Source organism: Pseudomonas sp. AKS31, from assembly GCF_023634765.1.
In the GTDB taxonomy this organism is placed as follows: Bacteria; Pseudomonadota; Gammaproteobacteria; order Pseudomonadales; family Pseudomonadaceae; genus Aquipseudomonas.
Genome location: NZ_JAMLFX010000013.1, coordinates 50154 through 107824 on the forward strand (window position 1 = coordinate 50154; position 57671 = coordinate 107824).

The following is a 57671-nucleotide window of genomic DNA, read 5'->3' on the forward strand; positions in this document are numbered from 1 at the left end:
CTCAGGGCGGCGAGGATTTCGTCCGGGTCAAACCCGCGAATCAATGTGCCATTCACGTCGATCAACGGAATCCCGCGCCCACCCAATGCCTCGTACGCCTTGCGCGCCTCGGCATCCTTCTCGATATCGAACTCCTTGAACGCAATTCCCTTGCTGTCGAGAAAGCGTTTGGTCTGCTTGCAGTAGCCGCACCAGTCGGTGGCGTAGAGCACGACATTGGCCTGCGCCCGCGTCTGCTCCGAAACCATCTGCGACGGGTTGAACACCCGCTCGATCTTGCCCCAATTCTGATAGACCACGACCACCAGCAGAACCAGCAGAACTTTCTTCAGCACATTGCCGAGCATCAGTTGCGCCGCTTCAACTGATCGGTGAGTGACGTCGGCAGGCCCTTGATTACCAAGGTGCCAGCCTCTTCGTCGTATTCGATCTTCGAGCCCAGCAAGTGTGCTTCAAAGCTGATCGACAGGCCTTCGGCGCGGCCGGTGAAGCGGCGGAACTGGTTGAGGGTGCGTTTGTCCGCCGGAATCTCGGGCGACAGACCGTAATCCTTGTTGCGAATGTGATCGTAGAAGGCTTTCGGGCGCTCTTCGTCGATCAACTCCGAGAGCTCTTCCAGGCCCATCGGTTCGCCGAGTTTGGCTTGGCTGCTGGCGTAATCGACCAGGGTCTTGGTTTTCTCGCGGGCGGAGTCTTCCGGCAAGTCTTCGCTTTCGACGAAGTCACTGAAGGCCTTGAGCAGGGTGCGGGTCTCGCCCGGGCCGTCGACGCCTTCCTGGCAACCGATGAAGTCGCGGAAGTACTCCGAGACCTTTTTGCCGTTCTTGCCCTTGATGAACGAGATGTACTGCTTGGACTGCTTGTTGTTCTGCCACTCGGAGACGTTGATCCGCGCCGCCAGGTGCAATTGGCCGAGGTCGAGGTGACGCGACGGGGTCACGTCCAGCTCATCGGTCACTGCCACGCCTTCGCTGTGGTGCAGCAGGGCGATGGCCAGGTAATCGGTCATGCCTTGTTGATAGTGGGCGAACAGCACGTGGCCGCCGACCGACAGGTTCGATTCTTCCATCAGCTTCTGCAGGTGCTCGACCGCGACTTTGCTGAACGCGGTGAAATCCTTGCTGCCTTCCATGTATTCCTTCAGCCAGCCGCTGAACGGGAACGCGCCGGACTCCGGATGGAACAGGCCCCAGGCTTTGCCCTGTTTGGCGTTATAGCTCTCGTTGAGGTCGGCGAGCATGTTCTCGATGGCTGCAGACTCGGCCAGTTCCGTGTCACGGGCGTGCAGAACTGCGGGCGTGCCGTCGGGTTTTTTGTCGATCAGGTGGACGATGCAATGACGGATCGGCATGGGCTTCTCGGCTGTTGGAAGGGAGGAGGGCAGGCTCCCCCGAAAAAGCGCCCAGTGTACCGCAACCACTGGTTTTGGCGCGGGTTGTAGGGCAAAACCGGGGCGCGCACTGACGCATATGCAGTTTTTTACCGATTTAGCGCAATAAAGCTGACCAAATGGGTAGCTAGAGGCGGATATTTCCCCGTCTCTGTGCTAGTTTTGCCCGGTCTTACGCGAAGTCACTGCGTTAAGCGTGCAATCAGCATTTGTCAGGTCGAACCAAACCCTGATTTCGGTATCTATAACCCGACTCGTCGTGGTTATCGCCGAGGGTGCCAGATCCAGAAGATCGGGCTCGATGGCTGACACTGCACTCTGCAATCCATATGAATTTGATAGGGAAGGAACACTACATGGCTCTTACTAAAGACCAACTGATCGCCGACATCGCTGAAGCTATCGACGCGCCGAAAACCACCGCGCGTAACGCTCTGGACCAACTGGGCCAAATCGTTGCCGATCAGCTGGAAAACGGCGGCGAAATCACCTTGCCAGGTATCGGCAAGCTGAAAGTGACCGAGCGTCCTGCCCGCACTGGCCGTAACCCTTCGACTGGCGCTGCCATCGAAATCCCTGCAAAGAAAGTGATCAAGCTGGTTGTGGCCAAAGGCCTGACCGACGCTGTGAACAAGTAAGACGCAGCGATAAAAAACCGTGCACCGGAGTGATCCGGGCACGGTTTTTTTGTGTCTGCGATTTGGCGAGGAATGACACAGCCTGTAGGAGCTGTCGAGTGAAACGAGGCTGCGATCTTTTGATCTTGTTCTTCAGGATCAAGATCAAAAGATCGCAGCGTGCCGCAGCTCCTACAGAAGCATCGGCGCAGCTATCAGCGGACCCAGCGCTCGCGGCGCCAGATCTGCTGCTCGGACTTGGTCTGGAAGGTCCACGCCATAAAGCGGCTTTGCTTCTGACCCTGGGACATCTCCACCACCTGGCTTTCCAGCACGCCGGCCTTTTTCAGCGCGGTTTCGATCGCGGGCAGGTTCGAAGCTTTCGACACCAGCGTGCTGAACCACAGCACCTTGTGCTGGAAGTTTGCGCTCTCGGCGATCAGTTGCGTCACGAAACGCGCTTCGCCACCTTCACACCACAGCTCCGCCGACTGGCCACCGAAGTTCAGCACCGGCAGCTTGCGCTTCGGATCGGCCTTGCCCAGTGCGCGCCACTTGCGCTCGCTGCCCCTGGTCGCCTCTTCCATCGAGGCGTGGAACGGCGGGTTACACATGGTCAGGTCAAAGCGCTCACCCGGTTCCAGCAAGCCGATCAGGATGTGCTTGCGGTTTTCCTGCTGACGCAACTGGATGACCTTGCTCAGATCGTTGGACTGAACGATGGCTCTGGCGGCCGCCACAGCAGTCGGATCAATCTCCGAGCCGAGGAAGTGCCAGCGGTATTCGCTGTTACCGATCAGCGGATACACGCAGTTGGCGCCCATGCCGATATCCAGCACGTTGACGATCGCGCCGCGCGGGACTTTGCCGTCGTTCATGCTTGCCAGCAGGTCCGCAAGGAAGTGCACGTAATCGGCGCGGCCCGGTACAGGCGGGCAGAGGTAGTCCGCCGGAATGTCCCAATGCTGGATGCCATAGAACGACTTGAGCAGCGCCCGATTGAACACGCGCACCGCATCGGGGCTGGCGAAGTCGATGCTTTCCTTGCCGTACGGGTTGGTGATCACGAACTTCGCCAGTTCCGGCGTGGTCTTGATCAGCGCCGGGAAGTCGTAGCGACCCTGATGGCGATTGCGCGGGTGCAGGCTGGCCTTTTCACGCGGCTCAACGGTCTTGGCCGGGGTCGCGGTGTCAGGCTTCTTGCGCGCAGGTTTGGGTGTGCGGGGGGCGTTCATGGGCGTGGTCGATTCGGGTATGGCTGAAAGTGGCGGGTATTGTCCCACATTGATGACGTATACGCCGAACCCATGTAGGAGCTGCCGAAGGCTGCGATCTTTTGATCTTGCTTTTAAAAATCAAAGTCAAAAGATCGCAGCCTTCGGCAGCTCCTACAGGGGAAATGTGGTGGGCATAAAAAAGGGAGGCCACCAGGGCCTCCCTTTTTTATTGCGATTTACCCGTTACAGGCTGGCAATCCGCGCATGCTGCTCGGCCAGTTTGCCCAGGGCTTGTTCAGCCTCGGCCAGTTTGGCGCGTTCCTTCTCGATGACTTCGGCCGGGGCCTTGTCAACGAATCCGGCGTTGGACAGCTTGCCGCCAACGCGCTGGACTTCGCCCTGCAGACGCAGGATTTCCTTGTCCAGACGTGCCAGTTCAGCGCCCTTGTCGATCAGACCTGCCATCGGCACCAGCACTTCCATCTCGCCCACCAGAGCGGTGGCGGACAACGGCGCTTCTTCGTCTGCCTGCAGAACAGTGATCGATTCCAGACGCGCCAGTTTTTTCAGCAGCGCTTCGTTCTCGGTCAGACGGCGCTGGTCTTCAGCGCTGACGTTCTTCAGGTAGATCGGCAGTGGCTTGCCCGGGCCGATGTTCATTTCACCACGGATGTTACGCGTGCCGAGCATCAGTTCCTTGAGCCATTCGATGTCGTCTTCGGCTGCCGGATCGATGCGCTCTTCGTTGGCCACTGGCCACGCTTGCAGCATGATCGTTTTGCCCTGAATGCCGGCCAGCGGCGCGATGCGCTGCCAGATTTCTTCAGTGATGAACGGCATGAACGGATGCGCCAGGCGCAGCGCCACTTCCAGTACGCGAACCAGCGTACGGCGAGTGCCGCGCTGACGTTCAACTGGCGCGTTCTCGTCCCACAGCACAGGCTTGGACAGTTCCAGGTACCAGTCGCAGTACTGGTTCCAGATAAACTCGTACAGCGCTTGCGCGGCGAGGTCGAAACGGAACTGATCCAGCTGACGGGTCACTTCGGCTTCGGTGCGTTGCAGCTGCGAGATGATCCAGCGATCCGCCAGCGACAGCTCGTAGGCTTCGCCGTTCTGGCCGCAGTCTTCGCCCTTGTCCAGAACATAACGCGCGGCGTTCCAGATCTTGTTGCAGAAGTTGCGATAGCCTTCGACGCGGCCCATGTCGAACTTGATGTCGCGACCGGTCGAGGCCAGCGAGCAGAAGGTGAAGCGCAGGGCGTCGGTGCCGTAGCTGGCGATGCCGTCGGCAAACTCGTCGCGGGTCTGCTTCTCGATCTTCTTCGCCAGTTTCGGCTGCATCAGGCCGGAGGTGCGCTTCTGCACCAGCTCTTCCAGCTCAATGCCGTCGATGATGTCCAGCGGGTCAAGGACATTGCCCTTGGACTTGGACATCTTCTGGCCCTGGCCATCGCGCACCAGACCGTGCACGTAAACGGTCTTGAACGGAACCTGCGGCGTGCCGTCCTCGTTCTTGATCAGGTGCATGGTCAGCATGATCATCCGGGCAACCCAGAAGAAAATGATGTCGAAGCCCGTCACCAGCACGTCGGTGGAGTGGAATTTCTTCAGGAATTCGGTCTGTTCAGGCCAGCCCAGGGTGGAGAAGGTCCACAGGCCGGAACTGAACCAGGTGTCGAGTACGTCGTTGTCCTGTTGCAGCGCAATGTCCGGACCGAGGTTGTGCTTGGCGCGCACTTCGGCTTCGTCGCGACCGACGTAGACTTTGCCCGACTCGTCGTACCAGGCTGGAATCCGGTGGCCCCACCACAGCTGACGGCTGATGCACCAGTCCTGGATGTCGCGCATCCACGAGAAGTACATGTTTTCGTACTGCTTGGGCACGAACTGGATGCGACCGTCTTCAACGGCAGCAATTGCAGGCTCGGCCAACGGTTTGGTCGACACGTACCACTGATCGGTCAGCCATGGTTCGATGATGGTGCCGGAGCGGTCGCCTTTCGGCACTTTCAGGCCGTGGTCGTTGACGCTGACCAACAGGCCGGCGGCATCGAATGCAGCGACGATTTGCTTGCGCGCTTCGAAACGCTCGAGACCGGCGTATTCAGCCGGAATCGCGCCATCGATGCTGTCGTTCAGTGTGCCGTCGAGGTTGAACACCTGGGCCGCTGGCAGCACGTTGGCGTTCTTGTCGAAGATGTTCAGCAGCGGCAGGTTGTGGCGCTTGCCGACTTCGTAGTCGTTGAAATCGTGGGCCGGGGTGATTTTCACGCAGCCGGTGCCGAATTCAGGATCGCAGTAATCGTCGGCAATGATCGGGATGCGGCGGCCAACCAGTGGCAGCTCGACAAACTTGCCGATCAGGGCTTTGTAGCGCTCGTCGTTCGGGTTAACCGCGACGGCGGAGTCGCCGAGCATGGTTTCCGGACGGGTGGTCGCGACGATCAGGAAATCGTTGCCTTCAGCGGTTTTTACGCCGTCGGCCAGCGGGTATTTCAGGTTCCACAGGAAGCCTTTCTCGTCGTGGTTTTCCACTTCGAGGTCGGAAATCGCCGTGTGCAGTTTGGTGTCCCAGTTGACCAGACGCTTGCCGCGATAGATCAGACCGTCTTCGTGCAGGCGCACGAACGCTTCTTTGACCGCTTCCGAGAGACCGTCGTCCATGGTGAAGCGCTCGCGGCTCCAGTCGACGGACGAACCGAGGCGGCGGATCTGACGGCTGATGTTGCCGCCGGACTGATCCTTCCATTCCCAGACTTTCTCGAGGAATTTCTCGCGGCCCAGGTCATGACGGTTCTGGCCGGTGGCTTCCAGTTGACGCTCCACCAGCATCTGCGTGGCGATACCGGCGTGGTCGGTGCCCGGCTGCCACAGGGTATTGCGACCCTGCATGCGGCGGAAACGGATCAGGGCGTCCATGATCGCGTTGTTGAAACCGTGACCCATGTGCAGGCTGCCGGTGACGTTCGGCGGCGGGATCATGATGGTGTAGGAGTCGCCCGCGCCTTGCGGGGCGAAGTAGTTCTCGGACTCCCAGGTGTTGTACCAGGAAGTTTCAATGGCGTGCGGCTGGTAGGTCTTATCCATGCGCGGCGGGACCCTATTGGCATTAATTCAGGAAAAGCCGACGAGTATAGCGGGGCATGGGGCCGAGGGCGAGCGGGGCGGACTGGGTGGAGATCTAAATGTAGGAGCTGCCGAAGGCTGCGCTCCCTTGACTTTGGTTTTTAAAAACAAGATCAAAAGATCGCAGCTTGCGGCAGCTCCTACACGGGGCGCGTTATTCGTACTGGCTGAGGAGCCGCTCCATGCGTGCATCGAGCCGACGTTTGATTTCGGTTTCGATGTGCGGCGCGAAATCGTCGATCACATCTTGCATGATCAATTGCGCGGCGGCGCGCAGTTCGCTGTCCAGATGGAGCAGGGCGTCCGGGCCTTTATCCACAGGTGCCACAGGTTGCGCGGCGGGTGTCGGGGCTGGCGCGGGAGGCGGTTCGACGGCAGGCGGCTCGTTGCCGACCGCTTCGAACAACATCGGAATCTGTTCCTGTTCACCTTCGTCGACCGTGTCGGTCAACAGCGGTGGTTGCAGGTTGTCATCGCCGAGCAACTGGCGGATCGATTCAAGATCATCCAGCAGGTGGGCGGACTTTTGTTGCGGTTTCGGAGTGTCCATTGGAATGCTCAGAGTCGCTGTAAACGGTGATCTTGCAGAGGATAGCCCTGTTCGCGGTAGAAACGGAAACTCTCCCGCGCGGCCGCCCGAATCGTCGGATCTTCAACCACCACTTCCGCCACCCGGGCGAATTTGTGGGCGAAGGCCGGGACTTTCAGGTCGAGGTTGACCAGCAAATCCTGATGCTGACCGCAGTCCTCGCCCAGACCCAAAACGATCAAGCCGTCCGGTTCGCTGTCGGCCGGGCCATGCGGCACAAAGCTTTCGCCCTTGAATGCCCACAGGCGCGCATCGAGATCGTCGCGCTGAGCCGCGTCGCTGCAATGCAGGTAGATGCGGTGGCCCATGCGCCAGGCTTTCTCGGTGAGCTTGCAGGCAAAGTCCAGGCGCGCCGAAGGGTCGGCGCTGGGCAGGATATAGAAGTCGACTTTGGTCATTGCGGTTCCAGAGCAGCAAGCGGCGTCACCCGAAAGTGACGCCGCTTGTCAGCGGGTTCAGGCTTTGGCGCGATCCAGCAGGTACTGGGTCAGCAGAGGCACCGGACGGCCAGTGGCGCCCTTGTCCTTGCCGCCGCTGGTCCATGCGGTGCCGGCGATGTCCAGGTGCGCCCAGTTGAGGTTCTTGGTGAAGCGCGACAGGAAGCACGCAGCGGTGATGGTGCCGGCTTTTGGCCCGCCAATGTTGGCGATGTCGGCGAACGGGCTGTCCAGTTGCTCCTGGTACTCGTCGAACAGCGGCAGTTGCCAAGCGCGGTCGTCAGCGGCTTTGCCGGCACTGAGCAATTGCTCGATCAGCTCGTCGTTGTTGCCCAGCAGGCCCGAGGTGTGCGCACCCAGTGCGACGACGCAAGCGCCGGTCAGGGTGGCGATGTCGATCACCGCTTGCGGCTTGAAGCGCTCGGAGTAGGTCAGCGCGTCGCACAGCACCAGACGGCCTTCGGCGTCGGTGTTGAGGATTTCCACGGTCTGGCCGCTCATGGTGGTGACGATGTCGCCCGGACGCGAAGCATTGCCGCTCGGCATGTTTTCCGCGCAAGCGAGGATGCACACCAGGTTGATCGGCAGTTTTAGTTCAAGCACGGCACGCAGGGTACCGAACACGGAGGCAGCACCGCCCATGTCGTACTTCATTTCGTCCATGCCGGCGCCTGGTTTCAGGCTGATGCCGCCGGTGTCGAAGGTGATGCCTTTACCGACCAGTGCGTACGGCTTCTCGGATTTCTTGCCGCCGTTGTATTGCATGACGATCAGGCGTGGCGGCTGCTCGCTGCCTTGGCCAACGGCGTAGAACGAGCCCATGCCCAGGGATTTGATCTTCTTCTCGTCGAGGACTTCGACTTTCAGGTCCTTGAACTCTTTGCCCAAATTCTTCGCTTGTTCGCCAAGGAAGGTCGGGTGGCAGATGTTCGGCGGCAGGTTGCCCAAGTCGCGGGTGAACGCCATGCCGTTGGCGATTGCAGTCGCGTGATTCACCGCGCGCTGCACTTCGGCTTGCGCAGCCTTGATGGTCAGCAGGGTGATTTTCTTCAGCGCGCGCGGTTCGGCTTTCTGGCTCTTGAACTGGTCGAAGGTGTATTCGCCGTCCACCAGGGTTTCCGCCAGCAGACGGGTTTTGCCGTAGCTGTCGCGGTTTTTGACAATGATTTCATCCAGCGCCAGCACGGCGTCGCTGCCGCCCAGGCCCTTCAGGGTGTTGAGGATGCCGGCAACGATTTTGCGGAACGGGCGGTCGCCCAGTTCTTCATCCTTGCCCACGCCGATCAGCAGCACGCGTTCGGCTTTGAGGTTCGGCAGGCTGTGCAACAGCAGGCTCTGGCCGACCTTGCCGGCCAGATCGCCACGCTTGAGCACGGCGCTGATTGCACCACCGCTCAGTTCGTCGACTTGTTTGGCGGCGACGCCGAGTTTGCGGCCTTCGCCGACAGCAACCACCAGGGTGGCGGTTTTCAACGTTTCTGGGCTAACGCTTTTTACAACCAGTTCCATGTCCGGATCCCTGAATGAATGGTCAACACGCAGGCGTTCGACGCTGTCCGCGGTCGCCTGCTTATAGATAGAAGAGGCGCAGGCCAAAGCCTGCGACAAGGGCCGCAGTTTGAACCTCGCTCCCCGCGCCTGACAACCCTCGGTTGTACGATCTGCAAAGGATTACAGACATGGATGAGTGTGCGCAGTGACAGGCGCCCTCAATCACAGGATAATGCCGCATCTTTTTTCGACGGCTCTGCGTTGCGGGCCGGTCGATGTGTTTGCTTGTTTGGCCGCCTTAGCCTGACAACCCTGGAGTGTCTGGTTTGATCGTCTTCCGTTATCTGTCCCGCGAAGTCCTGTTGACCCTCAGCGCCGTGAGTGCCGTGCTGCTGGTCATCATCATGAGCGGTCGCTTCATCAAATACCTCGCTCAGGCCGCTGCCGGCCAGCTCGATCCGGGCTCACTGTTCCTGATCATGGGCTATCGCCTGCCGGGTTTCCTGCAACTGATTCTGCCCCTGGGCCTGTTCCTCGGGATCCTGCTGGCCTACGGTCGCCTGTATCTCGAAAGCGAGATGACCGTGTTGTCGGCCACCGGCATGAGCCAGCAGAAGCTGTTTCGCATGACCCTGTTCCCGGCGACCCTGGTTGCACTGGTGGTAGCATGGCTGAGCCTGGGTCTGGCCCCGCAGGGTGCCAATCAATTCCAGTTGCTGCTGAACAAACAGGATGCCCTGACCGAGTTCGATACCCTCGAGCCGGGTCGCTTCCAGGCCCTGCGTGACGGCACTCGGGTCACCTACACCGAGACCCTGAGCGACGATCGCGTCAACCTCGGTAGCGTATTCATTTCGCAGAAAAACCTCGGTGCCGATCAGAAGGATCGCGGGATTTCCGTGCTGGTGGCCGAAAGCGGTCGCCAGGAAGTGCGTCCCGATGGCAATCGCTACCTGATTCTCGACAACGGCTATCGCTACGACGGCAGCCCGGGTCAGGCCGATTACCGCGCCATTCACTACGAAACCTACGGTGTGCTGTTGCCCAAGCCGGACGTCAGCGAAGAAGTCACCGACCGTGACGCCATGCCGACCTCGTCCCTGCTGGGCAGCGATGACATCCGCTCAAAAACCGAACTGCAATGGCGTATGTCCCTGCCGCTGCTGGTGTTTATCGTGACCCTGATGGCGGTGCCGCTGTCGCGCGTCAATCCGCGCCAGGGGCGTTTCCTCAAGCTGCTGCCGGCGATTCTTCTTTATATGGCTTATCTGACCATTCTGATTGCCGCCCGCGGCGCCCTGGAAAAAGGCAAGATTCCGCCGGCCCTCGGCCTGTGGTGGGTGCACGCGATCTTCCTGTTCATCGGTCTCGGCCTGCTCTACTGGGAGCCGCTGCGTCTGAAGATGGCCAGCCGTCGCGCGGCAGCGCTGGAGGTGGCCCGTGGTTAAACTTGACCGCTACATCGGCAGCAGCGTGTTTATGGCGATCATCGCCGTACTGGCAATCATTCTCGGTCTGGCGACTTTGTTCGCCTTCATCGATGAGATGGGCGACGTCAGTGACACCTACACCCTCGTTGATGTGCTGAGTTTCGTGTTGCTGACCGCGCCACGCCGTCTCTACGAGATGCTGCCGATGGCCGCATTGATCGGCTGCCTGATCGGCCTCGGCAGTTTGGCCAGCAGTAGCGAACTGACGGTCATGCGCGCCGCTGGCGTGTCCATCGGCCGGATCGTCTGGGCTGTGATGAAGCCGATGCTGGTGCTGATGCTGGCCGGTGTGCTGATCGGCGAGTACGTTGCTCCGGCAACTGAAAGCATGGCGCAGGCCAATCGCTCGCTGGCGCAAGGCAGCGGCGACGCACAAAGCGCCAAGCACGGTATGTGGCACCGTCAGGGTGACGAGTTCATCCACATCAACGCCGTGCAACCCAACGGCCTGTTGTATGGCGTGACTCGCTATCACTTCGACAAGGAGCGCCATCTGCTGAGCTCAAGCTTCGCCAAGAAGGCCGAGTTCGACGGCAACAAGTGGCAGCTCACCGACGTTGCCACCACGCGGTTCCATGAGCGCAGTACTGAAGTCGTCAACACCCCGAACGAGCAATGGGACGTGGCGTTGAGCCCGCAACTGCTCAGCACCGTGGTCATGGCTCCGGAGTCGCTGTCGATCAGTGGCCTGTGGGGTTACATCCACTATCTGTCCGAGCAAGGCCTGAGCAACGGCCGCTACTGGCTGGCATTTTGGGTCAAGGTGTTGCAACCGCTGGTCACCGCCGCGCTGGTGCTGATGGCCATCTCGTTCATCTTCGGCCCGCTGCGTTCGGTGACCCTGGGTCAGCGGGTATTTACCGGCGTGCTGGTGGGCTTCACCTTCCGTATCGTCCAGGATTTGCTCGGCCCGTCGAGCCTGGTGTTCGGCTTCTCACCGTTGTTTGCGGTGCTGGTGCCGGCCGGGGTCTGTGCGTTGGCGGGTGTCTGGCTGCTTAGACGAGCCGGTTGATGAACAAGCTTTCATCTACTGTTTAACCTTGAAAACGCCTCGGTCGACAGATCGGGGCGTTTTTGCATGCAATCCGGGTGACAGGCGAACGTGACGCTTGCGCCGTGTATCAGGTACAATTCCCGGCTATTTTTCGGCGGGCCATGCCTGCAGCCTTTTTGAGTGTTGATCCGTGAGTGATTTGAGTCATATCCGCAATTTCTCCATCATCGCCCACATTGACCATGGCAAGTCGACGCTGGCCGATCGCTTCATCCAGATGTGCGGCGGCCTGGCCGAGCGTGAAATGGAAGCCCAGGTCCTGGATTCCATGGAGCTGGAACGTGAACGCGGGATCACCATCAAGGCCCACAGCGTTACCCTCTATTACACCGCCAAAGACGGCATCAAGTACCAGCTGAACTTCATCGACACCCCGGGCCACGTCGACTTCACCTACGAAGTCAGCCGTTCCCTGGCCGCGTGTGAAGGTGCCTTGCTGGTGGTCGATGCCGGTCAGGGCGTTGAAGCCCAGTCCGTGGCCAACTGCTACACCGCGATCGAGCAGGGCCTCGAAGTCATGCCGGTGCTGAACAAGATCGACCTGCCACAGGCCGATCCTGATCGCGTAAAAGACGAAATCGAGAAAATCATCGGCATCGATGCCACCGATGCCGTCACCTGCAGCGCCAAAACCGGCCTGGGTGTCGACGAAGTGCTCGAACGTCTGGTTCACACCATTCCTGCGCCGACCGGCAACATCGAAGATCCGCTGCAAGCGTTGATCATTGACTCCTGGTTCGACAACTACCTGGGCGTTGTTTCCCTGGTGCGTGTACGTCACGGCCGCGTGAAGAAGGGCGACAAGATCCTCGTCAAGTCCACCGGCAAGATCCATTTGGTCGACAGCGTGGGCGTGTTCAACCCGAAACACACCGCCACCACTGATTTGAAAGCCGGCGAAGTGGGCTTCATCATCGCCAGCATCAAGGACATTCACGGTGCGCCGGTTGGTGACACCCTGACCCTGGCCTCGACTCCGGACGTTGAAGTGCTGCCCGGCTTCAAACGCATCCAGCCACAGGTTTACGCCGGTCTGTTCCCGGTCAGTTCCGACGACTTCGAGGATTTCCGCGAAGCGCTGCAGAAGCTGACCCTCAACGACTCGTCGCTGCAATACACCCCGGAAAGCTCCGACGCACTGGGCTTCGGCTTCCGTTGCGGCTTCCTCGGCATGTTGCACATGGAAATCATCCAGGAGCGCCTCGAACGCGAGTACGACCTGGACCTGATCACCACCGCGCCAACGGTAATTTTCGAGCTGGTGCTGAAAACCGGTGAAACGATTTACGTCGACAACCCATCCAAGCTTCCGGATGTGTCGTCGATCGAAGACATGCGCGAGCCGATCGTGCGGGCCAACATTCTGGTGCCGCAGGAACACTTGGGCAACGTCATCACCCTGTGCATCGAGAAGCGTGGCGTTCAAGTCGACATGCTGTTCCTCGGCAATCAGGTGCAAGTCACTTACGACCTGCCGATGAACGAAGTGGTCCTGGACTTCTTCGACCGTCTCAAATCCACCAGCCGCGGCTATGCTTCGCTGGATTACCATTTCGATCGTTACCAATCGGCTAATCTGGTGAAACTGGACGTGCTGATCAACGGCGACAAGGTCGATGCCCTCGCATTGATCGTGCACCGTGACAACTCGCACTACAAAGGTCGCCAGTTGACCGAGAAGATGAAAGAACTGATTCCTCGTCAGATGTTCGACGTGGCGATCCAGGCCGCCATCGGTGGTCAGATCGTTGCCCGGACAACCGTCAAGGCACTCAGAAAGAACGTATTGGCCAAATGCTACGGCGGTGACGTCAGTCGTAAGAAGAAACTGCTTGAGAAGCAAAAGGCCGGTAAGAAACGCATGAAGCAGGTCGGCAACGTGGAAATTCCACAAGAAGCCTTCCTTGCCGTGCTCAGGTTGGAATAGTCAGGTCCTATGTCACTAAATTTCCCGCTGTTGCTGGTCATCGCCGTGTTCGTCTGCGGCCTGTTGGCGTTGCTTGATCTGTTGATCCTGGCGCCGCGTCGTCGGGCGGCCATTGCCTCTTATCAAGGCAGTGTCAGCCAGCCTGATGTCGTGGTGGTCGAAAAGCTGAACAAAGAGCCGCTGCTGGTTGAATACGGCAAGTCGTTCTTCCCGGTGTTGTTCATCGTGCTGGTGCTGCGCTCGTTCCTCGTGGAGCCGTTCCAGATTCCTTCGGGCTCGATGAAGCCAACCCTGGACGTCGGCGACTTCATTCTGGTGAACAAGTTTTCCTACGGCATTCGCCTGCCGGTGATCGACAAGAAAATCATCGAAGTGGGTGATCCGCAGCGCGGTGATGTGATGGTGTTCCGCTATCCAAGTGATCCGAACGTCAACTACATCAAGCGTGTAGTCGGCCTGCCGGGCGATACGGTGCGTTACACCGCTGACAAGCGCCTGTTTGTGAATGGTGAATCGATTGCCGAGCAGATGGCTGGCGCTGAGCCGGGCACGCTGGGCAGCGCTGAACTGTACAAAGAGAAACTGGGCGCCGCCGAGCATCTGATCCGCAAGGAAATGAGCCGCTACCGCGCCACGCCGGACCGCTCGTGGACAGTGCCCGCCGGGCACTACTTCATGATGGGCGACAACCGCGACAACTCGAATGACAGTCGCTACTGGGATGACCCGAACATTCCCAAGGATCTGCTGGGCATGGTTCCCGACCAGAATATCGTCGGCAAGGCCTTCGCGGTCTGGATGAGCTGGCCGGAGCCGAAACTCAGTCACCTGCCGAATTTCTCGCGGGTTGGCCTGATCAAGTAATCACACACGGCGCTGTTGACCACAGCGCCGAATGCATTTCTGGAGCCGGCACAATCGGCTTCGCAATCGCCAGGATTTAATTTTTGAACACAGCGTTAATTGTCCCAGGCCTGCGCCGCATCCCGGCGATGGCAGTGGAATCCAGCCACGAACTCAGCGTGGGTAAACCGTGAGCGTTTCTCTAAGCCGTCTCGAGCGCCAGCTCGGTTACACCTTCAAGGATCAGGAGCTGATGCTGCTGGCCCTTACGCACCGCAGTTTTGCCGGGCGCAACAACGAACGCCTGGAATTCCTCGGTGATGCCATCCTCAATTTCGTCGCCGGCGAGGCGCTGTTCGATCGCTTCCCGCTGGCCCGCGAAGGCCAGTTGTCGCGTTTGCGCGCACGTTTGGTAAAAGGTGAGACGCTGGCCGTACTGGCTCGCGGTTTTGACCTGGGTGATTACCTGCGACTGGGTTCCGGTGAGTTGAAAAGTGGCGGTTTCCGTCGCGAATCGATTCTGGCCGATGCCCTCGAAGCGTTGATCGGTGCGATCTATCTCGACGCCGGCATGGACGTCGCTCGTGAGCGCGTACTGGCCTGGCTGGCCGGAGAGTTCGAAGGCCTGACGCTGGTCGACACCAACAAGGATCCGAAGACCCGCCTGCAGGAACACCTGCAATCGCGCGGTTGCGAACTGCCACGCTACGAAGTGGTGGATATCCAGGGTGAGCCGCACTGCCGAACCTTCTTCGTCGAGTGCGAAGTTGTCTTACTGAATGAAAAAAGCCGAGGTCAGGGTGTGAGCCGTCGTATTGCCGAACAGGTAGCGGCCGCTGCAGCACTTATTGCCCTGGGCGTGGAGAATGGCAATGACTGATACAAACGCAACGCGCTGTGGCTATGTTGCCATCGTCGGCCGTCCCAACGTCGGTAAGTCGACGCTGCTGAACCACATCCTTGGCCAGAAGCTCGCCATTACCTCGCGCAAGCCGCAGACCACTCGCCACAACATGCTCGGGATCAAAACCGAAGGTGACGTGCAGGCGATCTACGTCGACACCCCCGGTATGCACAAGGGTGGCGAAAAGGCCCTGAACCGTTACATGAACAAAACCGCTTCGGCAGCGTTGAAAGACGTCGACGTGGTGATCTTCGTGGTCGATCGCACCAAGTGGACCGACGAAGACCAGATGGTTCTCGAGCGCGTTCAGTACGTCACCGGCCCATTGATCGTCGCGCTGAACAAGACCGATCGCATCGAAGACAAAGCCGAGCTGATGCCGCACCTGAGCTGGTTGCAGGAACAACTGCCAAACGCGCAGATCATCCCGATCTCCGCGCAGCACGGGCACAACCTCGACGCGCTGGAAAAGGTCATTGCCGATCACCTGCCGGAGAACGATCACTTCTTCCCGGAAGACCAGATCACCGACCGCAGCAGCCGTTTCCTTGCCGCCGAACTGGTGCGCGAGAAAATCATGCGCCAGATGGGCGCCGAGCTGCCGTACCAGATCACCGTCGAAATCGAAGAGTTCAAGCAGCAGGGCAAGACCCTGCACATTCATGCCTTGATCCTCGTTGAGCGCGACGGCCAGAAGAAGATCATCATTGGCGATAAGGGTGAGCGCATCAAACGCATCGGCACCGAGGCGCGCAAGGACATGGAGCTGCTGTTCGACTCCAAGATCATGCTCAACCTGTGGGTCAAGGTGAAGGGCGGCTGGTCCGATGACGAGCGTGCGCTGCGTTCGCTGGGTTACGGCGACCTGTAAGCGATTCGAAGATCAAAAGATCGCAGCCTTCGGCAGCTCCTACAATGTCTTGTTTACACCTGTAGGAGCTGCCGAAGGCTGCGATCTTTTTTTGCAGTCCCGACCGGGAAAAACGTCATGTCGCAAAACCCGCCACCTGCCCAACCCGCCTACGTCCTGCACAGTCGCGCCTACCGCGAAACCAGCGCGTTGGTGGACTTCCTCACGCCGCAAGGTCGGCTACGGGCGGTATTGCGCAGTGCGCGGGGCAAGGCCGGAACATTGGCGCGGCCGTTCGTGTCGCTGGAAGTCGAATTTCGTGGCAAGGGTGAGCTGAAGAATGTCGGGCGCATGGAAAGCTCGGGGACTTCGGCGTGGCTCAATGGTGAGGCGCTGTTCAGCGGTCTCTATCTCAATGAGTTGCTGATCCGTTTGCTGCCCGCCGAAGATCCGCATCCGGGAGTATTCGATCACTACGCCGCGACCTTGCTGGCGCTGGCCGAGGGTCGACCGCTGGAGCCATTGCTGCGCTCCTTCGAATGGCGACTGCTGGACGATCTCGGTTACGGCTTTTCGTTGAACACCGATGTTCACGGGGAGCCCGTCGCGCCGGACGGTCTCTATCGACTGCAAGTGGATGCGGGTCTTGAGCGGGTCTTCCTGTTGCAACCCGGCCTGTTCAATGGCGTCGAATTGCTGGCCATGGCCGAAGCCGACTGGAGCGCTCCCGGTGCTTTGTCCGCCGCCAAGCGACTGATGCGTCAGGCTCTGGCCGTTCACTTGGGTGGTCGCCCCCTCGTCAGCCGCGAGCTATTTCGTAAGCCCTGATATGCTGTGCGCCGAATCTCTCAATTCAGGAGCGCGCATCCGTGACCACCAGCAATCGCATTCTTCTTGGCGTGAACATCGACCACGTCGCCACCCTGCGTCAGGCCCGTGGCACGCGCTACCCGGATCCGGTCAAAGCGGCGCTGGATGCGGAAGAGGCGGGCGCTGATGGCATCACTGTGCACCTGCGTGAAGACCGCCGGCACATTCAGGAGCGCGACGTACTGCTGCTCAAGGATGTGCTGCAAACCCGCATGAACTTTGAAATGGGCGTCACCGAAGAAATGATGGCGTTTGCCGAACGCATCCGCCCGGCACACATTTGCCTGGTCCCGGAAACCCGTCAGGAGCTGACCACCGAAGGCGGTCTTGATGTGGCGGGGCAGGAGGAGCGCATCAAGGCAGCGGTTGAGCGTCTGTCGAAGATCGGCAGCGAAGTGTCGCTGTTCATTGATGCCGATGAACGTCAGATCGCTGCGTCGAAGCGCGTCGGTGCGCCGGCCATCGAGCTGCATACCGGGCGTTATGCCGATGCAGAAACCCCGACTGAAGTGGCTGAAGAATTGAAGCGTGTGGCGGACGGCGTGGCGTTTGGTCTGGCCCAAGGCCTGATCGTTAACGCAGGTCACGGCTTGCACTATCACAACGTTGAAGCCGTCGCGGCGATCAAGGGCATCAATGAGCTGAACATTGGCCACGCGCTGGTGGCGCATGCGTTGTTCGTCGGGTTCAAGTCTGCTGTGTCCGAGATGAAAGCGCTGATCCTGGCCGCTGCTCTCAAGGGCTAAGATCAAAAGATCGCAGCCTTCGGCAGCTCCTACATGGATCGCATTCCCCTGTAGGAGCTGCCGAAGGCTGCGATCTTCTGCTTTAAAGGGGGGCGGGTTCTTGTGCCGGTTTTGACTTGTCGATACCAGGCACATGCAAATTGCCCTCAGCCACTTGATCACCCTCAAGCTGCGGCTGGGTCACCCAGGTCAAAATGTCGTAGTAGCGACGGATGTTCGCCACAAAATGCACCGGCTCGCCGCCTCGGGCGTAGCCATAGCGGGTTTTGCTGTACCACTGTTTCTGCGACAGACGCGGCAAAATCTTCTTCACGTCCAGCCATTTGTCCGGATTCAACCCTTCCTTGGCCGTCAGTTTGCGCGCGTCATCCAGATGACCGCTGCCCACGTTATAGGCTGCCAAAGCAAACCAGGTGCGGTCCGGCTCCTTGATCGAATCGTCGAGCTGGTCCTTCATGTAAGCCAGGTACTTGGCGCCGCCCATGATGCTTTGCTTCGGATCGAGTCGGTTGGACACGCCCATCGCCTGCGCGGTGTTCTGGGTCAGCATCATCAGCCCGCGCACGCCGGTCTTCGACGTGACCGCTGGTTGCCACAGCGATTCCTGATAACCAATGGCCGCCAACAGGCGCCAGTCGACTTTCTCTTTCTTCGCGTAATTCTTGAAGTGCTGTTCGTATTTCGGCAGGCGCTGCTGCAAGTGCTGGGCGAAGGTGGTGGCGCCCATGTAGCCGAGGACGTCGACGTGCCCGTAATAACGATCCTTCAAGCGTTGCAGGGTGCCGTTCTTCTGCACCTTGTCCAGATACGCGTTGATCTCGTTGAGCAGGCTGTTGTCTTCGCCAGGGCCGACCGCCCAGCTCTGGCTGCGCGCATCGCCGAGGTCAAAAGCCACGCGGATGTTGGTGAAGTACACCTGGTTCATCGCCACTTCGTTGGAGTCGACCAGGGTCAGGTCGATCTGGCCTTCATCGACCATGCGCAGCAGGTCAACCACTTCAACCGCGTCGGACTCTTCGTATTCGATGCCGGGAAATTTCTTTTTCAGCTCCGCCAGTTGCTCGGCGTGGGTGCTGCCTTTAAGCACCATGATCTTCTTGCCGACCAGATCACCGGGATCGGTCGGCCGCGACTGGCCGTTGCGATAGATGATCTGCGGGGTGACTTCGAGGTAGGAATGCGAGAAACGCACCTGCTTTTTGCGTTGTTCACTGCTGACCAGACCGGCGGCAGCCAGCACCGGGCCATTCGGTTTGCCAATCTGGTCGAACAGGTCGTCGAGGTTGTCGGCGGTCTCGATCTTCAGCTCGACACCCAAATCGTCGGCGAAACGCTTCACCAGCTCGTATTCGAAGCCGGTTTCACCGCTGCGATCCTGAAAGTAGGTGGCGGGGCTGTTACGGGTAATCACCCGCAGCACACCATCCTCCTTTACGCGCTCGAGTGTGTTGGGTTTATCAACACAGCCACCGAGCATCAGGAAGAGTCCGGTTGCGATCAGCCATTTGGCGTACCGCGGACGCAAAGCCGTTGGGAAAAACATCTGCGCAGTATACGCAAACGGCCGCGGGCGCCATATCTCGACAGTGAGGGGGTTGTCTGCTAGCGATCACAAAACTGCACGAAACCCCGCAGGAACAGGGCCTGACGGCATTTTGTTACAGTAAAAATAAGCCTGCATCAGACAGCCGTTAAATCTGACTTCAAAGGCAGAAACACAGATTGATATCCGAGTGCAACCGTGCGTAGCGTTTCGGGTGATGTTGAGGGCGGTTTAGGCTAGAATGCACGGCCTCAAAGCACACCCCTTCCCGAGGCTGTCCCGAAGATGTTGATCCTGCGCGGCGCTCCTGCCCTTTCTGCCTTTCGCCACAGCAAACTCCTTGAGCAACTGAGCCAGAAGGTTCCAGCTGTCAGTGGCCTGTATGCTGAATTCGCTCACTTCGCCGAAGTCACCGGCGTCCTGACCGGCGACGAACAGCAGGTGCTTGCGCGCCTTCTGAAGTACGGCCCAAGCGTTCCGGTACAAGAGCCGACCGGCCGTCTGTTTCTGGTGTTGCCGCGTTTCGGCACCATCTCGCCATGGTCGAGCAAGGCCAGCGACATCGCCCGCAACTGCGGCCTGAGCAAGATCCAGCGCCTGGAGCGCGGTATCGCGTTCTACGTGGCCGGTCAGTTCAGCGACACCGAAGCCCAGCAGATTGCCGACGTGCTGCATGACCGCATGACCCAGATCGTCCTGGGCAATCTGGAACAGGCTGCCGGTCTGTTCAGCCACGCCGAGCCGAAGCCGCTGACCGCGATCGACATCCTCGGTGGTGGTCGCGCCGCGCTGGAAAAGGCCAACACCGAGCTGGGCCTGGCCCTGGCCGAAGACGAAATCGACTACCTGGTCAACGCCTTCAACGGCCTCAAGCGCAACCCGCACGACATCGAACTGATGATGTTCGCCCAGGCCAACTCCGAGCACTGCCGTCACAAGATCTTCAACGCCAGTTGGGATATTGACGGCGAGAGCCAGGAAAAAAGCCTGTTCGGCATGATCAAGAACACTTATCAGATGCACAGCGAAGGCGTGTTGTCCGCTTATAAGGACAACGCTTCGGTGATCGTCGGCAACGTCGCCGGCCGCTTCTTCCCGGATCCGGAAACCCGCCAGTACGGCGCGGTGCAGGAGCCGGTGCACATCCTGATGAAGGTTGAAACCCACAACCACCCGACCGCGATTGCCCCGTTCCCGGGCGCATCGACCGGTTCCGGTGGCGAGATCCGTGACGAAGGTGCAACCGGCCGTGGTGCCAAGCCAAAGGCCGGCCTGACCGGTTTCACCGTGTCGAACCTGCAGATTCCGGGCTTCGAACAACCGTGGGAAGTGCCGTACGGCAAGCCTGAGCGCATCGTCACCGCGCTGGACATCATGATCGAAGGCCCGCTGGGCGGCGCTGCGTTCAACAACGAATTCGGTCGTCCGGCCCTGACCGGCTACTTCCGTACCTTCGAACAGTCGATCACCACCCCGCACGGTGACGAAGTTCGCGGTTACCACAAGCCGATCATGCTCGCTGGCGGCATGGGCAACATCCGCGAAGAACACGTCAAGAAAGGCGAAATCGTCGTTGGCTCCAAGCTGATCGTGCTCGGCGGCCCGGCGATGCTCATCGGTCTGGGCGGCGGCGCGGCTTCCTCGATGGCCACCGGCACCAGCTCGGCGGATCTCGACTTCGCTTCCGTTCAGCGTGAAAACCCTGAAATGGAGCGTCGTTGCCAGGAAGTCATCGACCGTTGCTGGCAACTGGGTGACAAGAACCCGATCAGCTTCATCCACGACGTGGGCGCGGGCGGTCTGTCCAACGCCTTCCCGGAACTGGTCAACGACGGCGACCGCGGTGGCCGTTTCGAACTGCGCAACATTCCAAACGACGAGCCGGGCATGGCCCCGCACGAAATCTGGTCCAACGAATCCCAGGAACGTTACGTTCTGGCGGTCGGCCCGGCTGACTTCGAGCGTTTCCAGGCGATCTGTGAGCGTGAGCGCTGCCCGTTTGCCGTTGTTGGTGAAGCCACTGCCGAGCCGCAACTGACCGTGACCGACAGCCACTTCGGTAATAACCCGGTGGACATGCCGCTGGAAGTGTTGCTGGGCAAAGCCCCGCGCATGCACCGTTCGGTGGTTCGCGAAGCCGAGCTGGGCGATGACTTCGATCCGTCGAACCTCGACATCACCGAGTCCATCGAACGCGTTCTGCATCACCCGGCCGTGGCGAGCAAGAGCTTCCTGATCACCATCGGCGACCGCACCATCACCGGTCTCGTGGCCCGTGACCAAATGGTTGGCCCATGGCAGGTTCCGGTGGCCGACGTTGCCGTCACCGCCACCAGTTTCGACGTTTACACCGGTGAAGCGATGGCGATGGGCGAGCGGACTCCGCTGGCACTGCTCGACGCTCCGGCGTCGGGCCGCATGGCCATCGGCGAAACCCTGACCAACATTGCCGCATCGCGCATCAACAAGATCTCCGACATCAAACTGTCGGCGAACTGGATGTCCGCTGCCGGCCACCCGGGCGAAGACGCGCGTCTGTACGACACCGTGAAAGCGGTCGGTATGGAACTGTGCCCTGAGCTGGGCATCACCATTCCGGTGGGCAAGGACTCGATGTCCATGGCCACCCGCTGGAACGATAACGGCGAAGAAAAAACCGTGACCTCGCCGATGTCGCTGATCGTGACCGGTTTCGCGCCAGTGGCTGACATCCGTCAGACCCTGACCCCGGAACTGCGCATGGACAAGGGCACCACCGACCTGATCCTGATCGACCTCGGTCGCGGCCAGAACCGTATGGGCGCCTCGATCCTTGCACAGGTTCACGGCAAGCTCGGCAAACACGCGCCGGACGTCGATGACGCCGAAGACTTGAAAGCCTTCTTCGCGGTGATCCAGGGCCTCAACGCCGACGGTCACCTGCTGGCTTACCACGACCGTTCCGACGGTGGTCTGCTGACCTCCGTGGTGGAAATGGCCTTCGCCGGCCACTGCGGCCTGAGCCTGAACCTCGACAGCGTTGCCGAGTCCTCGGCAGAAATCGCTGCGATCCTGTTCAACGAAGAACTGGGTGCCGTCATCCAGGTTCGTCAGGACGCTACGCCAGACATCCTCGCGCAATTCAGCGCGGCCGGTCTGGGCGACTGCGTGTCGGTGATCGGTCAGCCGATCAACAATGGCCAGATCAACATCACCTTCAACGGTGACACCGTGTTCGAAGGCCAGCGCCGTCTGCTGCAACGTCAGTGGGCCGAGACCAGCTACCAGATCCAGCGTCTGCGCGACAACGCCGACTGCGCCGAGCAAGAGTTCGACGTGCTGCTGGAAGAAGACAACCCGGGCCTGAGCGTCAAACTCAGCTACGACGTCAACCATGACATCGCCGCGCCTTACATCAAGAAAGGCATCCGCCCACAGGTTGCCGTGCTGCGTGAGCAGGGCGTCAACGGTCAGGTGGAAATGGCCGCTGCGTTCGACCGCGCTGGTTTCAACGCGATCGACGTGCACATGAGCGACATTCTCGCCGGCCGTGTCGACCTGAACGAGTTCAAAGGTCTGGTGGCGTGCGGTGGTTTCTCCTACGGCGACGTACTTGGCGCCGGTGAAGGCTGGGCCAAATCGGCACTGTTCAACAGCCGCGCCCGTGATGCGTTCCAGGGTTTCTTCGAACGTAACGACAGCTTCACCCTCGGCGTGTGCAACGGTTGCCAGATGATGTCCAACCTGCACGAGCTGATCCCGGGCAGCGAGTTCTGGCCGCACTTCGTGCGCAACCGCTCCGAGCAGTTCGAAGCGCGTGTGGCGATGGTTCAGGTTCAGGAGTCGAACTCGATCTTCCTGCAGGGCATGGCCGGTTCGCGTATGCCGATCGCCATTGCTCACGGTGAAGGTCATGCCGAGTTCTCCAGCGAAGAAGCACTGCTGGAAGCCGATCTGTCCGGTTGCGTGGCGATGCGTTTCGTTGACAACCACGGCAAGGTCACCGAGAAGTATCCGGCCAACCCGAACGGTTCGCCGCGCGGGATTACCGGTCTCACCAGCCGTGATGGCCGTGTGACGATCATGATGCCGCACCCGGAGCGTGTGTTCCGCGCGGTGCAGAACTCGTGGCGTTCGGAAGACTGGAACGAAGACGCACCTTGGATGCGCATGTTCCGTAACGCGCGCGTCTGGGTGAACTAAGGCCTGTGTACAAGCTGGCGTTTTTTGTTCCTGACAGTCATGTCGAGGTGGTCAAAGGGGCTGTGTTCGCTGCGGGTGGTGGGCGGATCGGTGACTATGACCACTGTGCGTGGCAGGTGCTTGGGTCTGGCCAGTTTCGACCGTTGGACGGCAGTCAGCCGTTTATTGGTGAAGCGGGGCAGGTTGAGCGGGTTGAGGAATGGAAGGTTGAGCTTGTGGTGGCGGATGAGTTGATCGTGGCTGTTGTGGCTGCGCTGAAGCTCAGTCATCCGTACGAGACGCCGGCTTATGAGGTGTGGCGGCTGGAAGATTTCTGATCTTTCTTGCTGCTTAAACAGGAAACCCGCAGATGAGTGATTGTCTGCGGGTTTTTTGTTGCCTGCGATTTGGAGGGCGACTTCATTCCACTGTGGGAGCTGGCTTGCCAGCGATGGCGCCCTTATAGGCGACCATGCTCTGTTTGATTGAGTGAATATCCGTTTCTTCGGGTGCTGCCGCTGACGGTTTCGCTTTTACAGCGAGTCACTTTGGCAAACGCCCCAAAGTAACCAAAGGTCTGTGCCCCAACGTTCGGCCCGCTCGCTAAAGCTCGGGGTTCCTTCGCTCCGGGACTCATCCGGGCGCATCGCCTACGGTTTGCTTCGCTGCACCTCCTCTCGATGCATTTGGCTGCGCCAAACGGTCGCTGCGCTCCCACCCCCGGATAAATCCCTCCACTCAGCCTGCCGACGGGGCCGGTGGATCAAGATCAAGAGCTGCAGCCGAGCTAACGCTCATCCTGTTGAGTGGGGCGGCTTTGCCGCTTGGGTTGGACTCACATTCACGCTCTGGGGGGGGCGCCTGACAGTCGACCAATCTCCGAGGGTGTATTCGTTCCCCTGTAGGAGCTGCCGAAGGCTGCGATCTTTTGATTTTGATGTTGAAACGTCAAAGTCAAAAGATCGCAGCCTTCGGCAGCTCCTACAGGGGGATGTTTTGTGTTTAAGAGTGTGTGGAATTACCAGAACCTTCCCACAAGGTTTTCAGGTTGTCCGTCGGACGTCGGGTCTCTAGTCTTTGGTTGTCACCGCAAATCGGTGATCGGGTGTGAGAACCCGGTAAGAGGTTTTAATCAAACGTCAGTAGCACCATAATCGCCGCCAGCTCATTTGCTGCCGGTGATGCTCTATGGCGGCTGTGTGCGGGCGGACTTCGGTTCGGCCGGGTTGATCTCTTACCGGTTTCTCACTCCGCACATAGCTGCCACCTCTTCGTCGCGTGAGAAACGACCAGTGATGGCTTCAATCATTGATTAGAGATCATTGCAATGACTAAGCCCGTACCAGATCCACCTGAAACCAAAACCCCACTCGAAGAAGCCCTCCGCGCCGAAGACCAGGCCCGAAACCGCGAAGCCATCAAGCGCGCCCTCGACTTCTACCTGTGCCCCGAACCTGCAAAGCCCCGCCGACCAAGCACCATGTTTATGGTCTGCCCCCAGGTCGACACCGAAAGCCTGCTCGCCCATGCTTGCGAATCGTTAGCCTCGGCAAGTATCGCCGCCAGCAACTTCGCCAATGAGCTAAGCGGTTCGCAGCGCAGTACGGCGTTAGGTATCCAGCAAATCGTCATGTTCGCCGAACTGGCGGTAAACCGGGCGCTGGACCGCGTCGATCCACAATCCTGACGACCGCGTTATCGTTGATCGCCAGCAGGCTGGCTCCCACAGTTTGAAAAACATTCCCCTGTGGGAGCTGGCTTGCCAGCGATGAGGCCGATCCAGACAACCCATGTCTGGCAGAACGCACACAGTCCACACTGTGGGAGCTAGCCTGCTAGCGATGAGGCCAGTCCAAACACCAGACTTCTAAACCTTGGCACTGACCTCACTGCGATTGACCAGCGCCTCAAGTGCGCCCCTCAAACTCGCAGCCTTGTCACCCACCAGCAAATGCCAAACGCCACCGTCCAACTGGCTGACACCCTGGCAGCCCAATTCCTTCAACTGCGCCTCGGACAGTGCTTTGCCATCCGCCAGCAGCAAGCGAATTCGCGTCATCGCGATGCAATCCAGTTGCAGCACATTGCCGCCGCCACCCAGTGCATTCAGCCATTTCTGTGCCTCGGCGCCCGCGACCATCACTGCTTTTTGCTCTTCGACAACGGCTACAGATTCGGCAATAACAGCACGCCCCAGCGCCGGCATCGCCAGGCGAATTTCATCAGCAATGCTGTCGGCCAGCGGCCCGACCACTACCTGCAAACTCCCACCTTTACCCGGACGCACCACCGCCATCGCACCCAGCGCTTTCAGTTCGGCATCCGAGGCCTTGTTACGATCAACCATCTCCAGTCGCAATCGCGTGGTGCAAGCGCCAACAGTCAGCAGGTTTTCAGCGCCGCCCAATGCTTTGATGTAGGCACTGGCGCGCTCGTTTTCAGTCAGTACGGCTTTCTCACTGACAGCGACATCTTCTCGGCCGGGTGTCTTCAGGTTGAATCGACGGATGCAGAAATCAAACACGGCGTAATAGACGACTGCGTAAGCCAGGCCGACAGGAAACACCATCCAACCGTTAGTGGATTTGCCCCAGCCGAGAATCATGTCGATGAAGCCGCCAGAGAACGTAAAGCCCAAATGGATATTCAGCGCATTGGTGATCGCCATCGCCAGCCCGGTCAGCAGCGCGTGCAACAGAAACAGCAGCGGCGCCAAAAACATGAAGGCGAATTCGATCGGCTCGGTCACCCCGGTCAGGAACGAAGTCAGCGCCATCGACAGGAAGATCCCGCCCATGACCTTGCGCCGCTCTGGCAAAGCATTGCGATACATCGCCAGGCACGCCGCCGGCAGGCCGAAGATCATCATCGGGAACATGCCGGTCATGAACTGGCCGCCCTTCGGATCGCCAGCGAAGTAGCGCGACAGGTCACCCGTGACCAAGGCTCCGGTAGTCGGATCGGTGAAGTTGCCGAACACAAACCACGCCATGTTGTTGAGGATGTGGTGCAGGCCGGTGACGATCAGCAGGCGGTTGAACACGCCAAACACGAACGCGCCGATACTGCCGCTTTCCATCATCAGCGCGCCGAAGGCATTGATGCCATGCTGGATCGGCGGCCAGATATAACCGAACACCACGCCCAGACCGACCGCCGCGAACCCGGTGACAATCGGCACAAACCGTCGGCCACCAAAGAACGCCAGGTACTCCGGCAGCTTGATGTCCTTGAAGCGGTTGTACAGCGCGCCGGCCATCAGGCCGCTGACGATACCAGCGAGCATGCCCATGTTGATGGTCGAATCGAGCACCTTCAGCGTGGAAATCATCACCAGATAACCGATCACCCCGGCCAGACCGGCGGTGCCGTTATTGTCCTTGGCGAAACCGACGGCGATGCCGATGGCGAAGATCATCGCCAGGTTGGCGAAGATCACTTGCCCGGCATCGTGGATGATCGCGATGTTCAAAAGGTCGGTGTCACCCAGACGCAGCAGCAGACCGGCAATCGGCAGGATCGCGATCGGCAGCATCAGCGCGCGGCCGAGGCGTTGCAGTCCTTCGATGAAGAGTTGGTACATGGTGGTTCTCCCGGCTCTTTATAGAGAGCTTGTTGTTAGGGCAGCGGCCAATGCTGGTGGCAGGCGTGACGCACGGCGGCGGCGCTGCTCAGCTTGAGCAGGTCGCGACTCAGGCGCTGACATTCGGCTTCGTGCAGTTGACGCACGCGGTCCTTGATTTCACCGATCTGCACCGGGCTGACCGACAGTTCGCTCACGCCGAGGCCGATCAAGACGGGGGTGGCCAGCGGATCGGAGGCGAGGGCGCCGCAGACGCCGACCCAACGCTTGTGCACTGCCGCGCCTTCGCAGGTCATGGCGATCAGACGCAGCAGCGCCGGGTGCAAGGCGTCGACGCGGGCAGCCAGACCCGCATGATCGCGATCCATGGCCAAGGTATATTGGGAGAGATCGTTGGTGCCGATGGAGAGGAAGTCCGCGTGTTCGGCCAGTTGTTCGGCCTGCAATGCGGCGGCGGGGACTTCAATCATCACGCCGATTTCCGGGCGTTGGGTGATGTTCAGTTCCAGGCACAACGCATCGACGCGCTCACGAATGTGCAGCAGCTCGTCGACTTCGGTGACCATCGGCAACAGGATCCGGCAGCGGCGCAGAGGGCTGACTTGCAGCAAAGCACGCAGTTGCTGGTCGAGAATTTCCGGGCGCGCCTGAGCCAGACGAATGCCGCGCAGACCGAGCACCGGATTGGCTTCGGCGGGCAGCGGCAGGTAGTCGAGTTGCTTGTCGCCGCCGACGTCAATGGTGCGGATGATCACCGAGTGCTCGCCCATCGCATCCAGCACGCCTTGATAGGCTGCACGCTGTTCTTCGACATCCGGCGCGGTCTGACGATCAACGAACAAAAACTCGGTGCGCAGCAGACCGACGCCATCGGCGCCATTGGCAAAGGCATCTGCCGCTTCACCGCTGGAGGCGACATTGGCGACCACTTCGATGGTCACGCCATTGCGGGTTTCTGCTGGCAAGTGAGCCTTGGCTTGTTGCGCATCGCGACGTTGCTGGCGGTCGAATTGCGCCTGCTGAACCTCAGCCAGACGTTCGGCATTCGGCGTCAGTTCGAGGCGACCAGTGTCGGCATCGAGCACCACCGCTTGGCCTTGTAGCTGATCAAGCAAGGCAGAACCCAACGCCACGATGCACGGCAGACCTTTGCCGCGGGCGAGAATCGCCACATGAGAAGTCGCGCCACCCTCGGCCATGCACAACCCGGCAACGCCTTGCGCGCAGAGTTGCAGCAGATCCGATGGAGTCAGTTCGTGAGCCGCGACGATGGCACCGGCCGGCACGTCGTAATGCCAGGCTTCGCCGAGCAGAGCGCGCAATACCCGTTGTTTGAGGTCGCGCAGATCGTTGGCGCGTTCGGCCAGCAATGCGCTGCCGGTGTGTTGCAGCACTTCGCACTGCACGTCGATCGATTGACTCCATGCATGCGTCGCTGCAGCACCTTGCTCAATGGATTTCTGTGCAGCATCAAGCAGCGCCGGGTCTTCGAGCAGTGCCAGATGCGCGGCGAAGATCGCTTCTTCGTCGGCATTCCTGTGTTTTTTCGCTTGGGCGAGGGTGCCGTCGATTTCGTTGCGCACCTGAGTCAGCGCCGCGTCGAGCACCTGCTGCTGTTGCAACGGATCATGATTGCCTGCATCCGCCGGCAAACTGATTGCGTTCAAGCGAAACAGCGGCCCACCGACCAGCCCAGGCGCAGCGCACACACCGTGCAACACCCCAGCCTCTGCCGGACGTTTGCGTGGCGCAACACTGAGCGGCGCAGCGGCGTGATGATCATCCGGCAGCGCCGTGGCCAACGCGCTGAGCAACGCTTGCAACGCTGCTTCGGCATCCGGCCCCTGACAACTGACCTGCACTTCGTCCTGTTCGCCAACCGCGAGGCCCATCAAACCGATCAGGCTGTTGCACGGCGCCGATTTACCGGCGAAGTGCAGTTGCGACTGGCTCTTGAAACCTTGCGCAGTTTGCCGAATCAGCGCAGCCGGGCGGGCATGCAGACCGCCGCGATGGGCCACCTGCACATGGCCGTGAACCTCAGGCCCGCCGACAACTGCTGCATTCGCCGCCGAACCGTTGCGCGCAACAATGTGCAGCAACGGCTCGCCGACTTTCACTGCTTTGAGCGTAATCGGCCGCACCTGAAAATCCTGGCTGTTGGTCAGAATCAACAGGCTGACAAGGCTTTTGCATTGCTGGCCGACCTTGTCCAGGTCGTAGCGCAGCAACGGCTGGCCCTTGGTCACGCGGCCACCTTCCTTGACCAGCATCGAGAAGCCTTCGCCGTTCAACTCAACGGTGTCGAGGCCCAGGTGCAAAAGGATTTCTGCGCCGTTGTCAGCACGTACGGTGAGCGCGTGGCCGGTGCGGGCGACGTGAATGATCACCCCGGCGCACGGCGAATACAGTGTGTCGTTGATTGGGTCGATGGCAATGCCGTCACCCATCGCGCCGCTGGCGAACACCGCGTCCGGGACTTTGGCGAGCGTGAGCACCGGGCCGCTGAGCGGGGCGCTGAGGGTCAGCTCTTTATTGTTGTTGTGCATGGCTCGGTCTCATCAGTAATTTCGCTGATCCCTGTAGGAGCTGCCGAAGGCTGCGATCTTTTGATCTTGTTTTTTGTGAATCAAAATCAAAAGATCGCAGCCTTCGGCAGCTCCTACAGGTTTTCTTCAATTAATGCGTGCGGGTCACTTTGCTCAGGTGACGTGGCTGATCCGGGTCCATGCCACGGGCCACGGCCAGACCTGCGGCCATCACGTAGAAGCTCTGGATCGCCAGAATCGGATCAAGGGCCGGGTGCTCGGCGCGGGTCAGGGTCAGGTCGCGCTCGCTGACATCGTCCGGTGCAGCGAGTAATACGCGAGCACCGCGTTGGCGCATTTCCGCCGCGAGACTCAACAGACCTGCCTGCTCGGCGCCGCGTGGTGCGAAGACCAGCAGCGGGTAGTGTTCGTCGATCAGTGCCATCGGGCCGTGACGGACTTCGGCGCTGCTGAACGCTTCGGCCTGAATCGCCGAGGTTTCCTTGAATTTCAGCGCCGCCTCTTGGGCGATGGCAAACCCGGCACCCCTGCCGATGACCATCAAACGCTCGCAATCGCGCAGCGCTTCGATGGCCACGCTCCAGTCCTGTTTGGCGGCTTCGCGCAGGCCTTCCGGCAGGGCATTGCCAGCCTCGAGCAATTCGCTGTCCTCTTTCCAGTGCGCAATCAACCGGGCACTGGCGCTGAGGGTGGCGATAAAACTCTTGGTCGCGGCGACGCTGCTTTCAGTCCCGGCGAGCAGTGGCACGCTGAACTCACACGCGGCTTCCAATGGCGAATCGGCGGCGTTGACCATCGACACACTGAGCGCGCCTCGCTTGCGCAACAGGCGCAGGCTGTTGACCAGGTCCGGGCTCTGCCCCGATTGCGAAAAGGCGAACGCGACCTGACCGCTGACTTTCAACGGCGCCTGCTGCATGGTCACCACCGACATCGGCAACGACGCCACCGGCACACCCAATTGCTGCATGGTCAGGTAGGCGAAGTAGCTCGCCGCATGGTCGGAACTGCCGCGAGCCACAGTCATTGCCACTTGCGGTGGCTGACGGCGCAGGCGCCCGGCGATCTCGATCATTGCCGGGTCGAGTTGTTGCAGTTGGGCTTGCACGGCCTCGAACGAGGACAGCGCCTCCTCAAGCATTTTTGAAGTCAATGTCTTCTCCTTCGACCATGACGGCGGTCAGTGTGAGTGAGCGATCCAGCCGCACGCAGTCGGCCCAGGCCCCAGGTGCAAGGCGCCCGCGTTCAGTAATGCCGAGATAGTCGGCGGGGAATTGCGAAAGACGTTGCGAGGCCTCGCTGATCGGCAAACCGATCTTCACCAGGTTGCGCAGGGCCTGATCCATGGTCAGCGTGCTGCCGGCCAACGTGCCGTCCGGCAGGCGTACGCCGCCCAGGCATTTGGTCACGGTGTGGCTGCCGAGCTTGTATTCGCCATCGGGCATGCCGGCAGCGGCGGTCGAATCGGTGACGCAATACAGGCAAGGGATCGAGCGCAGGGCCACGCGGATCGCGCCGGGATGCACGTGCAGCAAATCCGGGATCAGCTCGGCGAATTTGGCGTGGGCCAGCGCGGCGCCGACGATGCCCGGCTCGCGGTGATGCAGCGGGCTCATGGCGTTATAGAGATGGGTGAAACTGGTCGCGCCGGCATCGAGGGCGGCAACGCCTTCCTCGTAACTGCCGAGGGTGTGGCCGATCTGCATGCGGATGCCACGGCTGCTCAGCTCACGGATCAAACCGTCGTGGCCGGCGATTTCCGGGGCGATGGTGATCACCCGGATCGGCGCCAGTGCCAGATATTCTTCGACTTCGGCCATCAACGCGGTGTGGGCGAAGTTCGGTTGCGCGCCGAGTTTTCCCGGGTTGATGTACGGGCCTTCGAGGTGTACGCCGAGGACCCGCGCAGCACCTTGCGGACGCTGTTCGCAGAATTCTCCGACTTCCTTCAGCACGCTGGAGATCTCGGCGCTCGGCGCGGTCATGGTGGTGGCCAGCAGCGAGGTGGTGCCGAAACGCACGTGGGTTCTGGTGATGGTTTCGAAAGCGCTGGCGCCTTCCATGATGTCTTTACCACCGCCGCCGTGGACGTGCAGGTCAATGAAACCCGGGAGCAGATACGGCAGGTCATTGTCGGCCGGATCGCAGGGTACGCCTTCGATCGACACGACTTTGCCGTGTTCGTGGATCAGCCGGCCGCGAATCCAGCCGCTGGCGGTAAGGATGTTGTCTTCGGACATTTTGGTTCTCGCTTGTGGCCGCGCTTATCGACGCAGCTCTTTATCTACGAAGCTCTGCAACAAAGTCGTAGTAGTCGTTGCGGCAATAGGTGTCGGTGACTTCGATCGGCGTGTTGTCTTCGAGGTAGCCGACCCGGGTCATCAGCAGCATCGCGGTGCCGGGGGCGATGCCGACCAGCGCGGCGAACTCGTCCGAGGCGTTGATCGCCTGGATGTGCTGCAGGGCGCGGACGATCGGTTTGCCGATGCCGTCGAGGTATTCGTAGAGCGAATCACCGACCAATTGCGGCTTGGGCATGATCGAGGCGGGCAGGGTGCTCATTTCGATGGCCATGACCGTGTCATCGGCTTTGCGCAGACGCTTCATGCGCGCGACCTTGTCGTTCGGCGACAGGCTGAGGCGGATCAGTTCTTCGTGGGTCGGCAGGGTGATTTCCCGCTCCAGCCATTGCGAGCTGGGTACGAAACCCTTGAGGCGGAGCATTTCGCTGAAACCCGAAAGGCGTGACAGCGGTTGTTCGAGGCGTGGTGTGATGAAGGTGCCGGAACCTTGCAAACGACGGATCAGGCCTTGATCGAGCAGGACTTCCAGGGCCTTGCGCGCAGTCACCCGGGAGATGCCCAGTTGCTCGCTGAGGTTGCGTTCCGAAGGCATTGCCTGTTCGGACTTCCACTGCCCGGCATGAATCGCCGCTTCCAGATTGCGCGCCAGCTGCAAGTACAGCGGCGTCGGCTGGGAGTCGTCCGGGCGTAGGGTATGGAGGTCGTTCATGTAGGGCATTTCCGTCGCGAGTATAGGATTGTTGTTGCTCGCTTGTGGGGCGGAAATTAATACCACTTGAATACCATGTCAACGCGATGAAACAGCGCCATGTCTAATGAATTGGCGGTATTCAGGGGGTGTGGTTTCAAGTGGTATTAGTGGTGGGCTAGGAAAAGCAAAAGATCGCAGCCTGCGGCAGCTCCTACAGTTGAGAGTGGTATCACCCTTGTAGGAGCTGCCGCAGGCTGCGATCTTTTTGATTTATTTTTTAATGCCGACCAATGGTCGTGAGGAAGTTAAGGGCGGATCTCGACCATCGTGCCGTCCGGCACCAGGTTCCACACTTCGCGCATGTCGACGTTACGCATGGCGACGCAGCCGTCAGTCCAGTCGAGGGTGTGGAACAGGTCTTCCGGGGTTTCTTCCGAGTCCGGCGTGCCGTGGATCATGATCATCCCGCCGGGCTCGACGCCTTCACGCCGGGCGCGGGCCGAATCGCTGATGTTCGGGTAGGAAATGTGCATCGACAGATTGAATTTGTCGCTGGTCTTGCGCCAGTCGATCCAATAGAAACCTTCCGGCGTGCGCTTGTCGCCCTCTATCAGTTTCGGGCCTTTCTTCGCGCCTTTGCCCAAGGAAATGCGATAGGTCTTAAACGGCTTGCCGTCGGCGATCAACTGCAGTTGATGAGCCGCTTTGAGCACCAGGACTTTCTCGATGAGCGGGGTATTCGACGGCGTCACGGTGGTCACGAATGACGCTTGGGAGACGGTAACGAACGACAGGCAAAACAGGGCAAGCAACCAGCGCATTGAAACGATTCCCCAAGGAGTGACGCAAATAACCAACATTTTATATGTATGTGTACATGTAGGAGCTGCCGAAGGCTGCGATCTTTTTGTCGGCCATCACGCCAATGTCTTGATTAAATAATCACCGGCTGCGCCAACGGCGGAATCGATTCCGACCGAACCCGATACGCCTCGATACGTCGATCAGCGAAGAAGCATTCTAAGGTACGCCCCACCGTGCGGAAAGCCAGCTCGTCCCAGGGAATGTCGGCTTCGTCGAATAGTTGTACTTCGAGGCTCTCGGGGCCGGCGGCGAAGTCTAGGTCCACCAGCTCGGCGCGGAAGAACACGTGCACCTGACTGATGTGCGGCACGTCGATCAGCGTGTAGATGCTCAGGTTGCGCACCCGGGCGCAGGCTTCTTCGGCGGTTTCGCGTACGGCGGCCTGCTCGATGGTTTCGCCGTTCTCCATGAAACCGGCGGGCAAGGTCCAATAACCGAGACGCGGCTCGATGGCGCGGCGGCAGAGCAACACTTTTGTTCCCCAGGTCGGTACGCAACCGGCAACGATATTGGGGTTTTGATAGTGAATGGTCTGACAGCGGTCACAGACAAATCGCAGCCGCGAATCGCCTTCGGGAATGCGCTGGGTGACCGGGTTACCGCAGTGGCTGCAAAATTTCATGCTGGGCTTCCTGAATGCTGCGCCTATCTTGGCGTGCAGCGGTGCCGGTCGGCAAGTTGTCGTTTCGCGACACGACGGGTTTCGGGGGCTTGGGCGCTCGCAACGATTGGTGCATGATGCAGAGTAAGGCACAGATCGAGAACACTCATGCTGGACGAGCTACTGCATAGGGTTAGCAACCACACACCGCGCACGCTGGAGACCGATAAACGTTTCCCCGAGGCCGCCGTTCTGGTGCCGATCACCCGCAGTGACGAGCCGGAACTGGTCCTGACCTTGCGCGCCAGCGGGCTCTCGACCCATGGCGGCGAAGTCGCTTTCCCAGGTGGTCGGCGTGATCCGGAAGATCCGGACCTGATCTTCACCGCGCTGCGCGAAGCCGAAGAAGAGATCGGCCTGCCGCCGGGACTGGTCGAAGTCATCGGCCCGCTCAGTCCGCTGATCTCCCTGCACGGCATCAAGGTCACGCCGTATGTTGGCGTCATCCCCGACTTTGTCGAGTATCTGGCCAACGATGCCGAGATTGCCGCGGTGTTCACTGTTCCACTGGAATTCTTCCGCAAAGACCCTCGTGAACATACGCACCGCATCGACTATCAGGGCCGCAGCTGGTACGTACCGAGTTATCGATTTGGTGAATATAAGATCTGGGGGCTGACGGCGATCATGATCGTCGAGTTGATCAATCTGCTCTATGACGCCAAGATCAGTCTGCACCAACCGCCGAAAACCTTTCTTGATACTTGAAAGCATCATTACCTGAGCCATCGGCAGAGTGGCCATTCACCGTGAGCCCTGAGGAAAACAAGATGAAATACCGCTTGGGCGACGCCCGTGTCGAGACCCACCCACAGAGCTGGGTCGCGCCCAATGCCGTGCTGGTGGGCAAGGTCAAACTGGAAGAGGGCGCCAATGTCTGGTTCAACGCCGTGTTGCGCGGCGACAACGAACTGATCCTGATCGGCAAGAACAGCAACGTCCAGGACGGCACGGTGATGCACACCGACATGGGCTATCCGCTGACCATCGGTACCGGCGTGACCATCGGCCACAACGCCATGCTCCACGGCTGCACCGTTGGCGACTACAGCCTGATCGGCATCAACGCGGTGATTCTCAACGGCGCGAAGATCGGCAAGAACTGCATCATCGGCGCCAACTCGTTGATTGGTGAAGGCAAGGAAATTCCCGACGGTTCGCTGGTGATGGGCTCGCCTGGCAAAGTTGTGCGCGAGTTGACCGAGGCGCAGAAGAAGATGCTTGAGGCCAGCGCCGCACACTATGTGCATAACTCGCAGCGTTATGCCCGTGATCTGGTTGAGCAAGAAGAATGAGCGCAGCCGAAAGACCCGTCGCTTCGCCGTGCGTGAATATCTGTGCGCTGGATGAGGCTGACATTTGTACTGGCTGCCAGCGTACGGTCGCGGAGATCACCCGCTGGGGGCGCATGACCAATGACGAGCGCCGCGTGGTGCTGGGGTTGTGTCATGAGCGGGCGAAGGCGAGTGGGTTGGTGTGGATGATCCCTTCGAAATCGTGATCGGCTTGAGGGGGCCCTCACCCTAACCCTCTCCCAGGGGGAGAGGGGACTGACCGAGGTGCCTTTCGCTATACGCCGACCTGAGCTATTGAGTCGAACTCAGGTTTGAAAAGCCCCCGATCGGCTCCCTTTCCCCCTCGCCTGAAGGAAAGTGATTGTTCGAGCTGCACCGAACTGCGTTATCGAGTCGAACTCGGGAGTCGATTCAACGAAGATCTGCTCCCTTTCCCCCTCGCCCCCTTGGGGGAGAGGGCTGGGGTGAGGGGGTAGCTCTTGATTTGCCGGTCAAGTAACCTGTGCGCCAATCTGCCAGGTCGCCTCCATGATTTTCCTCATCGCCTACATCAGCAGCGTTGTGCTGATCAACTTCGCCTTCTCCACCGCGCCACACCTGGACATCATCTGGTCGGCCTGGGGCGGCTTGGTGTTCGTGTTGCGCGACATGGTGCAAACCCGTTTCGGCCACGGCGCGCTGGTGGCGATGCTGGCGGCGCTGGTGTTGTCTTATGTCACCTCCGATCCGTCCATCGCGCTGGCCAGCGCCACGGCGTTCGCGGTGTCCGAGATCATCGACTGGCTGGTGTTCAGCATCACCAAGCGGCCGTTGCGCGACCGCTTGTGGATCAGTTCGGCGCTGAGCATTCCCCTTGATACCTTCATTTTCTTCGGCATGATCGACCTGCTGACGCCGCCGGTGATCATCACCGCACTGGCTTCGAAATTCGCCGGCGTCACTGCCGTCTGGCTGATCATGGCCTGGCGCGAGCGTAAACAGGCCGTCGCCGGCTGAAGCCAAACCCTCAGGTTCATGTAAAATGCCGCGCTTTCTCCCCATGGAAAGCGCGTCTGGCGTTGCTTTCCTCGATGATCCGCTTCTTTGAGGACCTGAGATGACCCGTATCGGAACTCCATTGTCGCCGACCGCGACCCGCGTATTGCTGTGTGGCTGTGGTGAGTTGGGCAAGGAAGTGGTGATCGAGCTGCAACGCCTGGGCGTTGAAGTGATTGCCGTCGACCGTTACGCCAACGCGCCGGCCATGCAGGTCGCGCACCGCAGCCACGTGATCAACATGCTCGACGGCGCCGCTCTGCGTGCCGTGATCGAAGCCGAGAAGCCGCACTTCATCGTGCCGGAAATCGAAGCCATCGCCACCGCCACCCTGGTCGAACTGGAAGCCGAAGGCTTCACCGTGATCCCGACCGCGCGCGCGGCGCAACTGACCATGAACCGCGAAGGCATCCGTCGTCTCGCCGCTGAAGAACTGGACCTGCCGACCTCGCCGTACCACTTTGCCGACACCTTCGAGGACTACAGCAAAGCCGTTCAGGACCTGGGCTTTCCATGCGTCGTTAAACCTGTAATGAGTTCGTCGGGCAAAGGCCAGAGCCTGCTGCGCAGCGCCGATGACGTACAGAAGGCCTGGGATTACGCGCAAGAGGGCGGTCGTGCCGGCAAAGGCCGGGTGATCATCGAGGGCTTCATCGATTTCGACTACGAGATCACTCTGCTGACCGTGCGCCATATCGGTGGCACCACGTTCTGCGCGCCGGTCGGTCACCGTCAGGAGAAGGGCGACTATCAGGAATCCTGGCAGCCGCAGGCCATGAGCCCGATTGCCCTGGCTGAATCCGAGCGTGTTGCCAAAGCGGTAACCGAAGCGCTGGGTGGCCGTGGTCTGTTCGGCGTTGAATTGTTCATCAAAGGTGATCAGGTGTGGTTCAGCGAAGTCTCGCCGCGTCCGCATGACACCGGTCTGGTGACCTTGATTTCGCAGGACCTGTCGCAGTTTGCGCTGCACGCACGCGCCATTCTCGGCCTGCCGGTGCCGCTGATCCGTCAGTTCGGCCCTTCGGCTTCGGCGGTGATTCTGGTGGAAGGGCAGTCGACCCAGACTGCCTTCGCCAACCTCGGCGCCGCGCTGAGCGAGCCGGATACGGCGCTGCGTCTGTTCGGCAAGCCAGAGGTCAATGGTCAGCGTCGCATGGGCGTGGCCTTGGCGCGGGATGAGTCGATCGAGGCTGCGCGAGCCAAGGCGACCCGCGCTGCTCAGGCTGTTGTGGTAGAGCTGTAAACCGAGGCGCGTCTATCGCGGGCAAGCCCGCTCCCACAGGTTTTTTGGTTGTGCACAAAATGTGCGATCAACGGAGAACCCTGTGGGAGCGGGCTTGCCCGCGATAGCGATCTGTCAGGCAACCTGATTCAGATCGTTGCCACGCGTTTCCTTCAGGCACAGCACCGCTATCAGGCTAAGCACTGCCGCCGCCGATACATACCCGCCGACATAACTCAAACCACCCATCGCCACCAGTTTCTGTGCAAAGAACGGCGCCGCCGAGGCCCCGACGATCCCGCCCAGGTTATACGCCGCCGAAGCGCCGGTATAACGCACATGGGTCGGAAACAGCTCAGGCAACAGCGCGCCCATCGGTGCAAACGTCACGCCCATCAAGAACAGCTCGATGCACAGAAACAGCGCTACGCCCCAGGTCGAACCCTGAGTCAGCAATGGCTCCATCAGAAATCCAGACAAAATTGCCAGCACGCCACCGATGATCAGCACCGGTTTGCGCCCGTAACGGTCGCTGGCCCAGGCTGACAAAGGCGTCGCGGCGGCCATGAACAGCACGGCAAAACACAGCAGTCCAAGGAACGTTTCGCGGCTATAGCCCAGTGTGGAAACTCCGTAACTCAGGGAGAACACCGTCGAGATATAGAACAGCGCATAGCAAACCACCATCGCCGCCGCGCCCAGCAATGTCGGCGCCCAGTACTGACTGAACAGCTCGACCAGCGGCACTTTCACCCGTTCCTGACGGGCGATGGCATTGGCGAACACCGGGGTTTCATGGAGTTTCAGGCGCACATACAGGCCGACCATCACCAACGCCGCGCTGAGCAGAAACGGAATCCGCCAGCCCCAGCTGCGGAACTGCTCGTCAGTGAGCGTCATGGCCAGGGTCAGGAACAAACCGTTCGCTGCCAGAAAACCAATCGAAGGCCCGAGCTGGGGAAACATGCCAAACCACGCGCGTTTGCCCTTCGGCGCATTTTCCGTGGCGAGCAATGCGGCACCGCCCCATTCGCCGCCCAGTCCCAGACCCTGACCGAAGCGCAGCACGCACAACAGAATCGGCGCCCAGGCCCCGATACTGTCGTAGCCCGGCAGAACGCCGATCAGCGTGGTGCACACGCCCATCAACAGCAAGGATGCGACCAGCGTCGATTTGCGCCCGATGCGGTCACCGAAATGGCCGAACAACGCCGAACCCAGCGGACGGGCCAGAAAGGCGATACCAAAAGTAAGAAACGCCGAGAGCATTTGCGCGGTGCCGGAGGTCTGCGGAAAGAACACCGGCCCGATCACCAGCGCGGCGGCGGTGGCGTAAACGTAGAAATCGTAGAACTCGATCGCGGTGCCGATAAAGCTCGCCGTGGCCACGCGGGTGGCGGAGTTGGTCGGCTGGGCAGGCGCGGTGGCGCTGTAAGCGGTAGTGGTCGTCATGCGGTGATCCCTGACAGTCATGAGCTCCATTGGAGCGAATTATTATGGTCGAGCACCCAGGGATGTGGGATGAGGCGCGGTCGCTGTTTCAGGTAGGAACAGTGGCCGGAGTACAGCGAAAATAGCCGAAACCGGTCTAGTGCGGGGTAAGCACGCGGTCTGGCGGGAGCTTGGGTAAGCTGATTCGATTATAGGAAGGGGGCTAACGAATGAACAAGAGCAAAAGATCGTCCGAGTGCGGCTCGAGCCTTGGGCAGCTCCTGCATTTGGAATGCGTTCCCCTGTAGGAGCTGCCGAAGGCTGCGATCTTTTGATCTGTTATCTGGCAGGCACCAAAGCAGGTGCAGAAGAGGTATGCCAGATCAACACCTTGCTCACCCGGTTCTCCTCGGTCTCGAGTATCTCCAGGCGATAACGTCCGATCTTCAAGCAAACCGCGCTCTCGGGAATCGTCTCCAACGCCTCAGTCACCAGACCATTCAGCGTCTTCGGCCCGTCGCTCGGCAAATGCCAGCCCAGGCATTTGTTCAGCTCACGGATCGATGCCGTGCCGTCGATCACCATCCGCCCATCCGGCTGCGGATGAATATGCGGGTTGTCGAGGCTGTGCTCGCTTTCAAACTCGCCGACGATTTCTTCGAGAATATCTTCCAGTGTGACGATGCCGAGCACTTCGCCGTACTCATCCACGACCATGCCCAGGCGCCGCTGCTGCTTGTGGAAATTCAGCAACTGCAGTTGCAGTGGCGTGCTTTCCGGCACGAAATACGGTTCGTAACTGGCGGCCAGCAGCGCTTCGCGAGTCAGATCACCGTTGTTCAGCAGATGCCGGATCTGGCGGGTATTGAGTACCGCTTCAACCTGATTGATGTCGCTATGGAACATCGGCAGGCGCGTGCGCTTGTTATGCCGCAGTTGTTCGATGATTTCTTCGATCGAGTCGTCGAGGTTGATACCGTCGACGTCACTGCGCGGCACCAGGATGTCGTTGACCGTGATGTTGTCCAGTGCATGAATGCCCGAAACCGGGTGTGCCCGGACCGGATGTTCTGGATCGTCATAACGGTCGGCAGGCGAGTCATCTTCGCTTTGCTGCACGACCTGAACCTTGCGCGCAAACGGGGTCATCAGCAAACCGCTGGTACGGCTGAAAAGCCACGCCAGCGGATAAACAATCTTCAGCGGCACGGCCAGCAAGGTATTGCCAAACGCCAGCACCGCATCGGGGTAGCGCTGGGCAACCGTGCGCGGGAAGTAATCGGCAAACACCAGCAGGACGGCGCCGGCACCGAGGCACGCAGCCCAAGGGCCGTTTTCTTCGCAGAGGAAAATCGCCAGCAGCGTCGCAATTACCACGGCCAGCGCGCGGCACAGGGTATTGCAGAGGATCAGGCTGTCGAGCGGGAAGCTCAGCTTCGCCAGCGGTTTATCGCTGGCGCGTGAGGCTGTGCGTTGTGCGAGCAGGTGCTGTTGTGCGATTTCGACGGCGGTAAACATCCCTGACCATAAAATCAGCAGGACAAACACCGCAAGCATCGGCCCTAGGGGCAAACCGTCCATTTATGCCGCCCGTCAGATGTGCAGGATGTATTCGCGAACCAGTTTGCTGCCGAAGTACGCCAACATCAGCAGGCAGAAACCGGCGAGGGTCCAGCGAATCGCCTTGTGACCGCGCCAGCCGAGACGATTGCGGCCCCACAACAGCACGCTGAAGACGATCCAGGCCAGGCACGCCAGCAGGGTTTTGTGCACCAGATGCTGGGCGAACAGGTTCTCGACGAACAGCCAGCCGGAGATCAGCGACAGCGACAGCAGCGTCCAGCCGGCCCAGAGAAAGCCGAACAGCAGGCTTTCCATGGTTTGCAGTGGCGGGAAATTCTTGATCAGCCCGGACGGGTGCTTGTGTTTGAGTTGGTGGTCTTGCACCAGCAGCAACAAGGCCTGGAACACCGCGATGGTGAACATGCCGTAGGCGAGGATCGACAACAGAATGTGCGCGAGGATGCCCGGCTCTTCGTCGATGATCTGCACGGTGCCGGTCGGCGCGAACTGCGCCAGCAGCACGGTGATCGCGCCCAGCGGAAATAGCAGCACCAGCAGGTTTTCCACCGGGATTCGCGAGCAGGCAATCAGTGTCAGCGCGATCACTGCCGCAGCAATCAGGCTCGAGGCGCTGAAGAAGTCCAGGCCCAGGCCGATCGGGGTCAGTAGATGAGTGAGCAGGCTAGCGCTGTGGGCCACGACGGCTAGGACGCCGAGGCTAACCAACAGGCGCTTGTTCGCCTTGGCGCCAGTGGCCAGTCGAGTGCTCTGATACAGGGTCGCAGCGGCATACAGAAGGGCGGCGGCGAGGGTGGTCAATAAACTGGGTGACAAGGGGAGCATAAATCCTGTTAGGCAGGCCCGAAAGACGCTGAGTTTGGCATAGAACCGCCATGGCACGAAAGACTCAGGAAGCTGACAGCGAGGTGTCCGCCGGCCGCAGTCTTCGCTATAATCCGCGACCTGCCCACGCCGCAGGCTCGCCGAGCACATGTTGATTCCGGTCTGGGCCGCCATTATCCCGGTCTACACAGGGCCTGAAAGGATCGCGCAATGTTTGAAAACTTAACCGACCGTCTCTCGCAGACGCTGCGCCATGTCACCGGCAAGGCGAAGCTGACCGAGGACAACATCAAAGACACCCTGCGTGAAGTGCGCATGGCGTTGCTCGAAGCCGACGTCGCCCTGCCGGTGGTCAAGGACTTCGTCAATTCGGTCAAGGAGCGCGCTGTCGGCACCGAGGTGTCGCGCAGCCTGACGCCGGGCCAGGCGTTCGTGAAGATCGTCCAGGCCGAACTCGAAAGCCTGATGGGCGCCGCCAACGAAGATTTAAACCTGAGCGCTGTGCCGCCTGCCGTGATTCTGATGGCTGGTCTGCAAGGTGCGGGTAAAACCACCACCGCTGGCAAACTGGCGCGCTTCCTTAAGGAGCGCAAGAAGAAGTCGGTCATGGTCGTATCGGCGGACGTTTACCGTCCTGCGGCGATCAAGCAGCTGGAAACCCTGGCCAGCGACATCGGCGTGACGTTCTTCCCGTCCGACCTGAGCCAGAAGCCGGTCGACATCGCCACCGCGGCTATTAAAGAAGCCAAACTGAAATTCATCGACGTGGTCATCGTCGACACCGCCGGTCGTCTGCACATCGACGAAGAGATGATGGGCGAGATCAAGGCGCTGCACGCCGCGATCAACCCGGTCGAAACCCTGTTCGTGGTCGACGCCATGACCGGTCAGGACGCCGCCAACACGGCCAAGGCCTTCGGTGATGCCCTGCCGCTGACCGGTGTGATTCTGACCAAGGTCGACGGCGACGCCCGTGGCGGTGCCGCCCTGTCGGTGCGTGCAATCACCGGCAAGCCGATCAAGTTCATCGGTATGGGCGAGAAGAGCGAAGCGCTCGACCCGTTCCACCCTGAGCGTATCGCTTCGCGGATCCTCGGCATGGGCGACGTGCTCAGTCTGATCGAACAGGCCGAAGCGACCCTCGACAAGGACAAGGCCGACAAACTGGCCAAGAAGTTGAAGAAAGGCAAGGGCTTCGACCTCGAAGACTTCCGCGATCAGCTGCAACAAATGAAGAACATGGGCGGCCTCGGCGGGCTCATGGACAAACTGCCGAGCATCGGTGGCGTCAACCTGTCGCAGATGGGCAATGCCCAGAACGCCGCAGAGAAGCAATTCAAGCAGATGGAAGCCATCATCAATTCCATGACCCCGGCCGAGCGCCGTGACCCTGAGCTGATCAGCGGTTCGCGCAAGCGTCGGATCGCCATGGGTTCCGGTACTCAGGTGCAGGACATCGGTCGCTTGATCAAGCAGCACAAGCAGATGCAGAAGATGATGAAGAAATTCTCCGCCAAGGGCGGAATGGCGAAAATGATGCGCGGCATGGGCGGTATGTTGCCCGGCGGCGGCATGCCGAAAATGTAAGGTGTCCCGTCTCACCCATTCTGCTCGCCAAAAGTGAGCGAAACGGGTGAGACAAAACACCAAGACTTCGCCGGTCGTCGCACCGGCGCAGACCCTGCAAGGACGCAGGATCAACAGCAAACCCGCACTCGGCGGGAGCTGACTGGCCGTTTTCATCGACGGCTCTATATGCAAATCCGCACGGCATGCCATAGGCGCCGGAAAAAGTCATTTGCAAAAGTCCGGATATTCCTTAGAATATGCGGCCTTTCGGGCACCCATGCCCGCTGTGCATTTAGATTTGCAGCACCGACTACAGGAACGATGTTCACATGCTAACAATCCGTCTTGCCCTTGGCGGCTCCAAAAAGCGCCCGTTTTACCACCTGACCGTAACCGACTCGCGTAACCCGCGTGACGGCTCCCACAAAGAACAGGTTGGTTTCTTCAACCCTGTTGCCCGTGGTCAGGAAGTTCGTCTGTCCGTGAACCAAGAGCGCGTAGCCTACTGGCTGAGCGTTGGTGCACAGCCTTCTGAGCGCGTTGCTCAGTTGTTGAAGGAATCTGCCAAGGCTGCGGCCTGAGCAATATGAACGCGACGCCTGCTGTTGCCGATGATTTGATCGTTATTGGCAAAATTTATTCTGTTCATGGCGTTCGCGGCGAAGTGAAGGTTTATTCCTTTACTGATCCGACTGAAAACCTGTTGCAGTACAAAACCTGGACGCTCAAGCGCGAAGGCAATGTGAAACAGGTCGAGCTGGTCAGTGGACGCGGGAGCGACAAGTTCCTGGTCGCAAAGCTCAAGGGTCTTGATGATCGTGAAGAAGCTCGTCTTCTGGCCGGTTACGAGATCTGCGTGCCGCGCAATCTGTTCGCTGAATTGACCGAAGGCGAGTACTACTGGTACCAGCTGGAAGGTCTGAAGGTCATCGACACCCTTGGGCAATTGCTCGGGAAAATCGATCATCTTCTGGAAACCGGCGCCAATGATGTAATGGTCGTCAAGCCTTGCGCTGGCAGCCTGGATGATCGCGAACGCCTGTTGCCCTATACGGAGCAATGCGTGTTGGCCGTCGACCTGGCCGCGGGCGAGATGAAGGTGGATTGGGACGCGGACTTCTAAACGTGGCTAATTTGCGCGTAGAAGTGATCAGTTTGTTTCCCGAGATGTTTTCCGCGATCGGCGACTACGGCATCACCAGTCGTGCGGTCAAACAGGGGCTCTTGCAGCTGACCTGTTGGAATCCGCGAGATTACACGACGGATCGGCATCACACTGTGGACGATCGCCCGTTTGGCGGTGGTCCGGGCATGGTGATGAAGATCAAACCCCTGGAAGATGCTCTGGTTCAGGCCAAGGCAGCAGCCGGGGAGGCGGCGAAGGTGATTTACCTGTCCCCCCAAGGCCGTCAACTGACTCAGTCGGCGGTACGCGAGCTGGCACAATCGGATGCATTGATCCTGATTGCCGGCCGCTATGAAGGCATTGACGAGCGCTTTATTGAGGCTCATGTCGATGAAGAGTGGTCGATTGGCGACTATGTACTGTCTGGCGGCGAGCTGCCGGCCATGGTCCTGATCGATGCGGTTACACGACTGCTGCCTGGAGCTTTAGGGCATGCGGATTCCGCTGAGGAAGATTCCTTTACGGATGGTCTGCTGGATTGCCCGCACTACACCCGACCTGAGGTGTATGCGGATCAGCGTGTTCCCGACGTGTTGCTGAGTGGCAATCACGCGCATATCCGGCGTTGGCGTTTACAGCAGTCCCTTGGTAGGACCTTTGAACGACGCGCCGATCTTCTGGAAAGCCGCTCGCTTTCTGGAGAAGAGAAGAAGCTGCTCGAGGAATACATCCGCGAGCGGGACGATAGTTAACAACGTATCGATGGTAGATCGAACGATTTACCTTAGGAGCACAGCATGACCAACAAAATCATCCTTGCACTCGAAGCAGAGCAGATGACCAAAGAAATCCCTACCTTCGCCCCAGGCGACACTATTGTCGTTCAGGTGAAAGTGAAGGAAGGCGATCGTTCCCGTCTGCAAGCGTTCGAAGGCGTTGTAATCGCCAAGCGTAACCGCGGCGTGAACAGTGCGTTCACCGTTCGTAAAATCTCCAACGGTGTTGGCGTAGAACGTACTTTCCAGACCTACTCCCCGCAGATCGACAGCATGGCTGTTAAACGTCGCGGTGACGTACGTAAAGCCAAGCTGTACTACCTGCGCGACCTGTCGGGTAAAGCAGCTCGCATCAAGGAAAAACTGGCTTAAGTCCAGCTTCCGATGCAGAAAAAAGCAGCCTACGGGCTGCTTTTTTGTTGCCCGAAATTCCCCCTTTTGCAGGAGCTGCCGAAGGCTGCGATCTTTTGATCTTGCTTTCGATGCGCAACCCACTGTTTACGAGCTGTCCGATATGACCCCCCGCGACCAGGAAATCCAGCGCCGCACCGAACTCTCGGTGACCCGCGTGACCAAGGCTGTCTTCCCGCCGACCACCAACCACCACAACACCTTGTTCGGCGGCACTGCGCTGGCGTGGATGGACGAAGTCTCGTTCATCACCGCTACGCGCTTCTGCCGATTGCCACTGGTGACCGTGTCCACCGACCGCATCGACTTCAATCACGCGATCCCGGCCGGTTCCATCGTCGAGCTGGTCGGGAAGGTGATCAAGGTGGGCAACACCAGCCTCAAGGTCGAAGTGGAAGTGTTTGTCGAGAGCATGAGCTGTGATGGCCGCGAGAAGGCGATCCACGGGCAATTCAGTTTTGTCGCCATTGATGATGACAAGCGGCCGGTGCCGGTGCTGCCCGGGTTTGCGGCCTGATCCGAGACCGCGTCGCGCCCTTCGCGAGCAGGTCAGACGCCGCTGCTCTCAGGCTGAATCAGAGCCAGCACTGTCCACCCGGATCCCGGCTTCACCGTAGTCTCCGGCGTCACCACATGCACCCAGCCACTGTCATCACGCATGAATAGCAAGGTCGCACGATTACCATGCAGCGCGCGGTAATCCTCCCAGCCAAAGCCATCCGTCAGCGTCGTGCTGTACAGTTCGGCACCCTGGCCCATCTGGCTGGCCAGTTTCGCGTAGGTAAACGCCTCGCTGCCCAACTGATTGCCGCGATGCTCAAGGCTGGCGCGGTGCTTGTCACTGCGACGGCTTTCCTGACCGCTGGCCAACCCAAACAGACGCTGATGGCCGAAGTCATGACGAAAACGCATCGCCGCCAAGGTATTCAGTTCACCCGACGGTGACAGCGCCAAAAGATGCCCCAACCCGACCAGATCCAGATGTGCGTCAGCATGCTGTGAGGCCGGATTGCCGAAGTAGGTCGGCAAGCCTTCCATGCGTGCGGCGCGAATGTTTTCCCAACTCGAATCGGTCAGCAGCACCCGACTCCCGAGTTGCTGCAACGACTTGCCCAGTTCCCGGGCCGGACCGTTGGCACCGACGATCAGGAAGCCGCTCGGCGCCGGCTCCGCGACCTTGAGCAGTCGTGCCAGCGGTCGCGCAGTCGCACTTTGCAGGACAACGGTGCCGATGATCACCGCAAACGTCAGCGGCACCAGCAGCAATGCACCCTCGTGCCCGGCCTCATGCAGGCGAATCGCGAAAATCGCCGACACTGCCGCCGCGACAATCCCGCGTGGCGCGATCCAGCACAGCAATGCGCGCTCACGCCAACTCAGACTGGACCCCGCCGTACTGAGCAGTACGTTTAGCGGCCGGGCGACCAACTGAATCACCAACAGCAGAATCAGCACCAGCGGCCCCAGACCGATCAGCGCGTACAGATCCAGCCGCGCTGCCAACAGAATGAACAGCCCGGAAATCAACAGCACGCTGAGGTTCTCCTTGAAGTGCAGGATGTGCCGCACATCCACGCCCTTCATGTTCGCCAACCACATGCCCATTAGCGTCACCGCCAGCAGGCCGGACTCATGCATCACTTCGTTGGCGGCAATGAAAATCCCCAGCACCGCCGCCAGCGAGGCGAGGTTATGCAGATACTCCGGCAGCCATTGCCGGCGGATCACCGTGCCGAGCAGCCAGCCACCGACAATGCCGAACACTGCGCCGCAGAGAATCACGCCGCCAAAGGTGAACAAACTCTGCTTGAGCCCATGCCCTTCAGCGCTGGCAATGATGAAGCTGTAGACCACCACGGCGAGGAGGGCGCCGATCGGGTCAATGACGATGCCTTCCCAGCGCAGAATATTGGCGATCGAGGCTTTCGGGCGCACCACGCGCAGCATCGGCACGATCACCGTCGGGCCGGTGACCAGTGTCAGGCTGCCGAACAGGATGGCCAGCATCCAGTCGAAGCCGAGCAGAAAATGCGTGGCGACCGCGATGACAATCCAGGTCGAGATCGCGCCGATGGTCACCAGACGATGAACGACGCTGCCGATCTCCTTCCACTCCGACAGATGCAGAGTCAGGCTGCCCTCGAACAGAATCAGCGCGACGGCCAGCGACACCAGTGGCATCAGCAGCGGCCCGAACATCTCTTGTGGGTCGAGCCAGCCCAGTACCGGGCCGACCAGAATGCCCGTCAACAACAGAAACAGAATCGCCGGCAGCTTCAGGCGCCAGGCCAGCCATTGGCAACCCAGTGCTGCCGCGCCGATCCCGCCAAATGCCATGAGAATTTGCTGCTCGTTCATTGATGCTCCCTGTTCCTTGAATTAGCGGGCTATGAAAGACTAGCGCCCATTCCTACAGTTCACTCTACATTTGCGCACAGTCCTTGAGGCTGTGTGACTTGAGCGCCCATGCCTGCCATCGACCATCCGCTGATTGACCAATTCCTCGACGCTTTATGGCTGGAGAAAGGCCTGTCCGATAACACCCGCGGTGCTTATCGCAGCGATCTGGCGCTGTTCAATGGCTGGTTGCAGGAGAAAAACCTCGAACTGATCAATGCCGGTCGTGAACTGATCCTCGATCATTTGGCCTGGCGTCTGGAGCAGAACTACAAACCGCGTTCCACGGCGAGATTTCTCTCCGGTGTGCGTGGGTTTTATCGCTATTTGCTGCGGGAAAAGCTGATCAGCCTCGATCCGACATTGCGCGTCGACATGCCGCAATTGGGGCGGCCACTGCCCAAGTCCCTGTCGGAAGCCGATGTCGAGGCGCTGCTCAAGGCACCCGATCTGAGCGAAGCCATCGGCCAGCGCGACCGCGCCATGCTTGAGGTGCTGTACGCCTGCGGGTTGCGGGTGACCGAACTGGTCAGCCTGACGCTGGAGCAGGTCAACCTGCGCCAAGGCGTGTTGAGGGTGATGGGCAAGGGCAGCAAGGAACGGCTGGTGCCGATGGGCGAAGAGGCGATCGTTTGGGTCGAGCGTTATATGCGTGACGGCCGAAGCGAATTGCTCGGTGGCCGCCCCAGTGATGTGCTGTTCCCCAGCCAGCGCGGCGAGCAGATGACTCGCCAGACCTTCTGGCACCGGATCAAGCATCAGGCCAAGGTTGCCGGGATCGGCAAGTCGCTGTCGCCGCACACCTTGCGCCATGCGTTTGCCACGCACTTGCTCAACCACGGCGCGGATTTGCGCGTGGTGCAGATGTTGCTCGGGCACAGCGACCTTTCCACTACGCAGATCTACACCCACGTCGCCCGCGCCCGATTGCAGGATCTGCACGCCAAACATCACCCGAGAGGTTAACTCCATACTCCCCCTGTAGGAGCTGCCGAAGGCTGCGATCTTTTGATCTTAAAAACAAAATCAAAAGATCGCAGCCTTCGGCTGCTCCTACATAAAGCGGTGTGATCTATGGCGACAGGCGCATTCGGCCACCGTGGCCTTATGTGTTAGGCTTTGCCGGTTTGCACGATGGACGGTTATGACCCGGTGTTCCGGCACGGGCGTTCTGATCGTTCCATTTGTCCGCCTTCAGGAGTTCTCATGCGTCTGACCCAGATTTTCGCCGCCGCAGCCATTGCGTTGGTCAGCACCTTTGCCGTCGCCGATGACGCGGCCGACAAAGCCATTCGTCAAAGCCTGGAAAAACTCGAACTCGAGGTTCCGGTAGAAAGCATCAGCGCCAGCCCGTTGCCAGGCATGTACGAAGTCAAGCTCAAGGGCAGTCGCGTGCTTTATGCCAGCGCCGACGGCCAGTACATCGTTCAGGGTTACCTGTTCCAGCTCAAGGACGGCAAACCGGTCAACCTGACCGAGAAGACCGAACGCCTGGGCATCTCCAAACTGATCAATGCCATCCCGGTGGCCGAAACCGTGGTCTACCCGGCCGTGGGCGAAACCAAATCGCACATCACCGTGTTCACCGACACCACTTGCCCGTACTGCCACAAGCTGCACGCCGAAGTGCCTGAGCTGAACAAGCGCGGCATCGAAGTGCGTTATGTCGCATTCCCGCGCCAGGGTCTGAACTCGCCGGGAGATGAGCAACTGCAAGCCGTGTGGTGCTCGAAAGACAAGAAAGCCGCCATGGACAAAATGGTCGATGGCAAGGAAATCAAGGCCGCCAAGTGCGATAACCCGGTTTCCAAACAGTTCGCCCTGGGGCAGTCGATCGGCGTAAACGGTACACCGGCCATCGTTTTGGCCGACGGACAAGTGATTCCGGGCTACCAGCCTGCGCCACAAGTCGCCAAACTGGCGCTGGGCGCGAAGTGATTCGCATCGTCACGGTCAGCCGTGACGATCGTGGTCCGGCAGCCGCATCGCCGGGCCATCAATAGAGAGCCGCGAGCACGCGGTTGTTTTCCGGCCGACCCCGCGTCGGCCGTTTTATGGGGAGTTCACAGTGAATCCGGTCAAAGTAGGCATCTGTGGGTTAGGGACCGTCGGTGGCGGTACCTTCAACGTACTTCAGCGCAACGCCGAGGAAATTGCTCGTCGTGCCGGGCGTGGAATCGAAGTGGCACAAATTGCCATGCGCACGCCAAAGCCTCAGTTCCAGACGACCGGTATTGCGATTACCAACGATGTCTTCGAAGTGGCCACGAACCCTGAGATCGACATCGTTATAGAGCTGATGGGCGGCTACACCGTTGCCCGCGAGCTGGTACTCAAGGCCATCGAGAATGGCAAGCATGTGGTCACCGCGAACAAGGCTCTGATTGCCGTTCACGGTAATGAAATTTTCGCCAAGGCCCGCGAAAAAGGCGTGATCGTGGCGTTCGAAGCAGCGGTGGCCGGTGGCATTCCGGTGATCAAGGCGATCCGTGAAGGCCTGTCCGCCAACCGCATCAACTGGGTCGCCGGCATCATCAACGGCACCGGCAACTTCATCCTCACCGAAATGCGCGAGAAGGGCCGTACCTTTGAAGACGTGCTGGCCGAAGCCCAGGCACTGGGTTACGCCGAAGCTGATCCGACCTTCGACGTTGAAGGCATCGACGCCGCGCACAAGCTGACGATTCTGGCCTCCATTGCGTTCGGCATTCCGCTGCAATTCGACAAGGCTTATACCGAGGGCATCACCAAGCTGACCACCGCCGACGTCAACTACGCCGAAGCGCTGGGCTACCGCATCAAGCACCTGGGCGTGGCGCGCAGCACTGCCGCCGGCATCGAGTTGCGCGTGCACCCGACGCTGATCCCGGCCGATCGTCTGATCGCCAACGTCAACGGCGTGATGAACGCGGTGATGGTCAACGGTGACGCCGCCGGTTCGACGCTGTTCTACGGCGCTGGCGCTGGCATGGAGCCGACCGCTTCGTCGGTCATCGCCGATCTGGTCGACGTGGTTCGCGCCATGACTTCCGATCCGGAAAACCGTGTACCGCACCTGGCCTTCCAGCCGGATTCGCTGTCGGCCCATCCGATCCTGCCGATCGAAGCCTGCGAAAGCGCTTACTACCTGCGCATTCAGGCCAAGGACCATCCGGGCGTACTCGCTCAGGTGGCGAGCATCCTCTCGGAGCGCGGCATCAACATCGAGTCGATCATGCAGAAGGAAGTCGAAGAGCAAGACGGTCTGGTGCCGATGATCCTGCTGACCCACCGCGTGGTCGAGCAGCGAATCAACGATGCCATCGCTGCCCTCGAAGCGCTGGCCGGCGTGAATGGTCCGGTTGTACGGATCCGCGTCGAGCACCTGAACTAAACAGAAGCAGCTGCAAGCTTCGAGCTTCAAGCTGCAAGTAAAAGCAGAGCCGCTTTTCACTTGTAGCTTGCAGCTTACGGCTTGAAGCCCAAACCGAAGGTTTGTCCTTATGCGTTATATCAGTACCCGCGGCCAGGCACCGGCCCTGAATTTCGAAGACGTCCTGCTGGCCGGTCTCGCCACCGACGGCGGTCTGTACGTCCCGGAAAACCTGCCACGTTTCACCCAGGAAGAAATCGCTTCGTGGGCCGGCCTGCCTTATCACGAGCTGGCTTTCCGGGTGATGCGCCCGTTTGTTACCGGCAGCATTCCGGATGCCGATTTCAAAAAAATCCTTGAAGAAACCTACGGTGTGTTCGCCCATAGCGCCGTCGCGCCATTGCGTCAGCTGAACGGCAACGAATGGGTGCTGGAGCTGTTCCACGGCCCGACCCTGGCGTTCAAGGACTTCGCCCTGCAACTGCTTGGTCGTCTGCTTGATTACGTGCTGGCAAAGCGCGGTGAGCGCGTAGTGATCGTCGGCGCCACCTCCGGTGATACCGGTTCGGCCGCCATCGAAGGCTGCAAGCACTGCGAAAACGTCGACATCTTCATCCTGCACCCGCACAACCGTGTGTCCGAAGTGCAGCGTCGCCAGATGACCACGATTTTCGGCGAGAACATCCACAACATCGCCATCGAAGGCAACTTCGATGACTGCCAGGAAATGGTCAAGAACAGCTTCGCCGACCAGAGTTTCCTCAAAGGCACGCGTCTGGTCGCGGTGAACTCGATCAACTGGGCGCGGATCATGGCCCAGATCGTTTACTACTTCCACGCGGCCCTGCAGTTGGGTGGCCCGGCGCGATCGGTGTCGTTCTCGGTGCCGACCGGTAACTTCGGCGACATCTTCGCCGGTTACCTGGCGCGCAACATGGGCCTGCCGATCAACCAGTTGATCGTCGCCACCAACCGCAACGACATCCTGCACCGCTTCATGAGCGGCAATCAGTACGTCAAGGAAACCCTGCACGCCACGCTGTCGCCATCGATGGACATCATGGTCTCGTCGAACTTCGAACGCCTGCTGTTCGACCTGCACGGTCGCAACGGTGCGGCGATTGCCGGCCTGATGGACACCTTCAAGCAAGGTGGCGGTTTCAGCGTCGAACAAGAGCGCTGGACCGAAGCGCGCAAACTGTTCGACTCGCTGGCCGTGGACGATGCGCAGACTTGCGAAACCATCGCCGAAGTCTACGAGCAAACCGGTGAAGTGCTGGATCCGCACACTGCCATCGGCGTCAAGGCCGCGCGCGAATGCCGTCGTAGCCTCGATATCCCGATGGTGATCCTCGGCACCGCACACCCGGTGAAATTTCCGGACGCGGTAGAGAAAGCCGGTGTAGGAAAAGCGCTCGAGCTACCTGCACATCTTTCTGATTTGTTTGAGCGAAACGAGCGTTGCACCGTTCTGCCAAACGAGCTGAAAGCCGTGCAAGCCTTTGTCAGCCAGCATGGCAACCGCGGCAAGCCGCTTTAAGCCAGTAAAAGCTGTCACATTTTGAAGCCCGTCTCCTGACGGGCTTTTTTGTTTCTGCTGCCACACTGCTCGGGTTTTCACCCACGAAGGACGGGTGAGTCGATCACGAAGGAAGTGGCAATGCTGTTTTATAGAGGTTTGAAACCGGCACTGGTTGGGGTGTTCCTGTTCGGATTGCTGGGGTTGATGCGCTGCAGTGTGGCAGCGCAATTGGTGCTGAATAACGATGCCATGGCATCCAGCGTCCAGCCCATCGAACTGGCTGCGCATGAGCGCGAGTGGATTCGCGACAACCCCAAAGTGACGGTGACGTCGGTGCAGTACCCGTTGTATCTGTTTCAGGATGAGCATGGGCAATGGAGCGGCTTGAATAACGATGTGCTCAAGCGTGTGTCGGCGATGACCGGGCTGCAATTCGTGCATCAGGAGTCGTTTTCCACCGATCACATGCTTGAGCGTCTGGCGAGTGGCGCGGCGGATATCAGTACGACCCTGGCCATGAGCGAAGAGCGCAAGGCGTTTCTGGATTACAGCCACGCATTCGGTGGCGCCGGCTGGGTATTCGTCGGCCGCGCTGACGCGCCGCGCCTGGAATCTTTCGAGCAATTGAGTAAACGGGTGCTGGTGCTGCCGGCCCGGCATGCGCTGGAAGACATGATCAGGCGTGACTTTCCCACAATCGAGATTCGCTCGGTCAAGACTTACGCCGAGGCGCGGGCGCTGGTCGAGAGCGGTGATGCCTACGCTACCATCGAAAACGAAATCGGCGCGCAGCTTTACCCCTTGGGTTTGCTCAAGGTCGGCGGTCTGGTCGAAGGCAAGTGGGAAGCCGATAACCTCGCCGTGCGCAAAGGCATGCCGGTGCTGCTGAGTATTCTCAACAAGGCCCTTGAGGCCTTTCCCGCGGCCGAGTTACGCGCGATCCGCCTGAAATGGCTGGAAGGTATTGCGCCGGCGCCCGTGCCGTCGATCTGGCAGCAGATGCTCGAATGGGGTTGCTGGGGCATGGCCGGATTCGGCGTGTTCGGCCTGCTGTCGTTAATATGGAATCGGCGTCTGACGGCAGTGATCAAATTGCGCCGCGTGGCGGAAAAGGATCTGGGCGATCAGTTGGCCTTTCAGCATGCATTGATCGACTCCATGCCGGATCCGGTGTTCGTCCGTGATCTGCAAGGACGGCTGATCATGTGCAATCGCAGCTATGAGGAGGCGTTGTCGGTGCGGCTGGATCAGGTGCTGGGACGGTTGCTGATCGAGGTGGACGCGCTGCCCGAAGCCACGGCGTTGATGCTGCACGACGAATTCATGGTGCAGTTGCGCACACGCAAATCGCGCTTCAGCAAACGCCGATTGCAATTCAAGAGTGGTCCCCGTGAGGTCTATCAGTGGACAGTGCCGTTCTATAGCGCCGACGGCAAACTGCGAGGGCTTTTGGGTGGCTGGACGGACATCACCCAGCGTCGCACAGAGAGCGGGTGTCGATGTCTGCAATGAAGATGGGAAATGTCCTATAAGACGCGGCTACTTTTCCGATGGGAGGCTTAGGACGGCTGCCCTAGAGTGACAACAACTGCGGTGAGAGTCCGCGATTGTCTCTCCAGAGGTCGCTTATGCGCTCGCTTAAAGTCCTGATACTTGAACCCAACCCGTTCCAGCTGATGGCGTTGCATCAAATGCTCAACGCCATCGGCATCTATGACGTGCTGACGGCGCCTTCGCTGGCATCGGCCCTGTCTTCACTGAGCCATCGCGGCGCGGTGGACATCGCCATTTGCGACCCGCAACTCAAGGGCGGCGATGGCCTGGCGCTGATTCATCATCTGGCGGCTCAGCGTGAGGCGCGTGCGCTGATCCTGCTGGGGGCGGTCGCGCCAAGCCTGTTGAACGATCTCGAGCCTTTGCTGCGTGAACACCACCTGCGGTTGCTGGGGCGCCTGCAAACCCCGGTCTCGGCGGTGCTCATGCGCGGGCTGCTCGACAGTTACTTGAGCGCCGCTTCACCCCTCGTGCAGGTTTGACGGGTACGGTTACTTTTCTGTCATCTTCGCCGTGCATGCTCTGACAGACCGGTGACACTCCAGAAACGGGGCGTTCGGTATGCAGAACTTTCTTCTCGGGCCGGTGGTCATTTATTGTGAACACGCCCCAGGCACACAGTTTTCGGACTATTGAGTGGAGATCGAGATGGAAAGTATCAGTCTATTGCTCGGTGAGGCTCTGAGCCCGTATCAGGTTTCGTTGTCTCCAAGCGGTTCCCATGGCGAATGCCGGGTGACCTTGAAGAACAGTCACGGCGCCATTGTGGTAGAGCGTGAATTCAATCAGGCACAACTGACCGACAAGCGCCAACTGACCGATGTCGTTGACGGCTTGCACCGCGATGTTCTGATTGCGGAAGGACGGCTGGAACCCTGTGTAATCGCGGCATTGCGCAACGCTGCGCTGGACAAACGTGCGGCGCTGTAAAGATGAAATATTTTTTGTGGGAACCTTCCTGCATCCCTGTCAGTCAGACCCGGTAACAGCAGGATCAAGCATTGTGCTCCGGTGCTTGTCGCTTGCTGCTACTGGTCTTTATGTAGGCCACGTTTAACCCCGAGTCGTCTCCCCACTTCTCGGGGTTTCTTTTTGCCTGCAACTTGCTCATGGCGCCGCTTGTTGCTCGAAGAACGATCGGGCCTGTTCGAGGTAGTCGCTTCGCATCGCCGGGTCCAGCCAGTCGGCGTACAACTGGTTCAGTTGATCGTGGGGAAGAGTGCGCAGCAGTTGGTTAATTTCGCTGATTGCCTGACGGCCCTGGCGTGTGTCGGAGCAGCCGATGTAGCCCGACAGGTATTTACCGGTGCCTCGGATCGGATAAAACAGCAACTCGTCTTCGGCGATTTGCGCCAGATGAGCCTGATAACGAATTTCTGGCCAATAGCCCAGCACCACCTGTAATCGTCCCAGGCGCTGCATCAGCAGCAGATTGTTCAGGGCGTCGTTGCCGTAATGAAGGGTCAGGGCGTCCCTAGGGGCCTGGCGTAGCAAGTCATCGACTATTTCACCGTAACTGCGTTCAGCCACGACTCCGATTTTCTCTTTGCCATTGGCTAGAAGCGATGCCAGATCGACTTCACCCTCCACGAGAAACGGCGCCAACACTTCGCGATCTTTCTGACGCACCACCAGCCCATTACTGACGGCGCGGAAGGTCGGGATGGAATACGCGATCCATTGCGCGCGCTCCTTGCTCCAGATCAGCGACGGGTCGCAAGTGAAGGAGGCTTCGTGAAGCATCTGGATGCCGCGGGCTCGATTGACTCGCATCAACTTGTGTTCGTATTGCGGCATGCCGGCAATCAGCATCGGCATAAGGTGATCAATGACACCCAGGCCCTTTTTCGGGCCTTCGAAAATGGTCAGTGGCGGCAGGTCGCGCAGTAACCAGATCAGCGTCGGTTTCGCCTGCGCGCCGTTCGACAACATGAGTAGAAACAACAAGCCGAACAGCCGCCACGTCCACCATTGATGGGCGTGGTTGGCGTGTGATGTCTGCCGGCGTTTCAGCTCAAATGGCTCCGTCTTCGCGCAACTTGGCGATCTGTCGCTCGTCGTAGCCAAGATCGTGAAGTACCTGCGCATTGTGTTCACCCAGTTGCGGTCCGACCCATTCTGAACTGCCAGGTGTCTCAGAGAGTTTCGGCACGATGCCCGGCATCTTGAAATCTTTGCCGCCGGGCAGCTTGGCCTGCAGGAACATCTCTCGGGCCAGGTACTGTGGATCGCTGAACATGTCCTCGGCGCTGAAGATCCGACTGGCCGGCACTTCGGCCTGATTGAGCAGATCGAGCACCGTTTGCAGCGGCAACGAATTGACCCAGCGATCGATCACCCCGTACAACTCGTCGCGGCGACTGTCGCGCCCGTCATTGCTGGCCAGTGTCGGATCGTTGGCCAGGTCTTCGCGGCCGATGATCTGCATGAAGCGCTTGAAGATCGCGTCACCATTGGCGCCGATCTGTACGTGTTTGCCGTCGGCACTGGTGTGAATAGAGGAGGGCGTGATGCCGGGCATGATGTTGCCGCTGCGCTCGCGGACAAAGCCGAACACGTCGAATTCCGGCACCATGCTTTCCATCATCGCGAAAATCGCTTCATACAAGGCCACATCGACAACTTGCCCGGTGCCGCCATTGACTTCGCGATGACGCAGCGCCATCAATGCGCCGATCACACCCCACAGTGCGGCAATCGAATCGCCGATGGAGATCCCGGTGCGCACCGGTGGCCTATCCTCGAATCCGGTGATGTAACGCAGACCGCCCATGGACTCGCCCACCGCGCCGAAGCCCGGTTGATCTTTCATCGGCCCGGTCTGGCCGAAACCGGACAGGCGCACCATCACCAGTTTCGGGTTCAAGGCGTGCAGGGTTTCCCAGCTCAGGCCAAGTTTTTCCAGCACACCGGGCCGGAAGTTCTCGATGAGGATGTCCGCTTCACTGAGGAGTTTTTTCAGGATCGCCAAACCGTCAGGGTGTTTGAGGTTCAGCGTCAGCGACTTTTTATTGCGCGCCTGAACGAACCACCACAGCGACGTGCCTTCGTACAGTTTTCGCCACTTGCGCAATGGGTCCCCGCCGTCGGGCGATTCGATCTTGATCACTTCGGCACCGAACTCGCCGCAAATGCGCGAGGCAAACGGCCCGGCAATCAATGTACCCAATTCAATGACTTTCACACCGCTGAGCGGTTTGTTGGCGAACGGCATACTGAATCCTGTAGGACAAGGCTAAGCAGATACAGCGTTTTAACATAGCCGGCTGTCAGACGCCGCAGCTTGATCGCCATCAATTCGATGATTGCCTACCGCATCGGTTAGACTTGCCGACTTTCCTCGTATCAAGAAGCCCGTTCATGGCCCAGCCGTCCACTACCTACAAATTTGAACTGAACCTCACCGACCTCGACCGCAGTGTCTACGAGAGCGTCAAGCAGACCATCGCCCGTCACCCTTCGGAAACCGAAGAGCGCATGACCGTGCGACTGCTGGCCTACGCACTCTGGTACAACGAGCAGTTGTCGTTTGGCCGTGGTCTGTCAGACGTGGATGAACCTGCGCTGTGGGAAAAAAGCCTGGATGACCGTGTCCTGCACTGGATCGAAGTCGGCCAGCCCGATGCCGACCGTCTGACCTGGTGCTCGCGCCGCACCGAGCGCACC

General features: G+C 59.7%; 52 protein-coding genes (1 of these 52 only partly in view). 31 read left to right on the forward strand and 21 right to left on the reverse strand.

What is annotated here, in order from left to right; translation table 11 throughout:
- Together M9827_RS23500 and yejK are read right to left on the reverse strand one after the other, a co-directional pair.
- A partial coding sequence (locus M9827_RS23500; RefSeq protein WP_250607388.1) for a glutaredoxin family protein occupies window positions 1–347 on the reverse strand: 347 nt, incomplete at its 3' end.
- Complete coding sequence (gene yejK, locus M9827_RS23505; RefSeq protein WP_095050956.1) at window positions 347–1351, reverse strand: nucleoid-associated protein YejK; 1005 nt, start codon at window positions 1349–1351, stop codon at window positions 347–349. The genes M9827_RS23500 and yejK, both read right to left, overlap by 1 nt.
- Window positions 1352–1746: 395 nt before the next feature.
- Here yejK and M9827_RS23510 point away from each other — a divergent pair, with 395 nt between their 5' ends.
- Window positions 1747–2028: an HU family DNA-binding protein gene (locus M9827_RS23510; protein ID WP_003221909.1), complete on the forward strand. Its 282-nt coding sequence runs from the start codon at window positions 1747–1749 to the stop codon at window positions 2026–2028.
- A 194-nt stretch (window positions 2029–2222) separates the two neighbouring features.
- Here M9827_RS23510 and rlmF read toward each other — a convergent pair whose 3' ends face one another.
- From rlmF to M9827_RS23535, 5 genes are all read right to left on the reverse strand, one after another.
- Window positions 2223–3242 carry a 23S rRNA (adenine(1618)-N(6))-methyltransferase RlmF gene (gene rlmF, locus M9827_RS23515; RefSeq protein WP_250607389.1) on the reverse strand — a complete coding sequence of 340 codons (1020 nt, stop codon included), beginning with the start codon at window positions 3240–3242 and terminating at the stop codon, window positions 2223–2225.
- Between the two features lie 225 nt (window positions 3243–3467).
- Window positions 3468–6314 (reverse strand): valine--tRNA ligase, encoded by a 2847-nt coding sequence (locus M9827_RS23520; protein ID WP_250607390.1) that lies wholly within the window; start codon window positions 6312–6314, stop codon window positions 3468–3470.
- Window positions 6315–6507: 193 nt separating this feature from the next.
- Window positions 6508–6903, reverse strand: coding sequence for a DNA polymerase III subunit chi (locus M9827_RS23525; RefSeq protein WP_250607391.1), 396 nt, complete (start codon window positions 6901–6903; stop codon window positions 6508–6510).
- An 8-nt stretch (window positions 6904–6911) separates the two neighbouring features.
- Window positions 6912–7340: a DNA polymerase III subunit chi gene (locus M9827_RS23530; protein ID WP_250607392.1), complete on the reverse strand. Its 429-nt coding sequence runs from the start codon at window positions 7338–7340 to the stop codon at window positions 6912–6914.
- A gap of 57 nt (window positions 7341–7397) precedes the next feature.
- Window positions 7398–8888, reverse strand: a complete 1491-nt coding sequence (locus tag M9827_RS23535) for a leucyl aminopeptidase (RefSeq protein ID WP_250607394.1) — start codon at window positions 8886–8888, stop codon at window positions 7398–7400.
- A gap of 308 nt (window positions 8889–9196) precedes the next feature.
- Here M9827_RS23535 and lptF point away from each other — a divergent pair, with 308 nt between their 5' ends.
- From lptF to pdxJ, 8 genes are all read left to right on the forward strand, one after another.
- A complete protein-coding gene (gene lptF, locus M9827_RS23540; RefSeq protein ID WP_250607396.1) occupies window positions 9197–10318 on the forward strand; it encodes an LPS export ABC transporter permease LptF in 1122 nt (373 codons plus the stop codon).
- Window positions 10311–11372: an LPS export ABC transporter permease LptG gene (gene lptG / locus M9827_RS23545; RefSeq protein ID WP_250607397.1), complete on the forward strand. Its 1062-nt coding sequence runs from the start codon at window positions 10311–10313 to the stop codon at window positions 11370–11372. Before lptF ends, lptG begins: the two co-directional genes overlap by 8 nt.
- Window positions 11373–11544: 172 nt before the next feature.
- A complete protein-coding gene (gene lepA, locus M9827_RS23550) occupies window positions 11545–13341 on the forward strand; it encodes a translation elongation factor 4 (protein ID WP_203420853.1) in 1797 nt (598 codons plus the stop codon).
- Window positions 13342–13350: 9 nt separating this feature from the next.
- Entirely contained in the window at window positions 13351–14205 is an 855-nt protein-coding gene (gene lepB, locus M9827_RS23555; RefSeq protein WP_250607398.1) for a signal peptidase I, read from the forward strand.
- Between the two features lie 169 nt (window positions 14206–14374).
- Complete coding sequence (gene rnc, locus M9827_RS23560) at window positions 14375–15064, forward strand: ribonuclease III (protein WP_024011703.1); 690 nt, start codon at window positions 14375–14377, stop codon at window positions 15062–15064.
- Window positions 15057–15959, forward strand: a complete 903-nt coding sequence (gene era, locus M9827_RS23565; protein WP_007909024.1) for a GTPase Era — start codon at window positions 15057–15059, stop codon at window positions 15957–15959. The genes rnc and era overlap by 8 nt, the downstream gene beginning before the upstream one ends.
- A gap of 117 nt (window positions 15960–16076) precedes the next feature.
- Window positions 16077–16766 carry a DNA repair protein RecO gene (recO, locus tag M9827_RS23570; RefSeq protein WP_250607399.1) on the forward strand — a complete coding sequence of 230 codons (690 nt, stop codon included), beginning with the start codon at window positions 16077–16079 and terminating at the stop codon, window positions 16764–16766.
- A gap of 41 nt (window positions 16767–16807) precedes the next feature.
- A complete protein-coding gene (gene pdxJ, locus M9827_RS23575) occupies window positions 16808–17554 on the forward strand; it encodes a pyridoxine 5'-phosphate synthase (protein ID WP_047292711.1) in 747 nt (248 codons plus the stop codon).
- Between the two features lie 82 nt (window positions 17555–17636).
- Here pdxJ and mltF read toward each other — a convergent pair whose 3' ends face one another.
- Entirely contained in the window at window positions 17637–19097 is a 1461-nt protein-coding gene (mltF, locus tag M9827_RS23580; protein WP_250607400.1) for a membrane-bound lytic murein transglycosylase MltF, read from the reverse strand.
- Window positions 19098–19382: 285 nt separating this feature from the next.
- Here mltF and purL point away from each other — a divergent pair, with 285 nt between their 5' ends.
- The 3 genes from purL (at window position 19383) to M9827_RS23595 (ending at window position 24945) form a co-directional block, all read left to right on the forward strand.
- Window positions 19383–23279 carry a phosphoribosylformylglycinamidine synthase gene (gene purL / locus M9827_RS23585; RefSeq protein WP_250607401.1) on the forward strand — a complete coding sequence of 1299 codons (3897 nt, stop codon included), beginning with the start codon at window positions 19383–19385 and terminating at the stop codon, window positions 23277–23279.
- A 5-nt stretch (window positions 23280–23284) separates the two neighbouring features.
- Window positions 23285–23596, forward strand: a complete 312-nt coding sequence (locus tag M9827_RS23590) for a YqfO family protein (RefSeq protein WP_095050948.1) — start codon at window positions 23285–23287, stop codon at window positions 23594–23596.
- Between the two features lie 989 nt (window positions 23597–24585).
- Window positions 24586–24945, forward strand: coding sequence for a DUF6124 family protein (locus tag M9827_RS23595; protein ID WP_250607403.1), 360 nt, complete (start codon window positions 24586–24588; stop codon window positions 24943–24945).
- A 180-nt stretch (window positions 24946–25125) separates the two neighbouring features.
- Here the strand turns inward: M9827_RS23595 and nagE are convergent, their stop codons facing one another.
- The 7 genes from nagE to M9827_RS23630 all read right to left on the reverse strand — a co-directional run bounded on the left by nagE (window position 25126) and on the right by M9827_RS23630 (window position 33870).
- Window positions 25126–26841 carry an N-acetylglucosamine-specific PTS transporter subunit IIBC gene (gene nagE, locus M9827_RS23600; RefSeq protein WP_250607405.1) on the reverse strand — a complete coding sequence of 572 codons (1716 nt, stop codon included), beginning with the start codon at window positions 26839–26841 and terminating at the stop codon, window positions 25126–25128.
- Window positions 26842–26876: 35 nt separating this feature from the next.
- Window positions 26877–29390: a phosphoenolpyruvate--protein phosphotransferase gene (gene ptsP, locus M9827_RS23605; protein ID WP_250607407.1), complete on the reverse strand. Its 2514-nt coding sequence runs from the start codon at window positions 29388–29390 to the stop codon at window positions 26877–26879.
- 130 nt (window positions 29391–29520) lie between these two features.
- Window positions 29521–30543, reverse strand: a complete 1023-nt coding sequence (locus M9827_RS23610) for an SIS domain-containing protein (RefSeq protein WP_250607409.1) — start codon at window positions 30541–30543, stop codon at window positions 29521–29523.
- Window positions 30524–31630 carry an N-acetylglucosamine-6-phosphate deacetylase gene (gene nagA, locus M9827_RS23615; protein WP_250607411.1) on the reverse strand — a complete coding sequence of 369 codons (1107 nt, stop codon included), beginning with the start codon at window positions 31628–31630 and terminating at the stop codon, window positions 30524–30526. Before nagA ends, M9827_RS23610 begins: the two co-directional genes overlap by 20 nt.
- A 40-nt stretch (window positions 31631–31670) precedes the next feature.
- On the reverse strand, window positions 31671–32402 hold the full coding sequence (locus M9827_RS23620; protein WP_093436861.1) for a GntR family transcriptional regulator: 732 nt from the start codon (window positions 32400–32402) through the stop codon (window positions 31671–31673).
- Window positions 32403–32689: 287 nt separating this feature from the next.
- The gene (locus M9827_RS23625; RefSeq protein ID WP_123451918.1) at window positions 32690–33205 is read right to left on the reverse strand and encodes a L,D-transpeptidase family protein; all 516 of its coding nucleotides are present in this window, start codon (window positions 33203–33205) and stop codon (window positions 32690–32692) included.
- Between the two features lie 113 nt (window positions 33206–33318).
- Window positions 33319–33870 carry an NUDIX hydrolase gene (locus M9827_RS23630; protein ID WP_250607413.1) on the reverse strand — a complete coding sequence of 184 codons (552 nt, stop codon included), beginning with the start codon at window positions 33868–33870 and terminating at the stop codon, window positions 33319–33321.
- 147 nt (window positions 33871–34017) lie between these two features.
- Between M9827_RS23630 and M9827_RS23635 the strand changes: the two genes are divergently transcribed.
- The 5 genes from M9827_RS23635 (at window position 34018) to purT (ending at window position 37482) form a co-directional block, all read left to right on the forward strand.
- Window positions 34018–34617 carry a CoA pyrophosphatase gene (locus M9827_RS23635; protein WP_250607415.1) on the forward strand — a complete coding sequence of 200 codons (600 nt, stop codon included), beginning with the start codon at window positions 34018–34020 and terminating at the stop codon, window positions 34615–34617.
- A gap of 62 nt (window positions 34618–34679) precedes the next feature.
- The gene (locus M9827_RS23640) at window positions 34680–35204 is read left to right on the forward strand and encodes a gamma carbonic anhydrase family protein (RefSeq protein ID WP_095138284.1); all 525 of its coding nucleotides are present in this window, start codon (window positions 34680–34682) and stop codon (window positions 35202–35204) included.
- A complete protein-coding gene (locus M9827_RS23645; RefSeq protein ID WP_250607417.1) occupies window positions 35201–35410 on the forward strand; it encodes a DUF1289 domain-containing protein in 210 nt (69 codons plus the stop codon). The genes M9827_RS23640 and M9827_RS23645 overlap by 4 nt, the downstream gene beginning before the upstream one ends.
- A 322-nt stretch (window positions 35411–35732) precedes the next feature.
- The gene (locus tag M9827_RS23650) at window positions 35733–36200 is read left to right on the forward strand and encodes a VUT family protein (RefSeq protein WP_095050338.1); all 468 of its coding nucleotides are present in this window, start codon (window positions 35733–35735) and stop codon (window positions 36198–36200) included.
- 100 nt (window positions 36201–36300) lie between these two features.
- Window positions 36301–37482: a formate-dependent phosphoribosylglycinamide formyltransferase gene (gene purT / locus M9827_RS23655; protein WP_003221968.1), complete on the forward strand. Its 1182-nt coding sequence runs from the start codon at window positions 36301–36303 to the stop codon at window positions 37480–37482.
- A gap of 114 nt (window positions 37483–37596) precedes the next feature.
- On the opposite strand, the gene M9827_RS23660 is transcribed toward purT, so the two are convergent.
- From M9827_RS23660 to M9827_RS23670, 3 genes are all read right to left on the reverse strand, one after another.
- Entirely contained in the window at window positions 37597–38913 is a 1317-nt protein-coding gene (locus tag M9827_RS23660) for an MFS transporter (RefSeq protein WP_250607419.1), read from the reverse strand.
- 318 nt (window positions 38914–39231) lie between these two features.
- On the reverse strand, window positions 39232–40473 hold the full coding sequence (locus tag M9827_RS23665; RefSeq protein WP_250607421.1) for a transporter associated domain-containing protein: 1242 nt from the start codon (window positions 40471–40473) through the stop codon (window positions 39232–39234).
- Between the two features lie 12 nt (window positions 40474–40485).
- The gene (locus M9827_RS23670) at window positions 40486–41298 is read right to left on the reverse strand and encodes a cytochrome C assembly family protein (protein ID WP_250607423.1); all 813 of its coding nucleotides are present in this window, start codon (window positions 41296–41298) and stop codon (window positions 40486–40488) included.
- 210 nt (window positions 41299–41508) lie between these two features.
- Here M9827_RS23670 and ffh point away from each other — a divergent pair, with 210 nt between their 5' ends.
- From ffh to M9827_RS23700, 6 genes are all read left to right on the forward strand, one after another.
- A complete protein-coding gene (gene ffh, locus M9827_RS23675) occupies window positions 41509–42885 on the forward strand; it encodes a signal recognition particle protein (protein WP_093436823.1) in 1377 nt (458 codons plus the stop codon).
- Window positions 42886–43196: 311 nt separating this feature from the next.
- On the forward strand, window positions 43197–43448 hold the full coding sequence (gene rpsP, locus M9827_RS23680) for a 30S ribosomal protein S16 (protein WP_003198088.1): 252 nt from the start codon (window positions 43197–43199) through the stop codon (window positions 43446–43448).
- 5 nt (window positions 43449–43453) lie between these two features.
- Window positions 43454–43990, forward strand: a complete 537-nt coding sequence (rimM, locus tag M9827_RS23685; protein ID WP_085688896.1) for a ribosome maturation factor RimM — start codon at window positions 43454–43456, stop codon at window positions 43988–43990.
- Between the two features lie 2 nt (window positions 43991–43992).
- Complete coding sequence (trmD, locus tag M9827_RS23690) at window positions 43993–44745, forward strand: tRNA (guanosine(37)-N1)-methyltransferase TrmD (protein ID WP_008081628.1); 753 nt, start codon at window positions 43993–43995, stop codon at window positions 44743–44745.
- Window positions 44746–44790: 45 nt separating this feature from the next.
- Window positions 44791–45141, forward strand: coding sequence for a 50S ribosomal protein L19 (gene rplS, locus M9827_RS23695; RefSeq protein WP_003175895.1), 351 nt, complete (start codon window positions 44791–44793; stop codon window positions 45139–45141).
- 142 nt (window positions 45142–45283) lie between these two features.
- Window positions 45284–45697 carry an acyl-CoA thioesterase gene (locus M9827_RS23700; RefSeq protein ID WP_093436815.1) on the forward strand — a complete coding sequence of 138 codons (414 nt, stop codon included), beginning with the start codon at window positions 45284–45286 and terminating at the stop codon, window positions 45695–45697.
- A 32-nt stretch (window positions 45698–45729) separates the two neighbouring features.
- Here M9827_RS23700 and M9827_RS23705 read toward each other — a convergent pair whose 3' ends face one another.
- Window positions 45730–47538 (reverse strand): cation:proton antiporter, encoded by a 1809-nt coding sequence (locus tag M9827_RS23705; RefSeq protein WP_250607426.1) that lies wholly within the window; start codon window positions 47536–47538, stop codon window positions 45730–45732.
- A 108-nt stretch (window positions 47539–47646) separates the two neighbouring features.
- Between M9827_RS23705 and xerD the strand changes: the two genes are divergently transcribed.
- From xerD to M9827_RS23740, 7 genes are all read left to right on the forward strand, one after another.
- Window positions 47647–48543, forward strand: coding sequence for a site-specific tyrosine recombinase XerD (gene xerD / locus M9827_RS23710; RefSeq protein ID WP_250607428.1), 897 nt, complete (start codon window positions 47647–47649; stop codon window positions 48541–48543).
- Between the two features lie 240 nt (window positions 48544–48783).
- Entirely contained in the window at window positions 48784–49515 is a 732-nt protein-coding gene (dsbC, locus tag M9827_RS23715; RefSeq protein ID WP_007908974.1) for a bifunctional protein-disulfide isomerase/oxidoreductase DsbC, read from the forward strand.
- Between the two features lie 130 nt (window positions 49516–49645).
- A complete protein-coding gene (locus M9827_RS23720) occupies window positions 49646–50950 on the forward strand; it encodes a homoserine dehydrogenase (protein WP_250607430.1) in 1305 nt (434 codons plus the stop codon).
- A gap of 109 nt (window positions 50951–51059) precedes the next feature.
- Window positions 51060–52469 (forward strand): threonine synthase, encoded by a 1410-nt coding sequence (thrC, locus tag M9827_RS23725; RefSeq protein WP_250607432.1) that lies wholly within the window; start codon window positions 51060–51062, stop codon window positions 52467–52469.
- Window positions 52470–52589: 120 nt separating this feature from the next.
- Complete coding sequence (locus M9827_RS23730; RefSeq protein ID WP_250607433.1) at window positions 52590–53963, forward strand: transporter substrate-binding domain-containing protein; 1374 nt, start codon at window positions 52590–52592, stop codon at window positions 53961–53963.
- A gap of 116 nt (window positions 53964–54079) precedes the next feature.
- Entirely contained in the window at window positions 54080–54487 is a 408-nt protein-coding gene (locus M9827_RS23735) for a response regulator (RefSeq protein ID WP_250607434.1), read from the forward strand.
- A 166-nt stretch (window positions 54488–54653) separates the two neighbouring features.
- The gene (locus tag M9827_RS23740) at window positions 54654–54935 is read left to right on the forward strand and encodes a DUF3509 domain-containing protein (RefSeq protein WP_250607435.1); all 282 of its coding nucleotides are present in this window, start codon (window positions 54654–54656) and stop codon (window positions 54933–54935) included.
- A 177-nt stretch (window positions 54936–55112) separates the two neighbouring features.
- Here the strand turns inward: M9827_RS23740 and M9827_RS23745 are convergent, their stop codons facing one another.
- Both M9827_RS23745 and M9827_RS23750 read right to left on the reverse strand, forming a co-directional pair.
- Entirely contained in the window at window positions 55113–56093 is a 981-nt protein-coding gene (locus tag M9827_RS23745) for a TIGR02285 family protein (protein ID WP_250607436.1), read from the reverse strand.
- Entirely contained in the window at window positions 56020–57219 is a 1200-nt protein-coding gene (locus M9827_RS23750; protein ID WP_250607437.1) for a CaiB/BaiF CoA transferase family protein, read from the reverse strand. The genes M9827_RS23745 and M9827_RS23750 overlap by 74 nt, the downstream gene beginning before the upstream one ends.
- Before the next feature lie 146 nt (window positions 57220–57365).
- Between M9827_RS23750 and M9827_RS23755 the strand changes: the two genes are divergently transcribed.
- On the forward strand, window positions 57366–57671 hold the 5' portion of the coding sequence (locus tag M9827_RS23755; protein ID WP_007908961.1) for a YaeQ family protein. 237 nt of this gene lie beyond the right edge of the window; only the first 306 of its 543 coding nucleotides appear in the window; the start codon lies at window positions 57366–57368; its stop codon lies off the right edge, out of view.

Coding starts and splice junctions, on each gene's coding strand:
- dsbC (WP_007908974.1), top strand. CDS start 48,784: ATGCGTCTGACCCAGATTTTCGCCGCCGCAGCCATTGCGTTGGTCAGC.
- M9827_RS23705 (WP_250607426.1), bottom strand. CDS start 47,538: ATGAACGAGCAGCAAATTCTCATGGCATTTGGCGGGATCGGCGCGGCA.
- M9827_RS23665 (WP_250607421.1), bottom strand. CDS start 40,473: ATGGACGGTTTGCCCCTAGGGCCGATGCTTGCGGTGTTTGTCCTGCTG.
- M9827_RS23530 (WP_250607392.1), bottom strand. CDS start 7,340: ATGACCAAAGTCGACTTCTATATCCTGCCCAGCGCCGACCCTTCGGCG.
- M9827_RS23525 (WP_250607391.1), bottom strand. CDS start 6,903: ATGGACACTCCGAAACCGCAACAAAAGTCCGCCCACCTGCTGGATGAT.
- M9827_RS23625 (WP_123451918.1), bottom strand. CDS start 33,205: ATGCGCTGGTTGCTTGCCCTGTTTTGCCTGTCGTTCGTTACCGTCTCC.
- rpsP (WP_003198088.1), top strand. CDS start 43,197: ATGCTAACAATCCGTCTTGCCCTTGGCGGCTCCAAAAAGCGCCCGTTT.
- M9827_RS23510 (WP_003221909.1), top strand. CDS start 1,747: ATGGCTCTTACTAAAGACCAACTGATCGCCGACATCGCTGAAGCTATC.
- M9827_RS23730 (WP_250607433.1), top strand. CDS start 52,590: ATGCTGTTTTATAGAGGTTTGAAACCGGCACTGGTTGGGGTGTTCCTG.
- M9827_RS23750 (WP_250607437.1), bottom strand. CDS start 57,219: ATGCCGTTCGCCAACAAACCGCTCAGCGGTGTGAAAGTCATTGAATTG.
- M9827_RS23650 (WP_095050338.1), top strand. CDS start 35,733: ATGATTTTCCTCATCGCCTACATCAGCAGCGTTGTGCTGATCAACTTC.
- M9827_RS23700 (WP_093436815.1), top strand. CDS start 45,284: ATGACCCCCCGCGACCAGGAAATCCAGCGCCGCACCGAACTCTCGGTG.
- M9827_RS23660 (WP_250607419.1), bottom strand. CDS start 38,913: ATGACGACCACTACCGCTTACAGCGCCACCGCGCCTGCCCAGCCGACC.
- M9827_RS23740 (WP_250607435.1), top strand. CDS start 54,654: ATGGAAAGTATCAGTCTATTGCTCGGTGAGGCTCTGAGCCCGTATCAG.
- recO (WP_250607399.1), top strand. CDS start 16,077: ATGTCGCAAAACCCGCCACCTGCCCAACCCGCCTACGTCCTGCACAGT.
- purL (WP_250607401.1), top strand. CDS start 19,383: ATGTTGATCCTGCGCGGCGCTCCTGCCCTTTCTGCCTTTCGCCACAGC.
- ptsP (WP_250607407.1), bottom strand. CDS start 29,390: ATGCACAACAACAATAAAGAGCTGACCCTCAGCGCCCCGCTCAGCGGC.
- rlmF (WP_250607389.1), bottom strand. CDS start 3,242: ATGAACGCCCCCCGCACACCCAAACCTGCGCGCAAGAAGCCTGACACC.
- mltF (WP_250607400.1), bottom strand. CDS start 19,097: ATGTTTTTCCCAACGGCTTTGCGTCCGCGGTACGCCAAATGGCTGATC.
- M9827_RS23735 (WP_250607434.1), top strand. CDS start 54,080: ATGCGCTCGCTTAAAGTCCTGATACTTGAACCCAACCCGTTCCAGCTG.
- thrC (WP_250607432.1), top strand. CDS start 51,060: ATGCGTTATATCAGTACCCGCGGCCAGGCACCGGCCCTGAATTTCGAA.
- M9827_RS23670 (WP_250607423.1), bottom strand. CDS start 41,298: ATGCTCCCCTTGTCACCCAGTTTATTGACCACCCTCGCCGCCGCCCTT.
- xerD (WP_250607428.1), top strand. CDS start 47,647: ATGCCTGCCATCGACCATCCGCTGATTGACCAATTCCTCGACGCTTTA.
- lepB (WP_250607398.1), top strand. CDS start 13,351: ATGTCACTAAATTTCCCGCTGTTGCTGGTCATCGCCGTGTTCGTCTGC.
- M9827_RS23640 (WP_095138284.1), top strand. CDS start 34,680: ATGAAATACCGCTTGGGCGACGCCCGTGTCGAGACCCACCCACAGAGC.
- M9827_RS23620 (WP_093436861.1), bottom strand. CDS start 32,402: ATGAACGACCTCCATACCCTACGCCCGGACGACTCCCAGCCGACGCCG.
- M9827_RS23520 (WP_250607390.1), bottom strand. CDS start 6,314: ATGGATAAGACCTACCAGCCGCACGCCATTGAAACTTCCTGGTACAAC.
- era (WP_007909024.1), top strand. CDS start 15,057: ATGACTGATACAAACGCAACGCGCTGTGGCTATGTTGCCATCGTCGGC.
- M9827_RS23595 (WP_250607403.1), top strand. CDS start 24,586: ATGACTAAGCCCGTACCAGATCCACCTGAAACCAAAACCCCACTCGAA.
- M9827_RS23745 (WP_250607436.1), bottom strand. CDS start 56,093: ATGCGCAGGTACTTCACGATCTTGGCTACGACGAGCGACAGATCGCCA.
- nagE (WP_250607405.1), bottom strand. CDS start 26,841: ATGTACCAACTCTTCATCGAAGGACTGCAACGCCTCGGCCGCGCGCTG.
- M9827_RS23635 (WP_250607415.1), top strand. CDS start 34,018: ATGCTGGACGAGCTACTGCATAGGGTTAGCAACCACACACCGCGCACG.
- purT (WP_003221968.1), top strand. CDS start 36,301: ATGACCCGTATCGGAACTCCATTGTCGCCGACCGCGACCCGCGTATTG.
- rimM (WP_085688896.1), top strand. CDS start 43,454: ATGAACGCGACGCCTGCTGTTGCCGATGATTTGATCGTTATTGGCAAA.
- ffh (WP_093436823.1), top strand. CDS start 41,509: ATGTTTGAAAACTTAACCGACCGTCTCTCGCAGACGCTGCGCCATGTC.
- M9827_RS23630 (WP_250607413.1), bottom strand. CDS start 33,870: ATGAAATTTTGCAGCCACTGCGGTAACCCGGTCACCCAGCGCATTCCC.
- nagA (WP_250607411.1), bottom strand. CDS start 31,630: ATGTCCGAAGACAACATCCTTACCGCCAGCGGCTGGATTCGCGGCCGG.
- M9827_RS23645 (WP_250607417.1), top strand. CDS start 35,201: ATGAGCGCAGCCGAAAGACCCGTCGCTTCGCCGTGCGTGAATATCTGT.
- M9827_RS23535 (WP_250607394.1), bottom strand. CDS start 8,888: ATGGAACTGGTTGTAAAAAGCGTTAGCCCAGAAACGTTGAAAACCGCC.
- yejK (WP_095050956.1), bottom strand. CDS start 1,351: ATGCCGATCCGTCATTGCATCGTCCACCTGATCGACAAAAAACCCGAC.
- rplS (WP_003175895.1), top strand. CDS start 44,791: ATGACCAACAAAATCATCCTTGCACTCGAAGCAGAGCAGATGACCAAA.